The organism is Bradyrhizobium sp. RT6a (assembly GCF_040547675.1).
GTDB lineage: Bacteria > Pseudomonadota > Alphaproteobacteria > Rhizobiales > Xanthobacteraceae > Bradyrhizobium.
On record NZ_JBEPQC010000001.1, the window covers coordinates 500,340 to 557,617 of the forward strand.

A 57,278-nucleotide genomic window follows, 5' to 3' on the forward strand; every position below is an offset into this window, starting at 1 on the left:
CAGTCGTCATGATGGCGGATTCGGCTGCAATACGAATGTCACAGGCGAGCGCGATGGCAAGTCCGGCGCCAGCCGCCGCTCCCGGCAAGGCCGCGATGGTGGGCTTGCGCATCGAGACAAGTACGCCGGTGAGGGTTCGCTGACGATCCCTTAATCGCTCGACCTTCTCGCTGACTGACATGGCCGGTGCTGCAGTGTTGCTGCCCATCCCCTTGACGTCGCCGCCCGAACAGAAGGCGGTACCCGCGCCGGTAATCAGCAATGCTCCGACGTCCGGATCGTCACCGTTGCGCTTGATCATCCGACGCAACGCCGGAGTGAGATGATCGGACAGCGAATTTCGTGCCGCCGGTCGATTCAAAGTGATCACGGCGACGCGGTCCCGAATCACACACAGCAGTTCGTCCGTTCCGGTATCGATTGAGATTGATTCATCCGCCATGTCATGTCCTTTCAAGTTTCGCGCAGGGCTCTCCAAATGGCGAAGCGCGCACTACGGGTGATCGTTTTTCGCGTCAGCCGGGATTACCAATTTTCGCGGAATGGCCGCAGCTCGGTAAGAAACGACCAGGCCGATCGGTCCTGACCGTAAAGATGAAATAGTTCTTCAGCGATCGCGGCGGGCCTGATGAAAAATTCATCTGGTTTGTCGCTCATCCGCGTGCGCATACGAGGGGTGTCGATCACGGCGTCGATGAGGACATAAGAGACGTGGACGCCGAGAGGTCCCACCTCACGCGCAATCGACTCGGCCAAAATGCGCTGCGCCGCCTTTGTCGGCGCGAAGCCGGCGAAGTTGGCTTTGCCGCGGATCGAGGACGTGTTCCCGGTCACCAGGATTGCGCCCTTGCCTCGGTCGATCATGTCAGGAGCCACTTCGCGCGCCAGGTATAACAAGCCCATCACGTTGACCTCGAAATTGCCCTTCAGCATCTTCGGATCGATCTCTCGAAAGCTCCCCCAGCCCCCGCCCACCGCGTTGTGGACGAGAACTTCAGCCGCGCCAAAACGCCGCTTTACATCAGCAACGACGGTCCGCACCTGATTTTCGTCTGAAACGTCGCAGGTCACCGCGTGGACATCAGGAAGCTCTTGCGCCAGGCAATTGATTAGCTCGGCTGAGCGAGCCAGCGCTATGATACGGAATCCGCCGGCAGAGAAGCGCTTGACGATGGCAGCTCCGGTGCCCGGCCCGACCCCGGTCACGATCGCGATTGGTTTCTCGCTCATTTGAACGCTCATTGCCCGGCCGCTCTCAAATGAATTCGCTCGGATTGCGACTGATAGGCGGCCGCCTCCTGCGCGGACACCAGGCCCAGACGAACCGCAACATTCTTGTGGTAGGGCGTACCGGCGATGGGATCGCGGTTGCCGCTCTCTGTGAGCAGATTGATACGTGGTCCGTTGATCAGTCGCTCTCCGTCCGACGCGGGGTATGCCTGGCCATAACCGTGCGGTAGCGCCAGCTGGCCGTTTCGCATGGCGTCATCGACCTTGCAGCGGACGACGAGCCGGCCAATCACGGATTCCACCGCGACCCAGTCACCATCCTCCGCGCCCAGATTTCTCAGATCGCTCGAATTGATCAGCATGGCGCCATCCGGATCCTCGCGACGCCATGCGGGGTCACGGAAGATCTGGTTGGCGTTGAACATCCGGCGGCCGCCGGCTGCCAACATGAACGGGAACTCCTTTGGCGCGCCCGCGGCACGTGGATCGAGCCGCGCGAGCCATTCGAACATCTGCGGGACCACCAGTCGAACCCTGCGGTCCGAATGGCTGATCAATGACCAGACCTCGTCATAGTCGTGCTGGGTAATCGCCGTCCCCTGCCGCGCAACCACGATCGTGTCGAACAGGAGATCGCCGAGTTGATGGTCCGCCACGTCGTGCGATGCACCAATTGCCCGTCGCACCGCTTGAGGCGACCGCTTCGCGCAAGCCAGTGCCGCACTCCACATAGGCGCCGCTGCCGCCGTACCATCCGGAAGCGTCTGCCCCAGCGTATGGTAGAGCACGAGGGCAGGCACTGCCGCTGGGTTTTCCGCGATGAAAGCGCGAAATGCCGCGGCAAATTCCGGTCGCGAGCGTCGTGCTGTTTCGCGCAGCGGCGCGAGCACATTATCGCCCGGCAGAAGCCCCAAGGCGATCGCAAGCCGCGTGTAGATCTCAGGCTCCGGCAGGGTCCCGGCGAGCGGCGGCAAGACACCCGCGCGAACGTGAAAGTAGTTCCTCGGAAACTCGAAATTGAACAAGGTGAATTCTGTTTTCTCAAATTGCGAAGACGCCGGCAAAACGTAATGCGCGAGTCGTGCGGTTTCGGTCATCGCAACGTCGACCACGACGCATAGATCGAGCGAGCGCAGCGCGCGCTCTACAGCTTCGGTGTTTGCCGCCGTGTTGGCTGGATTGGAGCTGTCGACCCAGACGCAACGCAACCGGTCGGGATGATCGTTGAGCACCGCTTCGGGGAAGATGTTGGGCGGCAACAGGCCCCCAATGATTGCGTCGCCGGTCGGTGCGAAGGTCTGGTTCGGCGAATTGCCCCATAGCGGTTGGAGCCAGCCATGCAGTTGATTGGTGCCCTTCCGGCCGAAATTTCCGGAAAGCATGATCAAGAGCTTTTCGAGATAGGAGTTGAGCGTCGAGTTGATCCCTTGCTGGATGCCAAGCTCGACCCGCACCACCATGGCCTTCGCGGCTGCGATCATCGCAGCGCACCGCTCCAGGTCCGCGATCGAGATATCGGCGGCGGCGGCCCATTCTTCTACGGGAATGTCCAATAGCGCCTGCCTCACTTCCGAGAAGCCGACGGTGTGCTCCTGAATGAATGCGTCGTCGATCCGATCGGAGCGGACAAGCGTGGCCAGCAGCGCGCCAAGAAGGAACGTGTCGGCACCCGGACGCACTGCGAGATGTAGATCCGCCGTTTCGGCGGTTTCGGTTCTCCGGGGATCAATGACGATTAGCTTGCGGGCCGGATCCTTGCGGATTTGGTTGAGATGATCGCGCGCATTGGGGAAGCCGTGCGCGATCCAGGGATTTGCACCGATGACCAGCAAGAGATCGCAATGATGGACATCCTCGGCGGTGTGACACGTCTGGCTGCCGAACATGTGGCCATTGACCCAGAAGTCCCCGGTCTTCTCCTGCGAAAGAGCGTTGAACACGCTGCGCGAACCCAGCGCGCGCAATAATCCGCTGGCATAGGCGCCGCCGGCGTGGTTGCCCTGCCCGCCACCGCCGTAAAGGGCAATAGTCTTTCCGCCATGCTTGTCCACGATCTCGCGCAGCCGCGCCGCGATTTCCGCGATCGCCACGTCCCACTCGATTTCGTCGAAGCCTCCGTCCGCGCGCCGACGTAGCGGCTTGGTCAGCCGATCCTTGTGATGGGCATAATAGGGAATCCGGGTCGCCTTGTTGCAGAGATAGCCCTGTGATTTCGGGCTCGAACGGTCGCCTCGCACTTTCTCAAGGCGCTCGTTGTTCACGAACACCTCGATCCCGCAATTGATGTAACACAGGTTGCAGGCTGTTTTGAGCCACTTGCCGGCCGTCATAGTGACCTCCCCTGGTATTGTTATTTGTCGCAGCGCATCGTCCTTGTCGCCCGACGCCGAGGCTTTTGAGTCCGGCCACCGGCAGTCATGCGTCCCGCAGCGAGAATTCCGTCGGAAAGCTTCCCAGCACCAACAGCACGCGACAGCACGATTGATCCAACCAGGGTTGCGATAGCGCCGGTCGCGATTTGGCGGGCCTGTCGAGGTGGCTGATCGGGAAGCAGTTCGACAAAGACGTCGATCATCTTCTCCAGCTTGTCGGCAAACGCCTGCTGCTCGCTCGAGCCCGATCGAGCGATATCGACAGCCAGGGTTGGAAGGGCGCAACCATGTTTGGGATTGTCTCGATGCCGCGGACTCAGATAGTCGGCAATCAAGGTCTCGAAGCGTTCGCCGTTGGCCGTGTCGTCAGTCAGCTTTTTCCAGCGCTCGGTCGTTTGGTCCATCGCAAAGGCGATCGCCTCGCCAACAAGCGCCTCACGCGACTCGAAATGATTGTAGAAGCCGCCATGCGTCAGACCCGCAAGCTTCATCAAATCGATGACGCTGAGCCCTTTGGCGCCCTTCTGGCGTAAACCGTAAGAGGCACTTTCAACGATCCGACGGTGCGTCCGACGCCTGTGGCTTTCTCCGTAACGCATCACCACCCCGCGCAAGCTCCCTGGAGGACCGGCCGTACAATCGTACTCATCCCCTCGGAACAATTCTCGAACCGCGCTTTCTTGACGGCTGCGGCAAGATTTCATTGCAATGCCTGCCATCTTATATGATTATCATCATATAACAACAGATATCAGCAGGAGAGTTCGCGATGGCCGCCGTTTCCGATCCCATCGTCATTGTTTCCGCCGCTCGCACGCCCCTTGGCCGGTTCATGGGCGAGTTGTCGCCGCTGAGCGCCCACAAGCTCGGCGCTCACATTATCGGTGCGGCACTGGAGCGGGCGAAGCTGACGCCTGAAAAGATCGACGAGGTGTTCATGGGCAATGTGTTGCCGGCGGGACAGGGGCAGGCACCTGCCCGCCAGGCTGCGCGCGGCGCCAAACTGCCCGACGCGACCGGCGCCACGACCGTTAACAAGGTCTGCGGCTCCGGCATGAAGGCGACTATGCTTGGCCACGATATCATCAAGGCGGGGTCAGCGGAGATCGTGCTGTCCGGCGGAATGGAAAGCATGAGCAATGCACCCTATCTGCTGACGAAAGCGAGGAGTGGATATCGCGCCGGGCACGACCGGATCATTGATCACATGATGATGGACGGGTTGGAAGACGCCTATGAAACCGGGCGTTCGATGGGCGATTTCGGCGAGGCCACAGCGGAGGCTTATCAATTCACCCGCAAGGACCAGGACGCCTACGCGATGGAGACGCTGACCCGCGCGCGCAACGCGGTCGAAGGTGGCGCGTTCAGGGCCGAGATCGCGCCGATCACGCTCACAGAAAAGGCCGGACAACGGATCATCGCGAACGACGAGCATCCGCTGAAAGTGGATCCGGCCAAGATTCCCGGATTGAAGGCAGCGTTCCGCGCCAACGGCACTATTACGCCGGCCGCCTCCTCCGCCAATGCCGACGGCGCCGCGGCTCTCATCCTTGCAAAACGCTCTCTCGCCGATCGCGATAGCCTACCCGTGCTGGCAGAGATCAAAGGTCATGCTACCCACAGCCAAGAGCCGCAGTGGTTCACCACGGCGCCGATCCCGGCGATCCGCAAGCTGCTCGACAGGGTCGGCTGGAGTGTCGGCGATGTCGACCTGTTCGAGATCAACGAGGCCTTTGCCGTGGTCGCGATGGCGGCGCAGAAAGACCTCGGCATTCCCAGGGAGAAGCTGAACGTCAACGGCGGCGCCTGCGCGCTCGGTCATCCCATCGGCGCTACCGGCGCGCGGCTGATCGTCACATTGTTGCATGCCCTCGAGGCCCAAAATCTCAAGCGGGGCGTGGCTGCGCTCTGCATTGGAGGCGGTGAAGCGACCGCCATCGCCATCGAGCGAGTGATACACCGCTAGCACGTCAACCCGCAACCGGACCGTTTTGGTTTCCGGGCGCGCCGGCCATGCCGATTGCTGAATCCTGGGCGCGGCAGATGCGCCCGGTTGAAGCGGTCGAATTGGACGAGGCGAGGATCTCAGCCGCGCGCCTTCAGATGCAGCATCGGGTGATGCTCGTAGTGGCCGGCGCCATTCTTCACGATGGGGTCTTCCGAGGTGATCACCTCGATGTCGAGATCATCCGCGATCTGGTAGAGCGACACGCCATAACCGCCACGCGGGTCCATGACGGGACCGTGCGCGACGATCTGCCCCTTTGCGAGCAGATCATCCAGGAACGCACCGTGTTGCTTCATCCATTGTTTCTCATCGGCGTTCATGGTCGCGAGGAAATCCGCCCGGGGCGGAAGGTACTTGCAGAGGTAGTACTTCATCGGTCGCTCCTCGGTGAACACGGCATTTCACCTTGCACGTCGGCCTGGCTCGCGCCCCCTCGATTTGAGAGATCAATCGGCGACGCCCATCTGCTGCTGAATGCGATCGGCGAGTATTGATCCTTGCACTGAAGGGTTCTCTCACAAGGCCTTGTCAAGCAACGGCGCGCGTGGCCGCATTGTCGACAGTACCGTCAAGGAAGCCGGTCAGCCGCTGCCGGATGATCTGTTCGGCTTCCGTCATGATGCGATCAATCAGCTCCTTCACCGTCGGGATATCGTGGATCAGTCCGACCACCATGCCGCAGCTCCAGGCGCCGGCGTCCATCTCGCCGTCAACCATCACCCTGGGGTAGACGCCCGCCACCTGCTCGTGGATGTCCTCGATCTTGAGGCTCGCCCCCTTCTCGCGCTCCACTTCGAGCAATTGATCGACGCCCTTGTTCTTCAGCACGCGCTCGGTGTTGCGCAGCGCACGCATCACCAGCACGGTGTCGAGCTCGGTGGCTTTGACCAGAGCCTGCTTGACGTTGGCATGGACGGGCGCTTCCTTGGTCGCGACGAAGCGGGTGCCCATGTTCATGCCGGCGGCGCCCATCGACAGCGCGGCAACAAGGCTGCGCGCGTCCACCATGCCACCCGAGGCCACGAACGGAATCTTCAGTTCATCCGCCGCGCGCGGCAGCAGGATCATGTTCGGGATATCGTCCTCGCCGGGATGACCGCCGCATTCGAAGCCGTCGACGCTGACGGCGTCGCAACCGATCTTCTCGGCTTTCAGCGAATGCCGCACCGAGGTGCATTTGTGGATCACCTTGATGCCGGCCGCCTTCAGCGCGGGCATGTACGCTTCCGGGCTGCGGCCGGCGGTCTCCACGGCCTTGACGCCGCCTTCCTTGATGGCGGTGATGTATTCGGGATACGGCGGTGCAGTGAAGCTCGGCAGGAAGGTCAGGTTTACACCGAACGGCTTGTCGGTCATGTCACGGCAGCGTGCGATTTCCTTGGCCAGCAGCTCCGGCGTCCGCTGGGTCAGGCCGGTGATGATGCCGAGACCGCCGGCGTTCGACACCGCGGCCGCCAGCTCGGCGAAGCCGACATAGTGCATGCCGCCCTGGATGATCGGATGCTGGATGCCGAACAGTTCAGTAATTGCTGTCTTCACGTGCGCTTCTCCGCTTTCCGATCAGTTGACGATTTCGAACAGGCCGGCAGCGCCCATGCCGCCGCCGATGCACATGGTCACTACGCCGTACTTTGCCTTGCGCCGCCGCCCCTCGATCAGGATATGCCCCGCAAGCCGGCTGCCGGTCATGCCGTAGGGATGGCCGATCGCGATCGAGCCGCCATTGACGTTGAGCCTGTCCGGATCGATGCCGAGCTTGTCGCGGCAGTAGATCACCTGGACGGCATAGGCTTCGTTCAGCTCCCAGAGATCGATATCATCGATCTTCAGGCCGTGCCGCTTGAGAAGGCGCGGGATCGCAGCGACCGGACCGATGCCCATTTCGTCCGGCTCGACACCGGCGGCGACGAAGCCACGGAAGATGCCGAGGGGCTTCAGGCCCTTCTTGGCGGCGGTCTTGTCGCTGATGAGTACGCAGGCCGATGCGCCATCGGAGAGCTGGCTGGCATTGCCGGCCGTGATGGTCTTACCTTCGAACACCGGCTTGATTTTGGCGAGTCCTTCCGCCGTGGTCTCGGGACGCGGGCCCTCGTCCTTCGACAGCGTCACCTGCTGATAGGTGACCTCTTTTGTGTCCTTGTTGAGCACGGCCATCCTGGTCGTGATTGGGACGATCTCGTCATTGAAGCGACCGGCCTGCACCGCGGCACCGATGCGGCGCTGACATTCGAGGCTGTATTCGTCCTGCCGGTCGCGGCCGATCTTATAACGCTCGGCAACGATCTCGGCGGTGTCGAGCATCGACATGTACATCTCCGGCTTCATCGCCATCAACTCCTCGTCGACGGCGTGAAATCGGTTCATGTGCTCGTTCTGCACCAGGCTGATCGATTCGATGCCGCCTCCGATTGCGATCTCGACACCATCGAGCATGATCGAGCGTGCCGCGACCGCGATCGCCTGCAGGCCGGAGGCACACTGCCGATCGATCGTGGTGCCGGCAACGGTCACCGGCAGGCCGGCCCGGATCGCCCCCTTGCGTGCGACGTTCATCACCATGGTGCCCTGCTGCATCGCGCAGCCCATCACCACATCTTCGACCTCGCCCGGATCAATGCCCGCGCGCCTCACCGCTTCGGCCATTACATGGCCGGCCATGGTCGGACCTTCGGTGTTGTTCAGCGCACCGCGAAAGGCCTTGCCGACGCCGGTCCGTGCGGTGGAAACGATAACTGCCTCTGTCGTCATGCTTGCCTCTTTTGCTATGCAGCCGCGTCGAGCTGCACGTAACGCAGCAGGTGGTGAGCGGGATCGCCGAACTGGATGTTGATGGAGGAGATTCGCTTGAAGTAATGGCCGACGTTCAATTCGTCGGTCATGCCCATGCCGCCATGGAGCTGCACCGCCTGGTCGGCAATGAACTTGCCGGCATAGCCGATCTTCGACTTGGCGCCGGACGCTAGGCGGGAGACGCCGCTCTCGCCAGCGCCGAGGCTGAGATTGAGATGCTGCATCAGGGAGAGCGCCTCCTGATGAGCGATGAACATATCGACCATCCGGTGTTGCAGCACCTGGAAGCTGCCGATGGTGACGCCGAACTGCTTTCGGTTCTTGGAGTATTCCAGCGTCGCTGAGTTCAATTCGGCCATCGCGCCGACTGCCTCGGCGCAGAGCGCGCCGACGGCCCGGTCACGGCAAGCTTCCAGCAGGGCGACGCCCTCGCCCTCGCTGCCGAGCAACTCGCCGCGCACATCGCGGAAGGTGATCTCCGCGGCACGGCGGCCATCGATGGTCTTGAAGCTGCGCAGATCGAGATTGGCCGCCCGGGCGTCGACGACGAACAGGCTGACGCCGGCCCGATCGTCGCGCTTGCCGCCAGTCCGGGCGGAGACGATGAGATAATCGGCCCAGGGCGCGGCGATGACAGCGGTCTTCTCACCACTGAGGATGTAGTCCTTGCCGTCGTGCCGCGCCGCAGTCGCGACATTGGCAAGATCGAAACGCGCGCCCTTTTCCGTCCAGGCCAGCGCCCAGATCTTCTGTCCGGCGATGATATCGGCAATCAACGCCTGCTTCTGCTCATCTGTCCCTGCATGCTCGATCAAGCCGCCGGCCAGAACGACCGTTTCGACGTACGGCTCCACGACGAGGTGACGGCCGAACTCCTGGGCGACGATCATGGTGGAGAGCGGTCCGCCACCAAGGCCGCCGCTCTCCTCGGAAAACGGCGCTGCGAGAAGGCCGAGCTCCGCAAAGGCGTTCCACTGCTTCCGACTCCATCCCTCTTCGCTCCCGATAATCTTGCGGCGCGCCTCGAAACTGTACTGGTCGCGCAGCATGCGCTGCACGCTGGAGCGCAACAGTTCCTGCTCTTCCGTGAACTGGATATCCATCCGATCCTCTTGTTGCGCTGTTGCTAGAGACCGAGCACCGCTTTGGCGATGATGTTGCGCTGGATCTCGTTCGATCCGCCGTAGATGCTGAGCTTGCGGGCGTTCAGGTATTTTTCCGAAGCGGTATGGCCGTAATCGGGACCCGGCATGAACTGGTTTGCGCTCAGCGGCTGCTCGCGAAGCGCCAGCCCGTAATTGCCGATGGCACGGTGCGTCAGCTCGGTGATCCCCTGAAAGATCTCGGTGCCGCGGATCTTGAACAGCGAGGCCGCAGGACCCGGATCAATGCCGCGCGCCATCTGGGCAACAACGCGCAACTCGGTCGCCTCAAGCGCAAGCACGTCGAGCTCGATCCGGCCGATCTCCTTGCGCAATTCGAGATGCGCCGGATCATCCGCTGCGATCTCCGCCTTCACGATCTTCTTCAACCGGTCGAGATAGCGCGTCGAGCGCCCGATCCCGGCCATGCTGGTGCGCTCATTGCCCAGCAGGAATTTTGCGTAGGTCCAGCCCTTGTTCTCCTCGCCGATCAGGTTCTCGACGGGGACGCGGACGTCCTCGAGAAAGACGTCATTGACCTCGTGCGATCCGTCGATTGTGATAATCGGACGCACGGTGACGCCGGGCGACTTCATGTCGATCAGGAGGAACGAGATTCCGGCCTGAGGCTTTGCGCCCGGATCGGTACGCACCAGGCAGAAGATCCAGTCGGCGTGCTGCGCCAACGTCGTCCAGGTCTTGTGGCCGTTGACGATGTAGTGGTCGCCGTCGCGCACGGCCTTGGTCCGGACGGTGGCGAGGTCCGAGCCCGACCCCGGCTCGGAATAGCCCTGGCACCACCAATCCTCACCCGAAAGGATCCGCGGCAAGAATTTCTGCTTTTGCGCGTCGTTGCCGAAAGTGTAGATGACCGGCCCCACCATGGTGACGCTGAATGCCAACGGCGGCAGCGTGCCGGCCCGGCTCGTCTCCTGCTCGAAGATGAAACGTCGGGTAATCGACCAGCCGGGGCCGCCATATTCCCTAGGCCAGAGCGGTGCGATCCAGCCCTTTTTGTAGAGAATGCGGTGCCAGAGCAACGATTGCTCTTTCGTCAGGTCGGTCTCCGGATTGGGGACCCGCATTTCCTTCGGATAGTTTTCGGCGATGAAAGCGCGCACCTCATCACGGAAGGCCGCATCTTCAGGAGACAGAGCGAGTTCCATCGGGCGCGTCCTACCACTTCTCACCGAAGGGCCGGATTTCCAGCTCGAAGGTCCAGGCGCTCTTCGGCTGCTGGTAGAGCTGCCAGTAGGACGTCGCGACCGAGGCCGGTGGCATCAGCAGATCCGGATCGTCGAGCGCACCGGGCCCGAGCGCTTCCAGGCGCCGCTGGCGGACCCACTCGGTGTCGACGCCGGAATCGATAATGAGGTGGGCGACATGGATATTCTTCGGGCCGAGTTCGCGCGCTATCGCCTGCGCCACAGCGCGCAGCCCGAATTTGGCGCTGGCAAAGGCGGCATAGCCGCTGCCACCGCGTAAGGAAGCGGTCGCGCCGGTGAAGAAGATGTTGCCCTGGCCGCGCGGCAGCATCAGCCGGGCCGCCTCGCGACCGGCGAGAAAGCCGGAGTAGCAGGCCATCTCCCAGACCTTGCGGAATACGCGCTCGGTGGTGTCGAGGATCGGGAAGTTGACGTTGGCACCGATGTTGAAGATGCAGACCTCCAACGGCGCGTGCTTGTCGGCGTCACTCAGGAAGGAGATGATCTCCTCCTCCTTGCGCGCGTCGAGCGAACGAGCGTGGATCTCGCCGCCGGCGGCTTCGATCTCCTTGACCAGCGGCGCCAGCTTGTCGCCATTGCGGCGGCCGGCGAAGACGGTGAAGCCCTCGGAGGCAAACTTCTTGGCGATCTCGCCACCGATGAAATCGCCGGCGCCGATCACGGCGACGGTTGCATTTCTCTTTTTCAAGGAACTTCTCCAGGTTAGGTTAGGCGCGCTGTGTGCGAAGCTGTTCTATCGACTCTGGAATGTGGATCACGTTGTTTGAGCGAAACCAGGACGGTGGGGATTTCGCCATCGCGCTGATCAAGGCTATCATGGCCGCGGCGCAGTCCTCGAGCGGCGCGATCTCGTTCAGCGCTTTGGCAAGATGGTGGCCTGTCGATTGCCGATGCGGCCCGTCAAACCGAAAAGCAGCCTGAGCGAGACCGAGTGCTTGCGACAGCTCCGTCACGACTAACCGCCTCCCGACTCAAAAACATCGGCGCCTTTTTCAGAATTGCGCCTCGTGGTGAAACATGCGTTCTTTTTTAGAACTCGTCAATCGCTATTTTGTTGTCACAAGTCGGATCAAGAAATGGCAAGTTCGCTGCCCTATGCAGAGCCTATCGAGAACCCCGTTTACAACGCGGCTTTCAGGCGATACCCATAGCGTATCAAATAAGAACTTATGGGAGAAGTGAGCATGGGAGAGAGGCGCGGAGTCGCGATGCTGGTCGGCGCGGGCGATGCCATCGGCGCTGCCGTTGCGCGGCGGTTTGCCTGCGGCGGCTACACCGTTTGCATCTGCAGGCGCGATGCAGCCAAGTCCCAGGCGCTTGTCGATGAACTCAGGGGGAAAGGTCACAGCATTCACGCCTTCGGCTCCGATGCTCGCCAGGAAGCGGAGGTCCAGAAGCTGTTCGCGGACGTCGAGCGCGACATCGGGCCGATCGAGATCTGCCTTTTCAATGCCGGTTCGAACGTCAACAAGCCCTTGCTGGAGACGACCGAAAAGCTCTTCTTCAAGGCCTGGGAGCTGGCCTGCTACGCCGGCTTCCTGGTGGGGCGCGAAGCCACGCGCGTCATGCTGCCGCGCGGACGCGGCACCATCTTTTTTACCGGTGCGACCGCAAGCATTCGCGGCAGCAAGGGGTTTGCCGCCTTCTCGTCGGCAAAGTTCGGCCTTCGCGCGCTGGCCCAGGCCATGGCGCGCGAGCTCGGGCCCAAGAACATTCACGTCGTCCATCTCATCATCGACGCCGGCGTCGATAGCGAAGCCATTCATCAGCGCATGAAGGCGGCCAGGGGGATTGAGGCCAGCGAGATCCCCCCCGACAGTCTCACCAAGACCTCCTCGATTGCCGAAGCGTATTGGTTTGCCCATCAGCAAAGCCGCGACGGCTGGACCCATGAACTCGATCTTCGTCCCGCTGCGGAGAAATGGTGACATGAGCGACAATCCAGACCTCACTTTGTGGGGCGTCGGGACAAGCCGCACGGTTCGACCACACTGGGCGATGCAGGAGCTTGGCCTGGCCTACAAGATCAAACCGATCGGCGCACGGACCGGCGAGACCAAGACCGCCGAATATACCAGGCTCAATCCGCGCCAGAAGATTCCGTTGCTGCAGGACGGCGACTTCCGCATCGGCGAAAGTGCCGCGATCGTCGCCTATCTGTCGCGCATGTACTCGACGCCGGAGCGGGCATTGATTCCGGAACCCACCCGCGACTATGCAGCGTGGCTGGAATGGTGCTTCTTCATTGTCACCGAGCTCGACTCCACCAGCCTGTACGTGATGCGCCGTCACAGCGCCGATGCGCTCGGCCCGATCTACGGCGTCGCGCCGGAGGTCGTAGCCCAAGCCGCCGAATACTTTCGGGCGCAGTTGCGCCACGTCGAGGTCGCGCTGGCCGACGGCCGGCATTTTATCATGGGCGAGCGCTTCAGCAGCGCCGATATCCTGCTGACGACGTGCCTGGACTGGGCGGTCGCCTACGGTGTCGGCATCTGCGACAATGCGCAGCCCTATCTCGAGCGTATGCGAAGCCGGGAGGCTTACCAGCGCGCAGCTGCGGCGAATGTTCCGGCAGCACCGATTACACCGGTGCCTGCCAAGGCTTGATCGCCGATCGCCGGACGAGGAAAGGGCGTCGGCCTAAACGGCCACGCGCAACGTGCGTGCAGCGACCATATCGTCGATCGCGCCATCATCGTAGCCAAGTTCGCGCAGGACCTCGCGCGAGTGCTCGCCCACGCGCGGGGCTGGGCCGCCGATCGCGGCCTGGTTGACCTCGAAGCGGGCCGCGGGCTTGGGCTGGCGCACACGGCCGACCTTCGGCTGATCGAATTCCGCGATGATCCCCCGCGCCACCACCTGTTCATTGTGGATGATTTCGCCGCGCCGCAGGATGGGCGCGCAAGGCACATCCGCAGCGTCCAAACGCGCCAGCCATTCGGCGGTCGTGTGCTGACCGATATATTCTGCCATCTTGTTGATGCGCGCCGTGGCGTTGACTGAACGTGCCGCGGGGGTCGCGAACCGCGGATCTTTGGCAAGCTCGGGATCGCCGGACGCCCGGCAGAAGCCCTGCCATTCGGAATCGGAGATCGTGCCGGCCGTGATGTAGCCGTCGCTGGTCTTGAACACGAGATCAGGTCGGTCGTTGGGATCGGCGGCGGCGGCCTCGGCTCCGACCACGGTGTACTGCATCATGCCTTCCGGCCAGAGGTAGGAAATCATCGCGTCCAGCATCGCGACCTGGATATGATCCCCGTGCCCCGTCTTCTCACGCGCGTAAAGCGCGGCCGCCACGGCCTGCGCGGTGAACACGGCTGTGGTCTTGTCGCAAACGATGGTGCGGATCATCTGCGGGCGGTTGGTGACCGGCTGCGACTGGATATCCGCAAAGCCCGACAGGCCCTGAATGATTGGATCGTAGACGCGCTTCTTCACATACGGTCCGGTCTCGCCGACGCCGCTGATCGAGACGTAGATCAGGCGCGGATGGCGCCGACGCAACTCTTCGACGCCGAGACCGAGGCGCTCCATGGTGCCGGGGCGGAAGTTCTGCACCAGGACATCGGCCTGCGCGACCAGCTTGGCCAGCACCTCGCGCCCGGCCGTGCTCTTGACATCGATCGAGAGCGAGCGCTTGCCACGGTTCGATGAGATAAACAGCGCCGAGAATTCGCCATCCTTGTCGATAGTGGCACGGCTGCGACGGGTGATATCGCCGCCGATCGGCTCGATCTTGAGCACGTCGGCGCCCTGATCTGCGAGAAACATCGTCGCAAACGGGCCCGACACCACGCCGGTCAGATCGAGGACACGAACGCCGCCAAGCGGACCAGCCATTGCACTCTCCCTGGATTTTTTTATGCCAACGGGCTGAGGTTAACTCTTCCCGCTGCCCCTCTCACCACGATCGCCCGGACAGGCAACTAGCCGGTCTTGGAAACGGGCTGCCGGGTCTGTTCGACGATCGATTCCTCGACGTCCCGGAGTTGATCCTTGCCGAAAAACATCTCCTTGCCGACGAAGAATGTCGGCGAGCCGAAGGCGCCGCGGCTGACGGCGTCATTGGTGAGCTCGATCAGTTTCTTCTTGACGTCATCCTGCTGCGCGCGCGCGACCAGCCTGTCGATGTCGATCCCCGAGGAAGCAAATGCGCTCCGGAACACTTCGGCATCGTCCATCTTCTTGGGCTCCTCCCACATGTGATGATAGGCGGCACGGAAATAGGGCTCGAACACGCCTTCGAACCGGGCCGCGACGGCCCCGCGCATCAGCATCAATGTGTTGACCGGGAAGAAAGAATTTTGGCGAAATTTCGTGACATTGTGGCGCCGGATGAACCGCTGGGTTTCGAGCGCCTGATATTCCGGCTTGTTCTTGATTCCGCGAAGCGAGTCGAACGGCGACATGTTGCCGGTCGCCTTGTAGATCCCGCCGAGCAGGACCGGGACGTACTCGAATTTCACGCCGGTCCGCCGCTCGATCCCGGGAATGGCGACTTCCGCCAGATAGGCGTTCGGGCTGCCGAAATCGAACTGGAATTCAACCCTGAGCGTCATGAGCGCTTTCTCCCGTATAGCGCGTTGGATGATCAGAGAGCGGCTATCCAATCGCGTGCGTTACCTGATTAACCTATAGTTCTAAAATTGAACTGTCAAATCTGAGCGGTTTGAGGCTGGTTTAGCCGTTCTATCGGTATTGTTTGGAATTCAGTACCTATCTAGAATGCAAGGAAATGCGACGGCCTCGGCGACGATTCGAGGCAGTCATGCCGGGACGACTGGAGAGTACGGATGAAGTGGAAGGAACTCGAGGAAGAGCCGTGTTCGATGGCCCGAACCATTGGCGTGATCGGCGACCGCTGGACCCTTCTGATCCTGCGCGAATGCTTTCTGCGCACGCGCCGCTTCGAAGGATTTCAGTCGGCGCTCGGAATTACCCGTCATCTCCTCGCCGAACGGCTGAAGAAGCTGGTTCGGCTGGGCATCCTGCGCCGCATTCCTTACCAGGAAGCGCCCAAGCGACACGAATATATCCTGACCCAGAAGGGCCTCGATCTCTATCCGATCATGATGGCGCTCGTGCATTGGGGCGATACTCACATGGTCGACGAGCGCGGCCGCCCGTTGCTGCACCAGCACCGCAAGTGCGGCAAGGACTTCGACCCGGTCATGGTGTGCTCTGAATGCGGCGAGCCGCTCCTGGCCAGGGAAGTTCACACCCATCCAGGGCCAGGCGCCCAAGGCCCGCGGACGATGGCGGCACCTGACAAGCCGAAGGCAAAGGCCCGCCGCAGCGCCGCTTGAGCCGGCCACCGGCATCAGGCACTGAACGCATCCTCAGACTCGAATCACAGTTGCGTCAGGTTCGTTGCAGTGGAGGCGGTCCGCTTGATCAGCCCGGTGTTTGAGCACAGCACGTTGATTGACATAGGCCTTGTCGGTAATTTCTCCGTCGGCCAATGAGGGCGGATCCTTCAGCAGGGTGAATGAGCAGATTTTTTCGCTGCTTCCGACGGCCTCATTATATTCCTGCAAACGATGTCTCAGGAATTCGATTACCTTGGGGTCGCAAGTCAAATCCGCAGCCGGCGCGTTCGAAATCCGAGCCGCCTCGCTCGGATTCAGCCAGCACAGCAGCGCGCAGGCTTCACGGTTTTCTCCCGCAACGACGATGTCCAGCAGTACGCCGCGCGTTGCGGCCAGAATGGCGGCACGCATCGCTCCGATCGCAACCCAGGTGCCGTTCGCGAGCTTGAAGTTCTCGGAAATTCTGCCCGTGAAACGCAGACCGAGCTCCGGCTTCTCGGGATCGATAAACGACACGGTGTCGCCGATGCGATAGAACCCCTCCTCGTCGAAGGCCTTCTCAGTGAGATCGGCCCTGCCGAGGTAACCGGGGGTAACGTTGGGGCCTTTCACCCTGGCCTCGTACGTGTCGGAAACAGGAATCAGTTTCAGCTGCACACCCGGCGCCGGGAGACCAATCTCGCCCGGCCGATCCGTTGCCCAATGCGTCGTGCTGATTGTCGGCGCCGTTTCGGTCGTCCCATAGCCCGACATCACCGGAATCCGCCGGCCTGTGATCGATGATGTCAGCCGGTAAAGTTTTTCAAGCGTGGCTTGCGAAATTGCAGCCCCGGCGTAGCTCAATCGATCCAGCCGCTTGAAGATGCTCGCGCCGAGGGCGGCATCGTTCTCGATGGCATCACACAACAGGTTATAGCCGGCGGGCACATTGAACATCGCCGTCGGCGAGATCTCCTTGAGGTTCGCCACCGACTTGTGAAAGAGCTGAGGCAGCGGGCGGCCGTCATCGATGTAGAGCGTCCCGCCGTTCTTGAGAATGCCGTGAAGAATGACGTTGCTGCCCATCGTATGGTGCCATGGCAGCCACTCGACCTGGACCGGCGCCTCCGGAGGCGACACCAGCAGGCTTCCCATTTGCAGGGAGCTCGCCATCATGCGGTGCGTGTTCAGCACACCCTTTGGCAATCCGGTCGAACCGGACGTGAAGAGAATCTTCGCAACGGCGTCAGTAGAGATCGCACTCGACGCCTGCGTAAATCCTGTCCACTCCGTTCGATCCGTCAGGACGCGGAAGGGGATCGTATCCGGCGCGCCATCGACGCTGATCCAGGTAGAGTTTGCCAGTTCAGGAACGGAACGGGCGGCGGAAAAGTCGCGTCCACTCTGAACGAAAACGAAGTTCGGACGCAGCACCTGCGCGATGTCCTTGAGGCGCGCAAGGCCGCCGGGCATCAGCGTGTAGTTCGGCGATATCGGCGCCAGAATGATGCCTATCGACATCACAGCAAAGGAGATCACCGCGTTCTCGATGGAGTTGCCCGAAAGCACGGCCAGCCTGTCAGCCGGCTTTGCGCCCATGTCGATCAGACTCTGGCCGACCGCCTGGACCTGCGACCATGCTTCGCCATAGGTGATCTCGTCCCATCCCCCTTTGGCATTGCGCTGTGCGAGGAATATTCTGTAGGGAGCCGCGCTTGCCCAGCGCGGCAGAAAATCGGTGACGCGCCAGTCGCATGGCCCCAATTCGAGCGGCGACCTCAATACGAGCGTGCCGTCGATCCGACGCTCGACGGAGAGCTCCCTTGGCACAAACGTCAATGGCTTCGTCGACATCGAAAACGATCTCCTGAATTTCCGCGGACGGATAGAACAGCGCGCGGCGCCAGATTCACTCGGACCTGGCATCCAGGACTTCTCCGAAGGCTTGCCACGTCGTGCCGGTCCAGCGCTGCAGCCGCATCTGCGTCCAGATCATGTTCTCGGTCTCGCTGGTGTTGACCTTGATCCCGGGCAGCACAGTCGGAACGACGACGTCTTTCAGGTTCTTCGCCTGCGCCAGAATATTCTTCCGCGACAGATCATCACCGCATTGCTTGAGGATCTGCTCGAGCAGGACGCCTTGCTGATAGCCGGTCAGATAGCTGCCGTTGGTGATATCGGCGCCCTGCAGATACTTGTCGAAAAATGCCCGGTAGGCCTGCATGCCCGGGTCGCCCTTCCATGTCTCGTCGAGGACATCCTTGTTGGTCGTCCCGACGATCACGCCGACCGATTTGTCGAGCCCGGCCGGTGCAAGCGTGCCTCCGACGGATCCGGACGGGAAATTGATGATCACGGTCGCCTTCCAGCCGATCACCGAAGCCTGCCGGATGGCCTGGGCCGCGAACTTCGGCGTGCCAGCGATCACCAGGGCTTCGGCACCCGAGCTCTTAAGATTGGTGATCTGCGAATCAATCGTCGGTTCGGTGACCTCGTAGGACGCACTGACGACCTTGCGGTCGAAATCCTTGCCGAGAAACGCCTTGAAGGCACCGACGTAATCTTTGCCGAGATCGTCGTTCTGATAGAGGATGGCATACTTGGCGTTCGGCAGCGTCCTCGTCAGGTATTTGGCGTAGATTTTTCCTTCGGTGTCGTAGCTGACAAGACCCGTGGTGATCAGCGGGTAATTGGTGACGTCAGTGAACTTGGACGAGCCACTGACGATGGCGACACTCGGCACACCCTTGGCCCTCAGGTATTTTGCAGTGGCCGAGATACCGGGCGTGCCGAGCTGGCCGAACATGAACGACACTTCGTCGCTTTCAACGAGCTTGCGGACGTGCTCCACCGCCTTGGGAGGGCTATATCCGTCATCATAGGCGATGTAGTTGATCTTGCGTCCGTTGACGCCGCCGCGGTCATTCAAGGCCTGGATGTAGGCAATGAGTCCCTTGCCCACGAGACCGATCGATGATGCCGGTCCGCTGAAGGGAAAAACCCCACCGATCTTGATCTCGGTAGCAGTGACTCCCGGCTCTTCGGCGGCGAATGCCGGGCCGCTCAAAAACAGGGCCAGAGCCGCAACGATCTTCCATTTCACCAGCATTGCTCGTCCTCCCAAACGTGCACCCTTTTCGGGTACGTGGCTTTGTTTTTTTCGCCGGTCGCTGCTCTTCTCACGTCCTTGCGAAAGACGCATCGCGCTGAACGGATCCAGCCGTAATCCGGCACTTCGCGGCCGTTGCGTTCGGCCATCTCATGCTCGTAATCTACAGTTCTTTTTTTGAACTCGTCAAGCGATTAGATTGCCGGTGACCCGGTCCAAGAGCGATACGGGCCTTTTAAAGCAAGGTATATATGAGAACCTGCAAGTCACAGCGGGTTCGTTGCACGCTCCCATCGTTGAGCTTATAGTTACTTCTGTTTTTGAACTTACTGGGAGGACCGCAATGCGCAAGGCAGGGATACACAATTTTCCGCCAATCGATCGTGTCGTCTACGGCAAGGCTGCGTCTGACGCCTTGAACGATGAAGCGGTGCGACTGGATGCCAAGCGCGTCTTCCTGATCGTCAGCCGCACCTTGAACACCAGGACCGATGAGATCGAGAAGATCCGGCGCGCGCTCGGCGGCAGACATGTCGCGACCTTCGATGGAATCGCAGAGCACACCACGCGCAAGCAAGCTGCCGAGGTTGCCCGTCAAGCCAAGGATGCCGGAGCCGACCTGATCGTCGCCGTCGGCGGAGGCTCGGCGATCGACCTCGCCAAGATCGTCATCATGGCGATGGAACATGACATCGCCGACGAAGCGGGTTTCGATCCCTTCCCGATGGGGCCTGGGGTCACCGTCTCACCGTTCCGATCGCCAAAAATTCGACAGATCGCGGTGCCGTCGACGCTGAATGGCGGCGAATACAATGCAGCAGCGCTTGTCACGGATGAACGCAACAGGCTGAAGCAGATTTTCTTTCATCCCCGGATGATGCCGGTGGCGATCATTCTCGACCCTGCGCTCACCGTTCATACGCCTTCCAAGCTGTGGATGGGATCGGGAACGCGCTCGATGGATCACGGCATTGAGGCCTTGTGCTCCCCTGCCGGCACCCCGCTCGCCGACGAGGTCGTCCTGGCGGGCATCCGCACCCTGCGCGACGGAATGCTCCGGACCTTGCAGCAACCTGATGATCTGGAGGCGCGCCGACTGTCTCAATATGGCGCGTGGCTCGCCGCTTTCGGCCTCCAGGCGCGGGTGCCGATGGGAGCCAGTCACGGCATTGGCCATGTGCTCGGCGGAACCTTCGGCGTTCCGCACTACTATTGCACACCGGTCATCATGCCGAGCCTGCTTCGTTACAACAAGCCGTTCACTGACGATGCGCAGCAACGCCTGGCGACGGCCCTTGGCGAGCCCGGTATGGAAGCCGCCGCCGCCTTCGCGCAATTCACCAAGAAACTTGGATTGCTCGGCCGTCTTGCCGACGTCGGGATTGGCGAAGACAAGTTTGACCAGATTAGCAAGATTGCAATCAATCATCGCTTCGTCCTGGCCAATCCGCGGCCATTCAAAAGCGAAGCCGACATCCTCGATCTGCTGCGAATGGCCGCTTAGCTATCAATCAGCAAAGTATCTCCACACCGATAGCTACGCGAAGCCGCAACGTGCGATTGGCTCATCAGAACAAAAACACCTGTTGAACTCGTGGAGGCCGCTGGAGCGCGCCATAACACGCTGCTTGCGTAAGCCTGTGGGATTCACACCCTGATAGGGGCTAAGTGGAGGCCGCAACTCAGGTCAACGCGCCAAACCACGCCAAATTGCGCGGCAGCCGCCGGCCACACTACTCCCACTCGATTGTTGAGCAGGAAGTTTCGTCCTTGTTCTACAAGCACAAATCTCCACATCTGACGGACATATCCCGATGGTATATCCGCTGCAATTTTTCGATCTCGAATTCACAGGATAATTTGCGCTGTTCGAAGTACCGGCGATATGGCTACCTGTCGGAGACGATCGACGAATAGTTTACCGAAGTGGCGGAAATCGCCACTTCTTGAACTGCCACGTACGATTCAAAATACCGTCAGTGATGCGGAAAGCGACGGTTCGGCCCCTGAGCCGGGCCGACATAGGTTCAATCGATCAGAGCACGCCGGGTGTGCCAGTCCGTCACCGATTGGAAGGCATGCCCGGAGCGGGCGAGCACATCCTCGGACAGATGAGGGCCGACCAGTTGCATGCTCAGCGGTAGGCCGTCCGACGCTATGCCGTTCGGCAGCGTGATCGTCGGGCTGCCGGAGAAGTCGAACACCGCGGTGAAGCGCAGGATGCTGAGCAGCACACCCGGATCTGCGCCGTATTCCCCCATCTTGGTTAGCGTCGGGATCGGCACGGGCATGGTGGGAATGAGCAGCAGGTCGACGTCACGGAACAACGCGGAGAGGCTGCCGCAGAACTTCAGGCGCTCGTGATGGATCTGCGCGATCTCGACGCCGCTCATTGACCTCCCCTGCTCGATCAGCTGCGCCAGATCGGGGCCGTATTCCGACTTCCGCGACGGATAGGTCTCGAGATGCGCCTCCGCGGTCTCAATCGAGCACATCGGAATCCACATGCTCACGAGCTTCTCATAGGCCGGAAACTTGACCTCGCGGATGTCGGCCCCCAGCGCCGCAAGCGTCCGCTCGGCGTCCAGCAGCGCGGCGACCACCTGCGGATCGATCCCATTCTGGGTGTAGCTGCGGTCCATGCCGATCCGTAAGCCTCGAATGCCGTCTCCGATCGCGGCTAGATAGTTCGGCACCGGCGCCTGCAGCGCCGTCGGGTCGTTGACATCCGCTCCCGCGATCACGCCAAGCATGGCGGCCGCATCGGCTGCGCTTCGACACATCGGCCCGACATGGTCGAGCGAGTCCGCCAGGGGAAAGATGCCGTGACGGCTGACGCGTCCCCAGGTCGGCTTGATGCCGGTCAGCCCGCAGGTCGCGGACGGAAACCGGATCGAGCCGCCGGTGTCGCTACCGATCGAGCCGAAGCAGAGCCCCGCCGAGGTCGCCACGCCCGATCCGCTCGAGGAGGAGCCGACCCAGTAGTCGACGTTCCAGGGATTGAGCGGCGCCTGATCGTCCGGATGGTGACTGGTGTAGGCACCCTCGGTCATCTTCAGCTTGCCGAGCGTAACAGCGCCGGCATGCTCGAGCCGGTCCACGATCGTCGCATTGAAGGACGGGACGAACTTGGCGTGGATCGTGGTGCCGCCCGCCGTCGGCGCAAAGGTGGTGTAGCAGAGATCCTTCAGCCCGATCAGCACGCCATGTAGCGGCCCGCGCCAGATCCCTTTCGCGAGCTCCGCGTCACAAACTTTCGCCCGAGCCATGGCGCGCTCGGCGAGGACGAGTGCGTAGCCGTGAAACCTGCCGTCGAGCTTCTCGATCCGGCTCAGCATGGCCTCCGTCACCTTCGACGGCAGGAGCTCACCCCGGCGGAACAGTTCGGAGAGTTCGGTGATCTGCTTGTAGTGGATTGGATCGGTGGACATTGGAGGCTCTTCTTCTTGGTGTTATTCTCAACTGAACGACAAACTCGGTGCACCTCGCCCGCTCGCGGGAGAGGTCGCGCCGCTGCGCGGATAAGGGCTTTCTCCTCTTGGGGATTCCCGACGCGGAGACACCCTCTCGCCGATCCCCCCCGCAGGCGGGGGGAGAAAGCGCGATGCGCTCGCGGCCCTAGAACTGCACGCCGCGCGTGAGCGCGCCATCGACCACGAGGTTGGTCCCCGTAATGAAGCTTGCAGCCTTGCTGGCAAGGAACACCGCACCGTTCGCCATTTCCTGCGGCGTGCCCATGCGGCCGGTCGGGTTCAGCGCAAGTGCAGCCTTGTACAGCTCGGGATTGCCATCCTTGATCTGGTTCCAGACGCCTCCCTCGAAATAAGTGTTGCCCGGCGAGACCGAGTTGGCGCGGATGCCCTTGCCAGCAAGCTGGAAGGCGAGCCCTTGCGTGTAGTGGATGATCGCGGCTTTGAACGTGCCATAGGGCCCGCTGGCGAAATCGACCTCGCGGCCCGACACGCTAGAGATGGTGACGATCGCGGCGGCCTTGCTCTTCTCCAGATACGGCATCGCCGCATTGACCAGCCGCACAGTGCCCATCATGTCGGTGGAGAACTCCTTCTCCCAGCTCTCCTCGTCCTGCCCGATCGACAACGCGCTGACATTGGCGACGACGACGTCGATGCCGCCGAGCCTGGAGGCCATATCCTCCACCCAGGCCTTGAGCGCCGGGCCGTTGGAAACGTCGACCGAGCTGCCGAACGCGGCGACGCCCTTCGCCTTGATCGCGGTGACCGCGTTGTCGACGTCGGCCTGGTTGCGCGCGCAGATGCCGACATTGGCGCCTTCGGCCGCAAACGTGTCGGCGATCGCCCTGCCGATGCCCTTGGTGCTGCCGGTGACGAGAACCCTTGCTCCCTTGAGTCCCAGATCCATGTTCATTCCTCCCTATCGACGACTTCAAGACACGCATGCTGCCGTTCAGAGCAGAAGCTGTTCGCGGACGTTGTTCTCGTTGACCTCGGCGCCTGCCAGCGACTGCGTAATCTTGCCCTTCTCCATGATGTAGCAGCGCTCGGCGATCGCCAGGATCGTGTCGAGGTTCTGCTCGACGAAGATGATGGTGGTTCCGAGCTCGTTGCGGAACGACCGCAGCGCCTCGCAGATGTGCTGGACGATCGACGGCTGGATGCCCTCGGACGGCTCGTCCAGGATCATGAGCAACGGATTGCCGATCAGCGCCCGGCCGATGGCGAGCTGCTGCTGCTCGCCGCCCGACATGGTGCCCGCGGCCTGCCGGCGACGCTCCTTCAGCCGCGGAAAATACTCATAGACGAGCTCCGGCAGCTTCTTGCCCCCGGGGCCGCCGATCAGCTCTCCGACCTGAAGATTCTCCTCGACGGTCATCTGTGGAAAAACGTCTCGCCCTTGCGGGATGTAGCCGAAGCCGGCCCGCGCCCGTGCATCGGCTTCCAGCGCCGTGACGTCCTGCTCCATGAAGCGGATCGTGCCGCGCCACGTCTGCACCAGGCCGATCAGGCATCGCATCAAGGTCGATTTGCCGACCCCGTTGCGGCCGATCACGCCGACAATCTCGCCGCGCGCGACCGACATGGTGACTCCCTGCAGGATCGGCGTCGCACCATATCCGGCCCATAATTCCGATACGTCCAGCATCCGGTCGGTGGGATTGGGCTTAGTGAGCATGGGTCTTGCCGAGATAGATTTCCGCGACCTTCTCGTCCTGCAAGATGCTCTCGAGATCGCCGCGCGCAAAGATCTTGCCGAGATGCAGCACCGTGACGCGCTGGGCCACCTGGCGTACGAAGGCCATGTCGTGCTCGACGACGAGCACCGTCATTCCCTCGGCATTGAACGATTTGATCAACTCGCCGGTCTTGTAGGTTTCTTCCGGCGACATGCCGGCCGTCGGCTCATCCAGCAGCAGGAGGTGCGGCTTGAGCGCCAGCGCCATCCCGATCTCGAGCCATTGCTGCTGGCCATGCGACAGCGCGCCCGCGAGCTTGTCGCTGTCCGGTGCGAGGTTGAGCAGCGTCAGCAGGCGATTTTCCTCCGCGATGCGTTCCGCGCCGGACAATCGCTCCTGGAGCGCAGTCTGGATGTTCTGTCGGACCGGCAATTCCTTGAACACGCTCGGGGCTTGCATCTTGATGCTCATGCCCCGCTGCACGCGCGCATAGGGACGCTCCCTGGTGATGTCGACACTGTCGAACAGGATGCTGCCCTCGGTCGGGGGGTAGAGACCCACGATCAGCTTGAACAGCGTGCTCTTGCCGGCGCCATTGGGACCGATCAGGCAGTGGACCTCGCCGGCGTTGACCGTGAGGTCGACGCCGGAGACCGCGGTCAATCCGCCGAACCGCTTGGATAGGCCTTTGACTTCGACCAGCGCCATGATCAGGACTCTTCCGACTGCAAGCGACCGGCCTCCGCGATAACGTCACCGTCACCGCGACGTCGTCGGCGCGACCAGTCCGCAACGAGCTTGCCGATGCCGAGCACGAAGCCCTGCGGCGCCAGCATCACCGTGGCGAGCAGCAACGCCCCCATCAGCACCAGCGCGGCCTGCTGGCTGTAGACGGTGATGGTCTGAAAGCCGAACAGCAGCAGGAACGACCCGACCAACGTCGCCGTCAGATCGCTGCGCCCGGAGAAGGCGACCCAGACGATCGGCATCGCGGCAGCCGGCAAGCCGATGCTGGACGGTGTGATGAACTGCCCCCAGGATGTGTACAGCGCACCAGTCAGCCCAGCAAGGCCGCTGCCGATCACGAATGTCAGAAGCTGATATTTGCGGACGTCATAGCCCAGCATTTCCGCACGCTGCGGATTTTCGCGCGTCGCCACGATGACGTTGCCGATCCCCGAGTTCACCAGCATCCGCAGCGCGAGATAGACGATCACGATCAGCGCGACCATGACATAGTAGAGCGCCGATCCCTCGATGTAGAAGTCACCCACGGTCAGCGGGTCCATGCCCTTCATGCCGTTGAAGCCGTTCAGCCGGGCCGGACCGATATGCCATTCCGGTCCAGCCGTCTGGCCGAGGAAGAAGGCCAGCACCAGCGTTGCGGACAGCGTAACGATGCCGAAGAAGATGCCATTAATGCCGCCCCAGATCATGAAGTAGCCGAGGATGCCCGCCGCGATCATCGCGAGCACCACGGAGAGCACGAGCGCGGCAATCGTCGCGGTGCCGCCGCCCATGTTGATCGCGAGCACGCCGTAACCGTAACCGGCAATACCGAAGAACAGGGTCTGGCCGAACGAGAGCATCCCGCCATAGCCCCACATCAGGCAGAGGCCAAGTGCCATGAAGATCCAGATCAGGAAGTAGGCGAAATTGCCGACATCGTAGGAGTCGGCGAACAGCGGGTAGGTCAGCGCCGCGCCCAACCCAACCAGGAAGCAAGACCAGAACATCCTACCACGTCCAAGGGTCTGTGGACCTTCCAGCAGCTTGAACATCAAGATCTCCTCCTAGCGCCCACGCCGAACCAGCACGCTGGAGAGCCCTTCGGGCAGCACGCGGATGATCAGGATGACGGCCACCAGCATGCCGATCTGCCCTATGATCTGGCCGTAACTCGCGTTCAGCGCCATCCGGATCATCGCCAGGAACACCGCCGCCGGCGCCGTTCCGAGCAGCACATTGGCTCCGCCGATCACGACAGTGACGAAACTCTCGACGACGAACGTCGCCCCCATGGTCGGAATCAGCGTCATGGTCGGCGCGTATAGCGCCCCGCAAAGTCCGGCGAGGCCGGTGCCGATCCCGAAGCTGATGGCATAGATGCGTCCGGTGCGCGCGCCGAGTGCCTTCGCCATCGCCGCATTCTGCATGGTCGCGCGGGCGATCACGCCGAACCGCGTCTTCATGAAGATGATGTAGAGGCCGGCCAGCACGGCCACCGCGCAACCGAACAGAACCAGGCGATAGGTCGAGAACGTATAGCCGCCGATCGCAAAACTTCCCTCTGGCGTTCCGATGCCGCGCACGGCAGAGCCGACGATCAGGAGCATCGATTGCGTCACGATAAGGCTGAGGCCCCAGGTCGCGAGCAGCGAATCCAGCGGCCGCTTGTAGAATCGCCGTACGACGAGGAACTCGACGAGGACTCCGATGAGACCCGCGGTGACCGCGGCCAGGATCTGTGCGATTGCGAGCGGCACGCCGAGATTCACCAGGCCAACGGTGACATAGGCGCCGCACATGATGAACTCGCCATGCGCCATGTTGATCACGCCCATCATGCCGAAGACGATGGCGAGACCCGCGGCCGAGAGAATGAGGAACGCGAACACATCGGCGAACTGGTAGAATACCGAGAACACTTCAGCCGACATCCTGGCACCCCCACCCCTCCCGGCGCCGCGTCGTTGCGGCGCCGGTTTTGTTCAGGATCGTAAGACTCAACACGACCAAGATCCGTGCCCGAACATCACGACTTCTTGGGAAGATGGTTCGGCGTGTACTGATCCTTGTCGTTCTTCTTGGTCAGATCGCAGCCGATCTCGCCGAGCCAATAAGGCTGGATCGTGCCATAGTCCTTCTCGACCTTCACCTCATGCTTTGGCCCAACCGAAATCAGGCGCATGCGGTGAGACGTGTGCTGGCTCTTGGGATCGATGCAGACCTTGCCTTCGGGAGCATCGATACACGCATCGCCGGTGGCGATGACCTTGCGCATGTCCTCGAGCTTGATCGACTTCGCCTTCTCGACCAGCGCCTTGTACATGTAAAGCGCGTTATAGGCGTTGTACCCCATGTCGTTGATGTAGAGCTCGTCGGGGAATTTCGCATGCCATCGCTTCTTGAACTCGGTGGCCTCGGGCGTGTCGATCTCCTCGAACCAGTTCGCGGTCGCGTGCATGTTGTTGAGCGCCGGCGGCTTGAACCGCTTGTGCTCGAAGCCGAGCATGACCTTGATCGACGAGCCCATCGGCAGGTTGAGGTTGGCAGCGGCCGCCTGTTCGAAGAACGAATCCTGGGCGGCGCCGACATTGATCGTCAGCAGCCAGTCCGGCTTCGCCTTCTGGATATTCTGGATGGTCTGCGCGAATTGCGACACGCCGAGCGGAATGAATTCCTCTCCGACGACCTCGCCGCCCAGGTCCTTCATGATCTTGCGGTTCCACTCCGCCGAGATCTGACCAAAGTTGTAGTCGGCGGCGATGACATAGACCTTCTTGCCAAACTTCTCGACCATCCAGGGGATCAGCGTCGAGAACTGCTGCTCGGGCACCGCGCCCATGCTGATCATGCTGGCGTCGCAGACACCGCCCTCGTACTGGTTGGTGTAGAAATACGGCGTCGTCGTGCGATCGACGATCGGACGCAGCGCCTCACGCGAGGCCGAAGTGATGCCGCCGATCAGCACGTCGACCTTGTCGCGATTGAGCAGGCGGCGGCCAAATTCCTGATAGCGCGCGTTGTCGCCTTGCGGATCAAGGTGGATCAGTTCGATCTGCCTCCCCAGGATACCGCCACTCTTGTTGATCTCCTCGACAGCGAGCTGCGAGCCGTGCAGCTTCGGCATGCCCATGAAGGCGAGATCGCCGGACACGTCCTCGAGCAGGCCGACCTTCAGTGGCGGCTCCGCTGCGCGCCCAACACTCATCGACGCCACTGTGCCGAGCAAGGCGCCGAGCAAAACCATCCGTAATTTGCGTCCCGAATTCATTGTGATGTCCCCTCTATTGAAAGCGGCTGGATGTCATGGCTTGAGGTAATTCTTCAGGATCGACGCTCCCATCGTGTATTTGGGGTCGACCATGTTGCCGAGGCGCATGCGGCCGGCCTGGCTGAGCAGCATGTAAGCGTCGATCTCGTCGAAGCCGTAATCGGCCGCCATCCATCGCACCAGCTCGCGATAGGCGATGCGCGCCGCATCCTCGAGCGGACGCGCGCTGCCGATCGTCATGATGAAGTCCTTGGTCTCGAGCCGCGGCCAGGCGAAGCTCCAATTCTTGATCAAATCGACCTGGAGCGTGACGGTCGCACGCTGCTCGAGCGCAACGCCGGAGAGTTCGCCGTCGCCCTGCGTCGCGTGGCAGTCGCCGACGTAGAGCATCCCGCCATCGGTATGTACCGGGAAATAGATGATCGCCCCTGGCGCGACGTCGGGCAGGTCCATATTGCCGCCGTGATAGTCCGGCTGCAGCGACGAGATCGCCTCGATCTCCGGCGAGACGCCGATGGTGCCGATGAAGGGCTCGTAGGGCAGCGTGAGCCTGTCGTTCCAGCGCACGCCGCTCCTGTCGACATGCAGCTTCTTCACGCGCTCCCGCAACGGCGGATTGAGCAGCGCCGTCGACCCGGTCCCGACCAGCCCACCGAACTCCGGAATGATGCAGGTCGTGCCGGCCGGCTGCTCGCCCCGTGTCTCGACGTCGCGGATATAGATCGCGAGGCAATCGCCCTTCTTGGCGCCATTCACCGCGATCGGCCCGCATTGCGGATTGAGATAGGGGAAGTTGAGCTTGGCGGTGGGGCTGTCGGTCTCCTTGGTCAGCACGCCGCCGAACGCATCTTCGGTTTCGACGACGACCACCCCGCCCGGGTCGATCGACAGGGTCGGCTTGGCATAGGGACCGTAGACGTAATGGAAGTCCCCCTGCTGCTCGATGGTCAGGCTATGGGTCGCGCCGGTCGCGCCCTTGGCGACGGCGCGCCTGGCCAAGATGGATGTGTTCAACCAGTCTTCGGACATGAGATCGGCTCCTCGGCTCAGATCGCGGGATGACGCTTGTGCCAGTCGGTGACGCGCTGGAACGCATCGCCTGCGCGAACGAGGCCGGCCTCTTCGAAGTGACGGCCGACGAACTGGAAACCGACCGGGCCGCCATTCGCCGCGAAGCCGCCGGGCAGCGTCACGGTCGGGCTTCCCGTCATGTCGAACGGACACGTGAAGCGGAGTAATCCAGCGATGAGAGAAGCGTCCTCGCCGAGGGCCGCCATCTTGGCGAGGGTTGGCGCCGCGAATGCCTGCGCCGGCACCGCGAGGAGATCGACCGACTCGAACAGAAGGCGGACGGCGCCACGAAACGCCTCGCGGCGAAGCACGATCTTCTGATAGTCCATGCCGGACTGCTGCCGGCCGAGATCGAGCAGGCTCGCGAGCGCCGGGCCGTACTCGTCCTTGCGTGCCGGATAGGTCTCCTCATGCGCGACCGCGACTTCGATGCCGCAGAGCGGGAACCAGTCGTCGATGATCGCCTTGGGATCGGGAAAGGCAACTTCCTTGATCTTAGCACCGAGATCGGCCGCCACCCGCAACCCCTCGGCCAGCACCTTGGCCGCATCGCCGTCGGTGCCGTCGCTGGTCCAGCGCCGGTCGACGCCAATGGTCACGCCGCGCAGATCACCGGTCAGCCCGGCAAGAAAATCAGGAACCGCCAGCGGCACCGCCGTCGTATCCTTGGGATCCTGCCCCGCGATCACGCCGAGGATGGCGCCGCAATCGACCGCGCTTCGCGCCATCGGACCGATGTGGTCCAGCGTCGCGGCGAGTTCGAAGGCGCCGTAGCGGCTGACCCGTCCCCAGGTCGGCTTGAGGCCGGTGACGCCATTGGCCGCGGAGGGAAAGCGGATCGAGCCGCCGGTATCGGTGCCGAGCGAGCCGAAGCAGAGGCCTGCTGCCGTCGCGACGCCGGAACCGCTCGACGATGCGCCCGGCCAGAGATCCGCGTTCCACGGATTTTTCGGTGGGTCGATCTTCGGATGATGATCGGCGTAGGCGCCTTCGGTCTGCTGCAGCTTGCCAAGGATGATCGCGCCGGCGTCCTTCAGCCGCGCCACGACCGTTGCATCCTCGGCGGGGCGGAAGTCACCATGGATCGTCATGCCATGCGCGGCAGGTGCACCCTTGGCCCAGCAGAGATCCTTCACCGCCACAGGCACACCGTGCAGCGGCCCCCTGATCTTGCCGGAGATGATCTCCTTTTCGGCCGCGGCGGCATCGGCGAGCGCCGAGTCAGCCATCACACAGGCAAAACTCTTGAGCTTGCCGTCGAGCTTCTCGATCCGCCCGAGCATCGCCTTGGTCGCTTCGACCGGCGACAGCTCTTTCGCCTGGATCTTTCGCCCAAGGTCGACGAGCCCGAGATAGTGGAGATCCGTTTCCGCCATCGCTCTTATCCTCCCGCTCACATGACACACCGCCGTCTCGCGCATGCGCCACCGTTCTGGCGACGCGGACGCATCGCCAGCTTCCTCGGCGGCAAACGAAAAAAGCCACCCGTTCCTCCCGAATGAGGTGACGAATGGCTCAAATGCCGCGGCTATGATCTGTCGCTTTAGGGTCCGTGATCGAACGAAGCACTTAGTGCAAGGAACTGGACGTCATCGGCCAGATCGGCGCACGCGAGGTTCGACAGGTTGCCCTGTAGGAGAAAAGTCTAAGTAACTGCCTATCGCGTTGTCAACGATGCTGTCTGCCTAAATTTCGAGAGTGCTGCGCAGCAAAACGGCAAGCCACTTGCGCAGTCATCCGCGATGATGATTTCATCTTCGCGTTACGTGATCGAAAGCTGTCAATGACAAAGCCGTCTGTTCCCGTTGGCATCATCTGCTCGCAGTCCGGGCCTTATCAGGCCATGGGATGCGAGATCCTCAAGAGCGCGATGATGGCGGTCGACGAGATCAACAGCCAGACGGAGTTCGACTTCGCGATCGCGCCTCATGTTCGCGATCCTCGCGGCATCGTCTCCGAGTATCACACCGTCTGTGACGACCTCATTCGAAATGTCGGCGTCGCGCACATCATCGGCTGTTACACCTCGGCCTCGCGCAAACAGGTGCTTCCCATCGTGGAGCGCACCGATCGCCTGCTCTGGTATCCCGCCCGCTACGAAGGCTTCGAGTGCTCGGACAACGTGATCTATGTCGGCGCCTCGCCCAATCACAACGTGCTGCCGCTGGTCCGCTACGTGCTCGACAGTCTGTCGCGAGAGATCTTCTGCGTCGGCTCAAACTACGTGTGGACATGGGAGACCAATCGCGTCACCCGTGAACTGGTCAGCGCGGCGGATGGCCACATCCTCGCCGAGCGGCTACTCGAGCTCGGCGAGAGCGCCGTCGGTCACATCGTCGACGAGATCGTTCGCCGCGAGCCGCCGGTCGTGTTCAATACGCTGGTCGGAAGCTCGAGCTACGACTTCATCCGCGCATTTCACGCCGGCACCAAGGCCGCGGGGCTGGAGATTCCCATGCTGAGCTGCAGCTTGTGCGAGCCCGAACTGGCAATCGTCGGCCCGGCATCGGCCGGATGCATCACGTCGTCGGCCTATTTCGAGAGCATCCGCCTGCCGGAGAACCGCGCCTTCGTCGCACGCTGGAAGGCGCGCTATGGCGAGGACAGCAGTCCTTCCGTGGACGGGCAATCCGCCTATGTCGCGGTCTATCTGCTGGCCCGCGCGTTGCAGCGCGCGGGGACGTCCGACATTGCCGAGGTGCGGCGCGCCGCGGCGGGCTATCGCTACAATTCGCCGCAAGGACCCGTGTGGATCGACGGCGGCAACAATCATTGCGTCCTTACACCGCGGCTTGCCGTATCCAATCCGCAAGGACAGTTTGATATCTTCTGGGAAGCCGACGCGCCTGTTAAGCCTGATCCCTACCTGACGCAGCTCGACGTTGCCGTCAGCCCGTCGAAAGAAACCTCGGCGGGCGGCGCATTGCCGAACGCGCCGCATTTGCGGGTTGTGAAATGAGCAGACCGTCTTCATTTTCGCTACGCGGACGCAAGGCGCTCGTCGCCATCAAGGACGAGCGCGACGCAACCATCGTGCGACGCCAGTTCGAGCGTCTCGGGATCGAGGGGGTTGCATGGTCGCCTGCGGAGCCCGTCACCTTCGCTCCCGACCTGTCGCTGATCGACGACGAGTTCCTGCCCCTGCTGCAACCGGCGCAACGTGCGTTCCTCGCGCGATCGCCTGTCATCGCCCTGCTCGGCACCGAGACGCCAAGCCGCCTGAAGCTGGTGTTCGAACTCGATCCGGCTTCCTTCCTCATCAAGCCGTTGCGATCGGCCGGCATTTACGCAGCGCTCGTCATGGCATTCGAGCGTAACGAACGCACAGGCGAATTGAAGCAGCAGATTCTCAAGCTCGAGCAGCGCCTGCGGTCGCGTCGCATCGTGCTCGCCGCCGTTCTCCAGGTGATGCATTCGCATGCGCTCGCCGAACCTGCCGCCTTTGCCCTGATCCGCAGAACCGCGATGGAGCAGCGCAAGACGATCGAAGAACTCTCGGCGGAGATCACGGCCAAGGGCATGCTCCCGCGCGCAACCGGTTAGACAGCCTGTACTACTCCGCACAGCGAACAGCCAGGCCCCCCGCCTATTTCGGAAACAGCTTGTCGCGAATGTAGCGCGAGGTTGGGGTCAGCTTCAGTCCGCGCGGCTTGCGCCATTCCGCCCGGTCGAGCTCCTTCTTGTCGCCGATCTTCAGGGGACCCGAGGCCTTCTTGCCCAGGAAGATCGCATCGCTCATCCTTCGGCCGTACCTGCGGTTCTTGCCGTTGACTTCCTTCCACAGCCTCAACTCGCCAAGCCTGAGCTTGGGCAGCTCCTCCATGATCTCGCGATGGAGGCACTTTCTCTCACTCTCGCCGGCCCGCCTGCGGCCGCCCGGAAACATCCAGCGCTTGTCGCGCCGCCGCCTGACGAGGAGCACCCTGCCCTTCCTTGCAACGACAAGCTTTGATGACTTCGCCATTCTCTAGTCCACCAGCTCGATCCCGAGGGGTTGGTGGTCGGACGCATCGGTTGCTGCGTTGACCTCGATGCTGCGCACGCGACTGACCAGATCCTCCGTGACGAAGATGAAGTCGCGACAGTCCGGCCCGTCGGCCCATTGCGCGCGATCAAAGATGCCGCATGTCGGCGCCCGCGGGCGACCCGGACGATTGGCGGTCCACGCATCCCGGTAATTCAAGCCGGGCCTGCTCCGACGGTACATCCGACCAAACTTTTCGGTCTTGAATCCACAGTAAAATTTGTGGGGGTTCTCAAGAACGGCTTTTCGCCAACTATCGGAGTCAATCGACTAGGTGAACGCGTGCGCATAGCTGCAACGGTCGCTGCCGCTTCTCACCCCTTCCGTACGGTACCGTCAATCGTCATCAGTTCCCGGCCGATTGAGATATGGTCCGCTCTGCGTGAAAAGCGGCGTTCCAGGTAAGCCAGCGCACCATTCGTCGCAGCTCTCGCTTGAGGTCACGCGGTATCAATTCTCTGACATGCTGAGACTGCTTGAGGCGAAACGAAGGATCTCTACTTCACGGTCTAGGACGAAACTAACGACTCATGGCCGGTTATAGCTGGGGAATAGCAGGACACGCCATCCAACCGCTTGCGCAACGACCGCTTCGCTTAGCGAGAGCGAGCAAGCAGGTTCTACCGACGCAGAACCTGCCGATTTTCAGCGGATTACCGGAAGGAATATGCGTGCATCCCGAAAGACGCGCTCGCAGGAAGCCAGTGGGTCGAACTCCCATTGGTTGAGGGCCCCCGCATTTCGCGGATGCTTTGCTCCCGCGGCGACATATACACCGGACCGTAGGCGCCACCGCCACTCCGACTCGCCCTGTTCGGGTTCGGTGCTAGGGCCGCTTCGAACGCAAGCGCTTCAATCCCTGCGACTCCAAAGGCGCCGCCTTAAGGCGGTATTTTTGAAGACGTGCCCCGGGCACCAGGTGCCCCTGGTCCAGTCCTTGTTTCCGAATGAACCGGGCAACAAGGTCGTCAGATACTCCCAGGCGCGGCAAATTTTCTACCCAAGCCACTCGACTTTGGATCGGAACCTTGTCACTCTTGCAATTTCTCGCTGAGCTCGTTTTTTGACCTCGGCGAGGCTGCATAGTTCGTTCATAACAGACTAATAGGTGCGGCCGTGCGCCACTATGGAAAGCCCGGGACGCTTTATGCGAGCGAACTTGAGGATGTGCCGCTGGTTGCCGCCCGCGCCTACTACTATAGGCCACTGCCGAAGGAAGCAACGGGAGAACAGCGATAGGGGCCTCAAGCGAGATGAAGAAGCTTTTGGCGATTACTAGGAATCTTGCCGCATCTCACGAAGAGGTCGCGGCAGTTCTCGCTGCTGCCGGTGTGCTAACGGCAGCAGGTTGGGACTGGTTGGCCAAATTTGATCCGGCGCGCGCCGCACAGAGTATGCAGTTGCTTGGCGCCAAGCGAATATGGGTACCGCCACCTGCCTATTCCTATGACGTGGTCAGCACCGTTGCCTCCGAGATCGCAGAGGCTTGGCTTCATTCCTTTCGCGACGCGAGCGAGCCTGGGCCTGCGCGATTGTTGCTCAAGCCATCACAACGGCAGTGGGGCGACAGTGAGCGTTTTGCCCTTCCCCCTCTGGTGCATGCGATGCTCGGTGGCTTTCAACAACTGCGCGGAAGCTGGCCCAGTTGGACCGCTATAGACCAAGCGACAGTTGGCTCCGTTGCGATCAAGATCGGACCAGGTGGAGGCGACCGAAATCATTGGAAGTGGCCGCTGCGTCTATCGCTCGAGGGGATAGAGCCGAAATCGTTCGACACGACGTTTCGGCCTGCCGAGCGCGGCCTTTCTCGTACTGTCAAACTGGGCGCACCGTCCGAATATGCCTTTGTCCGAAGCCTGGACGGACTTGACGCAGCAGATACGGCCTTCGTTACGTTCATTTCGGACGAGTCCTACGATCTGATTGCTCCTCTGCTGGCTACCGGGCGGCGGCGTGCAATCCGCCCGGTGGCCTGGCTTCAAGGTGCCGACATCGATATCAAGAGTCTCGCCAAGGAGCTAATATACGAGACCGCCCACGACGCTCCACCAGATCTAGCTCTGAACCTCGCTTGGCTCAGAGCGGGCGGCAGCGCCGCGCCACCAATAGTCTTCGCAACGCAGGACTATTTTGAGCAGATGGACGCCGCGCGCCTGTCGCAGAGTGTGAAAGATCTCTCTCAACAGCTCCGCGTACTTGCCCGTACTAATAATTTGCCGATATCCATACTCGAAAGCACTGCCTATTGGTTCGGTGTTCCCGCACAAAACAACGTCCGGCCTTCTGAGCTGGCTGAAGCGATTGCGAACGCCGTCGAACACGACAGCATCTCCTATCAATCAGAGGATCATGCCGCACATGCGACCGCACAAGTGACGAGTCTTATCGCAGATCGTGTGGCCGACTCGCGACGATCGGCCGACGCAAAGGTAACGGCGGAAGAGATAGCGCCTTCTCCAGGGACAAGTGAAATCGAGACCGAGCGATTTAGTGACCTCTCGATCCTCACGGGGTCATGGTGGCTCGGTGATTTGATATCTGATGACGCGCGATTAGCGCAGGATGCGCCATTGGGTGAAGCGAGTGAGTACACACTCGAGGTGGCGATACGAGCAAACCCGATCGCCAGCAAAGATAACCGAAAACCAATCCCGCCCCCGCGCCGCACGAAAGAGTCGATCACTATCTATGCACGCGTTATAGCTCGAGCCGACATCAAGCTTGCCGACGAGCTTCTTCCGATCACCTGGCCGTTCGACGAAGATAGCACTCCGGCATTGTTTCGCTTCTCGCTCGGCACCGCTTTCAACAATGGCACGCTGCTCGAAGTCCGACTCCTGAGCGGCGATCTCCGGCTGCTCGACCAAATCAAGTACGTCTTCGAGAAGCAACAATGGAGCGTATCCCCGGTCGACCCGCTCGCAACGCTTGCCCGGCCTGCTAGCGAGCGGGCCCGCGACGCATTGTCTTTGGCGATCAGCGGCGCTCGGAACGGATATACTGTCCAGGCCGAGCTTGTGCGCGACGGCAGCACTCCTCTCGCGGTCCCCCTTCGCCAGACCATCCGCTCCGACGACGTTGCGAGGTTGCTTACCGACGTCCGGCGCCATTGGACGAAGCTCGTGATCGGCGTAATGAGCAAGCGCAACCAGCTCACTGAACCCTCCTATAAAATAGCGAGCGACGAGCTCGCCGCGTTCGGCCGTGAGGCTTGGCGATTGCTCTTCGGCGACAAGCGCGGCGGTCAAACGGGTACGGGCGAGACATTAGGCACATTGCTCGCCGACACCCCCCTGCCATCGAACGCACTTGTGCGTGTCTCCTTCTCCGACGATGCTCAGGACTTCACCTTTCCGTGGTCCATTGTGACGCCACCAAAACGGAAAAAAGAGGCTGCATCTCCTCAACCTTGGGGCCTGTCCTACCAGATCGAGATTGCGCGCGCTCAGGGCCGAACGCCTCCTCCAAAAAGCGGCTCGCTACGCATGACCGCAATTGTTGACGACGGATTTGTCTCATTTGTGGACCATCGTAAGACACTCCAGGACATCGTCACCGCAAACCCGGTCCTTGCCCTGACCCAAGCTGACCTGAACGACGAAATCAGGGCAGCGCTCGTTGCGGACAATCCTTCGGACATTTTCTACTTCTTCTGTCACGGGATGATGGCGAGCGCTCCGCCCGCCTTGCTGGCCGAGATGCAAGCTGAGATCGGCGCCGCGGTCAAAGCGCTGGACAAGGCGAGCCAAGAACCGTGGCAGCTCCTTGTCAACGCACTCGGTGGTAACGATGGCGGTGCGCGCATCTCCAGCAGCCGTGCCGACTTCAGCGAACGCGCGTTGCGTGAGCTCGAATTCTTCAATGGCTTGCGCCGCCCGCTCGTGTTCCTCAATATGTGTCACTCAGCCTCGAGCCTTCCCGCGTCGCATATAGGGTTGCCGGCCGTGTTCCTTGACCGTGATGCGATCGCCGTGATCGGCACGGAAGCGCCGATTACGGCACAGTTCGGTGACGCCTTCGCTCGAGCCTTGCTCGGACGATTGCTCAATGGTGAAGCTCTGGGGACGGCGATGCTCGCGACTCGTCGTACCTTTCATCACCAGAATAACCCGCTCGCGCTCATTTATACGCTTTACGGCCGTGGAGATACGAGGCTCGTACCCAAGCGGCCGGAGAGTCCCTCACCTCCCACTAACAATCAACCGAAGGAGATTGCCTTATGAATTCCCTCACGCAGATCGAACAACAGTCCGTTTCTGTCGCGCAACGCCTTGCACGCGATGAAGATGATGCGCTGTACGTCCGAATTGGAAAGCTCGCAAAGACGATTGACGACCATCCTGCGCTCGCCTTTAGCCCGGAGCTCGACCCGCCGTACAAGAAGGATCAGATGGGCCCGCTGGAAGATCTGCGTGATCTTGGCCGCAAGATCGTGCGCAAGTGGGCAGCGGCCCTCCACGAGCTGGTATGCGGAAGCACAAACGACGAGGCAAGAAAGCAGCTATTCTCGGCGCTAAACGTGAGCGAAGCCGCCGCAATCGGCGTCGTCACAACAATGTTGTTGCCGGTACTTTCGCCAGCGGTCGCTGCCGCCGTATCGGTCGTGATCGTCAAAAAATTTCTGGAGCCGGCCGGCGGCTTGATCTGCGAGTTTTGGGGCGAACAGCTTGAAACCGCAGGCTGAAATGCCCGAGGGGTCGGCCGGCGATGCCGACAAGGTCGATCTAACGCTCGTCGACATCTACCGAGCGCGATGTCCGCTATGCAAGACGGAGTTTGACGCAAAACTCTGGCGGATCATCGATTTGGATGCGAATCCAGACCGGCAGTCAGATATTCGCGATGGCACTCTGCAGCGAAGCTTCTGTCCGGTATGCATCGGCCCCGGTGTAGAACGCCTCGGCGCCTTGTGCGTGGTCGGCCGCGGACCGGAAGGACGGGCGCGCGTTCAGTTTGCGTTCGATCGCAAGAGCGTCGTTGAGGCGTTTGAAGCATTGAGCGCGCGCTTTTCCAAGCGCTGTTTAGACTACAATCTGGACCCCGCTTCTATCCCAATCGTCGGCAGTGGCCTCGTGGACAACATTGTGGAGTTGGGTCAAAAGCTCACCGACTTTTCTGGTTTTTCGTTGCAGGCCAGCTCCCTTGAGCGAATGCAGGCGGCAATCGCGCTGGTCTTTGCCAGCGATTGCAACGTACGCCGCGAGATTCTCATGGAGAACCCCGACCTTGTCCGCCCTGGCTCTATCCGTTTGCTTGCCTCCATACCTGACATGAACGCGGACCTACCACGCGCTCGTGTTCGACCGATCCTTGGGCTTCTAACCACCGCATCGCGCGATGGGATTGATGCAGCGATCGCCTCCTGCCGAGCCGAGTTTGCGGGCGAGATGGTCTTGAAAGGCCTACCGAAGCCGGTCGGCGACGCCTATCTCGACGCGTTTCCCGGACCCGACACGCTACCTGCCGCAGAGCTTGAGGTGCGCTGCGTGCGTGCAGAGCGTCTGCTGGCAGAGTACCCGGAGTTGCATGGTGATCTAAAGGCCGATCTGTTTCTCTCGCTTGGAGAAGCATGGCAGGCGCTCGCAGCAGATTTTGGCGACACTGCGGGGGCGCGGGCACGGAGTTGGTACGCTCGTATTCTCGATGATAACGATCCCACTATCACACCGCGCGTCAGGCTTGAGGCACACCGAGGGTTGTCCGCCTCGTGGGATGCGAGGCTCGAAGGAGATCCAGCAGATAACAACCGACAAGCATTGCTGCATGCGGAGACATCAGTTTCAATTGCAGAGCCGCTCTCCGACGAAGAGTTGGCACTCGCGCTCATGGAGCTCGGCATCGCTCGCACACGCCAAGTGACGGGCGACCCTTTTGCAAACCGTGTGCTTGCTCGAGAGGCTCTCGACCGTGCGGAACTTCCTGGCGTGTCATCCCTCACGAGCTTGATGGTAAAATATAACAGGGCCCTGACGTGGATCGAAGAAGGGTCCGGCGACATTGTGGGGAAAATCGACCACGGCATTCAAATTCTGGAAGTCCTTCGCGAGGGAGCCTCTGATGCTTTCGGACCTGCGCAACTTCAGCTAGTTCATCAAAGCCTCGGCGCAGCGCTTTTGCAGCGGGGTACCTTCACCGGCGATATTGATGACTTTGGCGAAGCAGCGAATGAATTCGCAGCAGCCGTCCGGTTGGCGATCAAACGAGGCGATCGCCGCGCCCGCGCGCGACTTATATATCTTCACTATGCGGCGCGCGTCGAACTGGCGGTTCACGGCGGCGAGTTGCCCAATCCGGCAATTGTACTGTCGCATATCGACGAGATCCAGAACATCTACGGGCCCGAGCAATCGCCCTACTTCTACGTTGAGACCGAGCGGCTGCGCGCTAAGGTGCTTGAGGCATTTCCGCCTCCAGACGCGCCGGAGGATGCGGCACTGCTCGCCCGCGAGCGGGTTGTCCACACACTCTCGTCGAACGGAATGATGAGCGTTGCCCTCCCGGATTTCGTTGGACTGGGACGAGCCCAGGAACAACGTGGCGCCCCAGGCGAGGCCGCACGCAGTTACGCGGCCGCGGCGCAGTGTGCAGAGGGCCGGCTAGGGTCAGCGAGCACATCTGCGCGCCGCGATGAGGAGATTGCAAATATCTCCCAGGTCTTTTCGGCGCTGGTCCGCACATTGATGGTCCTCTTCGATCGTGGAGAGGCGGACGGCTGGCATGTGCTCACCGCCATGGAGCGAGGGCGCGCACGCGATTTGCTGGAAGAACTCGGCGGCCGCGAACTTGCAGAACCGGCGGGCGTTCCAGTCTCGCTACTAGTAGAAGAACGGGAGCTGCGTTCCGCGCTGGGCAGCGAACCTGAGGACAATCTGGCGAGAATGCTCGGCACAAATGCCGACACCGGCCGCCGAATCATGCAACGCCAAGCACTTCATGCTCGCCTTCTGGAGATCTATGATGCGATGGCCGCTTCGGGCAAAGCGGGCGCGGCCTATGTTTCACTCAGACGGCCGCAACCGCCCGATCTGGATTCCCTCCGCTCCGTAGTCGATACGCTCGCCGATGATACCGGTGTGCTCTCATTCTGGATCGAGCCGACGGGCGCCGTCGGCATATTTGCGAGGGCTCTCACCCCTATCGTCGTCCACCCGCTTGAGTTCACCGAGGCCGACGCGCGTGCCCTGCTGGAGGCGCTTGAGGCCCAAGTTGAGGGACCGATCCGGGTCGAGAAAGAGCCACTGGGCTCTTGGCAGGAGTACGGGCTGAAATTGCTCCATCCCTTCGAACGTGAGATCAGAGGCTGCCGGACGCTGGTCATCGTTCCACACGGCCTCGCTCATCGGTTTCCATTTCACGCACTGATGCTGTCGGCCGGTAAACTGCTCGTTGAGGTCGTAGCAACGCAGACCGTCCCGTCACTCGCAATCTTGCGGGATCTAGAGGCGGCCTCAATAGTACCCGGCTCGACAAATGCGCAGGTCCTGTGCAGCGCCCGTACGCCAAACGAGCGCGAGAGCTTTCATGCAGAAGCCGAGCTGGTCGCCGGAACGTTCGGCGTCGGGGCAATTCTCGACGCAAAGCGCGATGACCTGCTTGCGGGAGCATCGCAGTCTGACATCATTCACGTTGTTTGCCACGGCCGGTTCGACGATGACGATCCCCTAGCCGCAGAACTCATTCTCTCCGATGGCCCTGTCGCGGTGCGGGAGCTGCTGAGCCTGCGCCTTCGCGCATCACTCGTGTCTTTGGCTGCGTGCGAGACGGGCATTCTAGCGGCAACAAAGGGCGATCGTTTGAAGGGCTTCGCCCAAGCGCTCCTGCTCTCCGGGGCCCGCACGACGCTGCTTTCTCTCTGGAGTGTGTGGTCGGAACCGACCCGATTCTGGATGGAGCAATTCTATCGGGCGCTCATGGAGCCTGAAGCGCACTCGAACAGGCTAGCGCACGCTCACCGAATGGCGACCCTTGCGACGCGGAGGCGCTATCCGGACCCCACCAATTGGGCGCCTTTCATTCTGTCGGGTCGAGCCGAATGATGGCCACCAGTCTCCGGCCCCTTTGTACGCTGCAATTCGCTACGGTACTCTGTCAACGAAAGCGCGGTGGAGTTCCTGCCTCGAGCCGGTCAAGTTGAAAGCCATAACTTACGTCGTCCCTTGATGTGAAAGGTACTGAGAATAGCCCCACCAAGGCCTACGCCAAATCACGCGATGGCAGCCCGTCCCACTACTCCCACTCAATTATTTCGCGCGACGCTTCGTCGTTGATCTTCAAGCACAATTCCTCCTGTGCGACGGACAAATGCCGACGGTACATCCCCGCAACTTTTTTATCTTGAATTCACAGAATAAATTGCGCCGCTCGGAACGTTGACCATTCCGCCACCTGTCGAAGTCAATCGACTGAATAGCTCCAAATGCGCGAAAAAATCGCGATGCTGGTACTGCACGGCAATGCTTTTTATACCGTCAGCGATCAGGAATTTTTGTTTGGTCGTCCGATGGGTTCTACACCGCACGGCAGTGTGTAGAAGCCGTCAGCCAAGGTCGCCGTCTTGAACGTCGGTCATTTGAGAAACATCAAGCTGTCCGGTGATCGTCCCGATTGGACGATCGTGGCGATCAACCGAGCTTTGCCGACGGGTTCACCCTGCCCGACTACATGAAGTGGGCGGATCGCGGAACAGCATTGAGACGGGGCATCAGCATGTTCGGGTTCACACTGGAATGGACGGGTGTTCGTTCTCCCGCCGAGCGGGCGGCCGACGCGCGAGCGGTGACCGATCGCGTCGACTGGCATGAAGCCTTGATCCTGCCGATGTTGCTGCTGATCGCGTTCCTGTTCGTGCTCGGCATGATGACGGGGGCGCACCTGCATGAGCGCGCCGACCGGAGCCTGATGTATGCATCGTCCGGCAGCATGGGCCTGCCCATGCTGCCGATGGCCCCGGACTCCTGCCGTAGACCGCTGAACATCGGTTCTACACAGCAGCTGCGGCACGCCGAGGTGCTCGCGCTGCTCGCGAACGAATGATCCAACACATCCGCACTCCCGACGCCGTATGAAAAACGTTCCTTGTGAAACGCCGCCGTGGAATTTCCTGCTCAAACAAATGACAGTCTCAGTACAATCTAACCAATCTGGTCGTGGTCAACGGCTGGGGATGTTCAACGTGTTACCGCTCGTGTTAGCTTCATCGTGTTCTCGCCCGCCTAGTCGGCGTAGGCTCCTGAAGAGACCCTTCGCCGTTTGTGCAACACGAACCGATTTGTTCGCTTGCTACCCCGCCCGTTGAGCCTCCCGCAGCATGATTCCTCTGCAGAGGCCCTCGCAGCATTCAACCATCATTTCAGTCAGCGCCCGCACCTTTCGGGCTGGATGTTGGCCGGCCGGCCGTACCACGTAGATGCCCAAACTTGGAGGTGGGTACTGCTTCATCACCGGGACCAACGCACCGGAGTCAAGATGCTCGATGATAAGTTCCTTCGGAATACCTGCAAGCCCGATGCCCGCAAGAGCAGCGGCGACGAGAGCGACGGCGTTGTCCGCCTTAAAGCGTCCTTTCGGCCTCAGTGTGATCAGCTTGTCGCCATCGAGTGCCAGCCAGGTCTCAGTCCCTTGCATGACAACGTCGTGAGTTTCGAATTCTTCAGGGGTTTCTGGAGCACCATGACGCTCGATGTATTCAGGCGTCGCCACGTATACGGCTGGCGTGTATCCGACTTTCCTGGCGAGCAGGTTCGAGTCGGCGAGGTGACCGATCCTGATGGCGCAATCAAATCCTTCCGCTATCAGATCAACGAATCGGTCCGTGTAGCTGGCGCGAACCTGCAGCTCAGGATTCAGGCGCGCCAGTTCGGCTATCACCGGCGCGAAGTGTGTCGGACCGAAGGTCAGCGGAGCGGCGATCCGTAAGTTGCCGCGTAGTTTGCCCGCTGGCAGGATCGTTTCTCGAGCAATGTCGATCTCTGCGCAAATTTTCGCGGCGTGTTCGCGAAACGTTATCCCAGCTTCGGTCAGGCCAGCGCCACGTGTGGTTCGTGCGAGCAATTGGATACCCAGGTCGGCCTCTAGCCTAGCTAACCGCCGACTGATGATTGACTTGGAAACGCCAAGGCGAAGCGCAGCTGCCGTGACGCTTCCCGCATCGGCCACCTCAACAAATGTCCGCAGTTCCTCGATATCCACTCGCGTTCCCCGATTTGCAACTCAGCACAACACTTCTTGAAGCTATACGCACCAGAAATGCAATGGCATTCGAACATGCGCGGTGCGCTGCAATCGCGTCAAATGAGCGCTTCTGCAGGAAAGGAATTGCCATGAGTTTTCGCCAAGGTCTCGGTTCCCTCCTTAGACCGGAGGATTCGGTGTTGGTCCTGATCGACCATCAGCCCTACCAACTCGCCAATCTGAACAGCCATGATCCTCAGGCAGTAGTTAACAACACAACTGCACTAGCCAAGGCTGCCAAGGTCTTCGGCGTCCCGACGATCCTGACGAGCGTCATTGCGGGGCGGGGCGGACTGATCTTCAAGCATGTCACCGACGTCTTCCCGGACCAGAAGGTGATCGACCGCACCTTCATCAATACCTGGGAAGACAAGGCCGTCGTAGATGCTGTGAAAGGGACCGGACGTAAGCAGCTAATCATCGCCGGTCTTTGGACAGAAGTCTGCGTCGCGATGCCGGCGATCCAGGCTGCGGGCGAAGGTTGGGATGTGACAGTGATCACCGACGCATCAGGAGGCACGTCGGTTGAGGCCCACGAGGTCGCCATTCAGCGCATGATCGGGGCCGGCATCAACATGATGACCTGGTTGGCCCTCGCAGCCGAATGGCAGCGCGACTGGGCGCGTCTCAAGACGGCCGGTCCGCTGACGCAGGTCATGATCGATCATGTTGGCGGCAGCGGCGTCGCCTACCTGTGGGAGCAGCAGCTGCTGAACACACCAGTGCCCAACGAACAGTCGGCAGGCGTCTGATCGGAATGAAGGGGCACGCGGGATGCGCCCCGTGGCGCGACCCGCTCCCTGCCCCGCCGCAGAAAGCGGCGGCCCAGAGGTGCCGCTCGCTGCGTAGGGAGTGTGTAGATATCGATTGAGCTTCCCCATCAACAGGAGATGGACGTCACTTACCCCGAGTTTCGGGTGAGCCCACTCGCAGAGCGCTGGGACGGGCTCCAGGACGAGGTGAAGCCGTCCTGCGGCGGCATCTCCATGTTCAATCCTCTGGAACGGAAGCGCCAGGCGCTACGAGACGCCGGCTGAGCCGAGCCGTCACCCGATCCCTCCTGCGCCTCGAAAGACCCAAAATGGAAATTGGCATCGACAGCTTCGCTGCCACCCTCCTCGATTTCGCGACTGGCGCAGGTGATCGGACGACAGTTGCGGCCAAGATCCACGAGTCAAGTGCAGCCTTGGGCGGGCTTTCACGTATCGCTTTCCAAATAAGTACCGGCTCCAGGACTCGCTGCGATGAGGCACTCGATCGAGCTCCTGGGCAATGAAGTCGCTCCCTCGCCATGAGCATCGTTTGAAGGGTGCGCAGCAATCCAGGAGGGTCGTTATGGCATCCCGCCCCCGACGTCGTCGGTATTCGGTCGTGATCACCGGAGCCGGCACCGGTCTCGGACGCGAGCTCGCGTTGGGCTACGCCGCCCGAGGCTGTATCGTCTTTGGTACTGCAGTGTCTGCTGCTGAGGTGGAGGAGCTCAGAACTGCGTCGGGCGGACGCGTCAGCCTCGCGGTGAGCGATGTCACCAAATTCACCAAAGGCAAAATTTGGGCGGAAGGCGTGTCGGACGCGCTCGACGGGGCCGGGCTCGACCTCCTCATCAACAATTCTCACGTTATCCCCCCGAGCCCGCTCGAAGCGATCTCCATCGATACGGCACGGCATGCTCTTGAGGAGAACGTCCTTGGTGCGATGAGCATCATCAACGCCTTTCTGTCGGCGCTTCGCCGATCGCGCGGCCAGATCGTCCAAATCATCGACGCGAGTAACAGTACCCCAGATACCTTTTGTGGGCTTGCGGCAGCGTCTAACGCGGCGCTCGAGGCGCTCGTGTCCGCTTACCGGGCCGACCTCAAGCCGTTCGGCGTGCACGTCACGACGGTATCGATGGGCCGCATCCAAGGCGGTGATGTATCGACGACTTCAGATGCTCTGATGAGCGCCGCTAAGAACATGGGCCCTGAGCAGCGCGAACTGTATGGCAGGCGGCTTGCAGAATATTCCAAGAGTAACGAAGAGCTGGGCGCGAAGGCTTTGGAGTCCGGCGAAGCTGCTGCGCGCCTTATCGAGTTTCTCGACCAGAAACCCGCCCCAAGCCGGGTCGCTGTCGGGTCCGATGCGAAGGCACATTGATCTTCCCAGTCCTGCTGAAGCAGCGGTATCAGGTCGCGATCACCCGCCGTCCTCAGGCATCCGATCTCGGCGTTCCATTCCCTGCAACACAGCTCAGCAGGTTTCGCCACTAAGCACGGCGAACCCGCCTCCCCAAGATAAGGGGAGCATGTGATCCCGTCGCTGCTTCACGCGCTCCGGCTGTAGCGGCCGATTTCAGGGATGGCAGAAAGGAAAAGAGAATGATCGATCTGAGTGGAAAGCGAGCCCTCGTGGCCGGTGGTTCGCGGGGAATCGGTGCCGCGATCGCGCTGGCGCTCGCTGAAAACGGCGCCGACGTCGCGTTCACCTATCAGAACTCCGCCGAGAAGGCCCAGGCAGTAGCTGCGTCGATCAAGGCGACCAGGCGTCGTGCCGTCACCATCCAGGCCGACAGCGCCGATCCCGAGGCGATCACGCGCGCGGTCGGCGAGGCCGTGACCGAGCTTGGCGGCATCGACATACTCATCAACAGCGCGGGGATCGGCTATTATGGACCTATCACCGAGCTGGACCTCGGCCAGTACCAGAAGCTGATGGACGTGAACGTCCGCGCGCCGATGCTGTTCGCGAAGGCTGTCATTCCGCACCTTCGCGCAGGGGGCCGCATCGTCACCATCGGCTCCGGTCTCGCCGAGCGCGTTCCGTTTCCGGGCGTGACGGCCTACGCGGTTTCGAAGGCGGCGCTCACCTCGTTCACCCGCGGCCTGTCGCGCGAGCTTGGGCCGAGCGGCATCACTGTCAACCTGGTGCAGCCCGGCTCGACCGACACTGATGCGAATCCCGCGAACGGCGACGCGGCCGACTTCCAGCGGGGCATGACGTCGCTCGGGCGCTACGCTGAGCCGCGCGAGATCGCCAATGCGGTCGTTTTCCTTGCGAGCCCGGCCGCGAGTGTGATCACCGGCACGATCCTCAACGCCGATGCGGGCGCGCTCGCCTAGCTTCGACCCCGCGCCGCCTGGTCGGCCAAGTGCAGCTTGCCGGCACCATCGCCACAATCATAAAGGGCAGACAGATGTCGAGCGTCCGCTATCGCACCCAACAGGTCGGGGCCGTCGAGGTCTTCTATCGGGAATCCGGCCCCGTCGACGCCCCGGCCCTGCTGTTACTCCATGGTTTCCCTACGGCAAGCCACATGTTCCGGGACTTGATTCCGCTGCTGTCGGACCGTTACCGCATCATTGCGCCCGACCTGCCCGGATTCGGCCAGACGCGGGCACCCGAGCGCGGCTCCTTTACCTACAGCTTCGACGCGCTGGCCGGAGTGATCGAGGAGTTCGTCGATGCAATCGGGCTAGACCGTTTCGCCACCTACATATTCGACTATGGAGCGCCGATCGGCCTGCGGCTCGCCATGAAGAACCCAGATCGCATCACCGCAATCATCACTCAGAACGGAAACGCCTACGAGGAGGGCTTTAGTGACGAATGGGGCGCGTGGCAGGCCTACTGGCGCGAGCCTACCGAGGCAAATCGCGAGGCCTGTCGCGCATCGCTGTCGCCTGAGACGATCCGCAGCTGGCAATATGGGACAGGCGCGAATCCAGATCTGCTTGGCCCTGACGGATACGAGCTAGACATCGCGTACATGGCGCGTCCTGGCGCGGAGGACATACAGCTTGATCTCATCCTGGACTATCGCAGCAACGTCGCGCTCTACCCGACCTTCCAAGCGTACTTTCGCGAACACCGTCCGCCGCTCCTGGCGGCATGGGGTCGTCACGATCCTGCGTTCGTTCCCGCAGGAGCGCTCGCCTACAGGCGGGACCTGCCTAACGCCGAGGTGCACCTGCTTGACGCTGGCCACTTTGCACTGGAGACGCACCATCGGGAGATAGCCGTCATCATCCGCGACTTTCTTCAACGCTCACTCGGAACGTGACGCGATCTGTCCACCGCACATAGGAGATACTGATGTCCACACGCGAGCCGATCTTCCCGGCCGAGCGCCACGCCCTTTATGACAAGCATCGCTACTCGGCGGCGATCAGGTCCGGCGACCTGCTGTTCGTGTCCGGGCAGGTTGGGAGTCGCGAAGACGGCTCGCCCGAACCGGTGTTCGAGAAACAAGTCCGGCGCGCCTTCGCCAATCTCAGGTCTGTTCTGGCAGCGGCCGGTTGCACGCTCAATGACGTGGTGGACGTCACCACCTTCCACACCGATCCCGAAGCGCAGTTCGAAACCGTTATGAAGGTCCGATCTGCCGAGATCGGCGATCCGCCTTTCCCCAACTGGACGGCGGTCGGCGTGACTTGGCTGGCCGGCTTCGATTTTGAAATCAAGGCGATTGCCCGCATTCCAAGACAACATTGAGCGGCTGCCGGTTTCAAGCGATGGGCGAGCACCAGTGTCCTTGTCTAGAACCTGGCCGGCAGAACTGCCGAGAATCTAGACCGGCATCGCGATGCAGGAGGGCTCGCAGGTCCTGGTCGGTTACGAGCTTCGGAGCTGGCTTTTTGAGAGCCAACTCGGCTTTGCAGGCCCTCGCGACGGCGGTGGCTCCAACTAGGCCGGACGGCTCGAAGTCGGCGGGCCGTGGCCTGGTCCCCTGGAGCAAATGACTTATTCCGGGACGGATCTTAGGCTGCTTTCAGACGCTGGTTTCCGATCCGTCCGGATTTGCCTTGATGAGATATTCGCCGCTTGCTCTAAAACTGCGGACGGTCGCGAAGGTATCTTCCATAAACTGCACGTATGACAGCTTGCCGTTCTCGCCGCGCGCCAGAACCGCGAAGGGTGATGTCACCGTTTTTCCCAGAGCGTTTGATGTGTACGTAAAGGAGCCAAAGATCGCTGCGCCGTTCTTATTCTCGAAGCTGTCCTGAATCTGGAAGTCGTCTACCGTCCAATAACGGCTGACGTCGATAAAGGTCTGAACCAGCCCTTTGGTGCCTTCGTTGGTTCCGGCCCAAGGCATGATCTGCTTCAGTTCCGGATGATCATAGTTGAGCGATACATATACGAAGTCATCAGTCGTGAATTGTTTGACGAAATCCAGATCTGTCGGGTTCGACAAGATCGACTGCAGCACTGCCAAAGGCGATGCCGGCGACGCGGGTTCGGCCGTAGATGATTTCTGCGAAAGAGCGTGCGCGCTAGTTGGCATGGTCAGTTCCTCCTTGGGTTAGATCTTGGAATTGAGGTGTCGGGCAGCCGTCGTCTTGTATCGAGTTATCGGTCACTTATCGCTTTCAGCTCTGACTTTATCGAAGGAGAGCTCTCCAAAACGCGTTGAACCGGGCACTTGGAGGCAACATCAAACAGCCGCGAACGCTGCTGGTCGGTAAGCTGGGAACCGCGAATGAAGATGGTCTTCTCGAACACATCGACGGGGCTAGAAGCGCCTGCAGGCTGTCTTTTCTCATAATCGACCACCACCGATACATGGTCCACCGGCCAGCGCTGTTGGCGGGCGTACCACCGCACTGTCATCGCCGTGCATTCTGCCAGGGCAGCCGACAGAAGTTCGAAAGGGCTAGGGCCAAGTCCGCCGCCGCCGGCATCCACAGGTTCGTCGCCGGTAAGCACATGATCGCTCATTTCGATGCGAACGGCGAAGTGCTTCCTCCGGTCTCGGAAGCTGTTACATGTGCGCGCGGCGCAGCCATCATCCTTCTCCCACCAATAGCCACAAAGCGGATTTCGCGGTACCTCGCCGCCTAGGAGCTGGCCGAAGCAGGCGGCTCGGGCTGGCTCGGCAATGGGATGAACTCCGCGTCGTCCGCATCCGGCAGCTTCATCCGCCCCGCTTTCCAATCTGCGGCCGCCTGAGCGAGCCGCTCCTTCGAGGATGAAACGAAGTTCCAGTAGATGAAGCGCTCACCGACGGGTTCGCCCCCGAGCACCATCACAGCCGACTTTTCGAACGCCTTTACGCGCGAGATTCCCGCACCGAGCACCAGCATCCTACCTGCCTCATAGCGGCGACTATCGACCTCGACCGCGCCCGTGGCGACGTATAGGGCGCGCTCCTTGTGGCCGATCGGAACCTCTGCCGTTGACCCGGCCGACATGTCGAGATGTGCGTAGAACAGGGGCGAGTGCGTTACGGAGCTGGCCACCAAGCCGTAGGCGCTGCCGGCGATGAGATGACCCATGATCCCCGACTCGTTCCACTGCGGCAGATCGACGCCGGAATGGTGTGAAAAGGAAGGTGCGACCTCCTCCTGCTCGACTGGCAGTGCAACCCAGGCCTGGATGCCGTGCACGCGATCACCATGCGCCCGGGCATGCTCGAAGCGCTCACTATGGGTGATGCCGCTGCCTGCTGTCATCCAATTGACTTCCTGCGGTCGGATCGCCTGCTCGTAGCCGAGACTGTCGCGATGCATGATCTCGCCAGCGAACAGATAGCTCACAGTAGAGAGGCCTATATGCGGATGCGGCCGGACGTCTAGGTTGTGATCATCGCCCGGCGCGATATCGATCGGTCCAATGTGATCGAAAAAGATGAACGGGCCCACCATGCGTCGCTTGGCGAATGGCAGCACACGTCCGACTTCGAAGCCACCGCCGAGATTTCGGCGCCGCTGTTCGATGACCATTTCAATCATGTCTATTCTCCTGTTGAGCCGTGTCATCGACAACGTCAAAACATTCTGGGTGGCGCGCGTAGAAGCCAATCATGAAAGGACAAACAAGAACGGCCCGCGCCCGGCGGCCTGGAGCGCTTCGAACACGCCGCGCGCCAAATGCGAGTTGATGACTCGGCCCGAAAATTGCTCCGGCATAGCGTCGACGGCGGGGAATTTGAGGCAGGCCCTTGTCCAGAGCGCGGTCACGATGGCTTTCGTCGACCGATTGCTGACTGCGTGCTTGAACTCGGTGTCCCTCCGGTTGCTGGTTGATGTCGGTCGGAGGTCGACAGGTGGCCGACATTCGTTATTGAGGATCTTCAGCACGCAACGCTCCGCTTCTTCACTGAAGTAACATTGTGGCGCGTGCTTACGGAAGGTTCGGAAAGTGAGTAGCTGTGTCGCATAAAGTGGAACGCACGAGGGAGGCTTTTCGACGAGCTCTAGCGCGCGTCTACAAACCGCGTTGCCGTGATCTCCTCCAGATCGAGTTCCTGCTCGATTGCGTGGAGCACGCTATCGTGTATCTGGTCGGCGCGATGCATACGCAGCAGTTCGTTGCGGCCGGCGGAAATCGCTGACAACACGGCCCTGAAGTGATCAACGCGGTGTGAGGCGAACGTATCCGGCTCTTCGGAGAGCCGCGCCGAAGCCCGCACTCGATAGGAATACTGCTCCATCAGTCGCGGATGGCGGTGCTTGCCATCCGGATCGAGCGACTCCTTTTCGACTGCCGCCAGTTGAGCGGCAGCGATGCGGGCGCGAGCCTCCGCCTCCGAAAGCTTTGCGGTGCTCAATGAGACAAATCCCGCTCCGGAAAGCAGACGTACGAGGGGCGCCAATGTCGCGCCTTGTATCAGGACCGTGACGAGAATGACCGCGAACGTTACCGCTAAAATGAGATCGCGGCCGGGAAACGCTTCAGGAAGCGAGAGCGCCGCAGCCAGGCTCACCACGCCGCGAATGCCCGCCCAGCTCATTATGAAGGGTACCGATAGCGGAGGATAAGGATCTCGCGCTCGCAACGTCGAGAACAACGCGCGAGGAATGTACGTTGTCGAGAAAATCCAAACGAACCTTGCGACGATCACGGCTGCGACGATCGCCATCATTGATGGCAGCAGCCCGAGCAAAGTTTCCAGTCCGCCGAGCCTTGTCAATATGCCGCGGAGCGATAGGCCGATAAGGATGAAAATCAGCGATTCCAGCAAGAAAACAGCAACGCCCCAGACGGCAGCCGATCGCGTGCGAGTGACGGCTGATAGAAGTTCGTGCTGATGCCAGCCCATGACCATTCCGCATGCTACGGTGGACAAAACTCCGGAGACGCCCAACTTCTCCGCCGCGATGTACGAAATCCAAGCGGTCAAAAAGCGCCAGACGACGGTAAGGTCGGCATCGGCGATGCGCTTGATGACAGAAATTGATACGTAGGCGGATGCCACCCCTAGCGCCACCCCGCCAACCGCGAGCCAGGAAAACTGGAACACAGCGGAGGTCGTGCTGAAGGCTCCGGTAAGCGTTGCGGCCACCGCCAGTCGAAACAGTACGAGTCCGGACGCGTCATTGACCAAGCTTTCGCCCTCGAGCAAAGCAACGATCCGCTGCGGCAAAGGCAGTTTCTGTAGCACCGCCTTCGCTGCGACGGCGTCTGGCGGCGAGACAATCGCCCCTAGTGCGAAGCAGGCTCCCCATGGAAGGGCCGGTTGCACTAGGTGGGTTACAACGCCGACGGCCAACGTCGTGAAGACGACCGCACCGACGGCCAGTTGCATTATGATCCTTATGTCGGCGCGAAAGTCCCGCCAAGCGGTAAACCACGCGCTGGCCATCAATAATGGTGGCAAGAACAGAACTAGGACCAGTTCGGGATCGAGTTCGATGTTCGGAGCTTCCGGGACCATCGCAAGACCAATTCCGCCCGCGATAAGCGCCGCAGCACGAGGAAGCTGAAGCTTGCGCGCGAGTACCTCCAGGATGACGATCATGGCCAACAGCAGGAGCATGATCTCAAAGCGCGCTACAGGGGTCATGTCTTCCTACTTTGTCTCACCGACCAAGGCATTTGATCGGCCCATTAACGAGATGGCGGTTCGGCCGGATGACTAATGACGCTCTAGGTGTTTGTCATCCAGATGGATGCGGTGTTGGCGCACCCGTGTACACGGTGCCGACGGAATATAGGGGGCCTGCAGAGAATTCCGGGATGAAATGATAAATAAGCGTTCCGCTTTGAGAGACACAGAGTTTCGTATCGCGCAACACCTATGGATTGGGCGGCAATTTGCTACGGACAGGCCTAGAAAACGCCAAGCCATGGATGCACGAATCATGCGACGAGCAGCAGGCAGACGCCTCCTCTCTCCAAATTCTTCGTAAGGGTGTTCCTGCGCATTCGTCATTTGCCATGGAAGGTAGCGGTCAGTACTACCCAACTATGCGGTGGTTCAGGCCTTTCCGGGCTTGTCGGGCCTATCCGGGTTTGTCGCAAAAGCGGAGAGCGAACTCACCAGGAACTCAGTGAATGCACGCAGCTTGAAGGGCATATACCTGGCCGGCGGAAACATTGCGTAGACAGACATCTCCGGCGCGCGATAGTCAGCCAGTACTTCCTTCAGACTGCCGTCGTGCAGACACGTCTGGACAATGAAGTTTGGAAGAAGAGCGATGCTTTCCGGCGATCATGTCCGAGTCGCCCCAGGTGACCGGCGCCTCCCACAGGACGTTTTCTCGGCCGAACCGAAACGGACGACGCTGCGGGAATTCCACGATGGTGTCCGGATAGCCGATGAGACGCCCCTGCTCTTCGATCATCTTGGTCAAGCGAAGCCTGTCCGGATGTTGGGATAGATCGCCACGCTGCGAGTCGAGGAAAAGCATCGCGATCGGGAGCAGGCGCTCCTTCCCGATGGACCCGAGCAGAGCTTTGAAAAGCTTGATAAAGCGCGACCCCGTCAAACATTCGTCCATCAGCACCACGAGATCCGCGCCTGCGGTCGCTTTTCCGCAAAGCTTGGCGGCATCCTTGACGGTACGGCCGCGGCCGGGTCGATCGTTCCGCGGGGCGTTCCACTGTACCACCTCGATCGAGATCCCTTTGCTCCTCGCCAGTTCGGCGACAAACTGAACCGGCACAGTATTTCCGGTCGGCGACTCCACGAGAACGACCTGATCGTGCCTCCGCTCGGCGAGCCATCGAACGAGACTGATACCTAGGGTTACCAAACCGTCAAACTGAGAAATACCGACGTCGAAGAGACCTTCGGCACCCGCCTCGAGGGCTCGATCGAGCCCAGATGGATATTCGTACGTCTGATTGAGCGCGGTCGGCGCGAGAACGATCGCAATCAGGGATTGGGCGGCCCAGAATTTTAACGCCGCTTTGCCCCTCTCATCGAGCCCGGCACGATTTTGAAGCCGTTTCATCCATGTCGTCAGTTCGAGAAAGGCCGCCCTCCGCATCTCTATAGTGGCGAGCGACCGAGCGACTGCGGGATCGTCCACTCCGAGGATACCTAAAAGCCAGACGATGAGCGGCTCGGTCTCGTCGACGCCGACGCGCGACTGCAGAAAGGCGACATGCGCTGATTTTCCGAATTTCTCCGTCGAGCTATCGTCTGTCATGACTAGCCAATTCGTTTCGTAGCAATGATGCGCCTGATCTATGCGCAGCCACAGCTCTCGCAATCGTTGTTGCGCGAACGGCGCTTGTCGCGTTGCCGCGTTGTGGCCGGCATCGAGCGCCCTTGGTCAGGTATCGGTTCAAGCGGTCGCAGAACGCCTCAATCACCTCGACTTTCCAGTCGAGATTCTCGGTGAAGCGTGGCACAAACCGTGTTGGAGAGTGCTACACTGTGGTGCTCCACCGCAAAAGGCCAGCGGTTCGCGAAGCGTCTGTTTTTGAAGGGTTTTTTCGCCACTGAGAATCGGTGGCGGAGAGAGTGGGAGTCAAACCCACGATTCTCGGTCCTCTACCTCCGGACAACCAACACTACTCGTCAGCGCTCCCGGCGTCCTGTCCTCGGAATCAGACCGCAGATGCGCCACAAGCCTGCTGTGCCGGCGCAAACGCCGGCTCCTGGCCAATTGAACCATTCCAACTTTCGCTCCAGCTTATCATTAGCCAATTCGAGCTATAGCTACCGCCAAGCAATTGAGGCGGATAATAGTTGGTCCTTTTTGCGCCAAAGCCTGTCGGTGCGCCAGCCAGGCTTCAAGCGCTCGAACCTTCCGTACGATGGAGCCCGCTGCAGTACTCCATCCGTCAAGACGCAATGGATGTCGGACCTAAGCTTGGGGTAGAATTCTCAATCTGGAGGAAGCGAGAACGACTCGACGAAGCTACGCTAAACTGCGCGATGCCAGCCCGTAGGTTTGCCCTCGCGACTTGGAGAGACGACTACAAAAACGCCCGGCCACATAATGCCTAGGGCAATCTCACACCGACTAAATACGCCAGCCACAGCGCTCTTGGGCCGCAACGGGGCGGGACTCCGCGCTGCGCGATGCCGAGGGCTCCGCGCCCCTAACAGAAAGTGGAGCATTCGCGCGAGTCTACCAAAGATTGAATATCGAAATTTTTGTTAGCGTTAGAACTGACTTTCGCCGAGCGCCTCACTCAATGGATCGCAAGGCAATCCGACGATCTAAGGTCTTATGATTGATCGGGGTTGAATGCGCCAGCGTCGTTCCTGGGAGGTACGTTCCCCAATATCGTCGTAGATTGAGCCTGAGCGATGAATGAATACGCCGAATCCCGGGTGCAATCTTTTGCGACAGCGCTCAAACCGAGAATGCATGTAATATAAACAGCTCATGCCAGTGAGTATCACTGAATATCCTGAAAACGATGGCGGAAATCATTGCTCCCTCGAGCAGCTAGTCCGTAGAGACAGCGGCGAGGAAAGATCGGTTGGAATCAACCGCGGCCTCTGCACCTTGTCGATCAGACGCCGTACGGTCTGGCTGCAATCGTTGCGGTCAATAGTCCATGCGGGCAACAGAGCGGATCTGGCTGCGGCTCTTCGGCATATGATCGTCGAAGCTTTCCAGCGGCTGTTGCTTCCGAAACGCGTCTCCCAGCGCGGCGATCGCCTCCGCTCGTTCTCGCAAGATCTGCCGTTCGCTTACCGAGAAATTCTTATAGGATGACGGTTCGTAGTTGGTTGCGATCTCTGCGTATCCAAGCGAGCCCGGTTCGGGTGCTTCAGCGTAGGCATCGGCGAATTGGCGCAGCATCTCGTCAAGCGCGCGGACTTCGACCAAATAGCGACGCCACTTGTGCTCGTTGAGTTCGAACTCGCTATTGATCAGGTCGCCGGCACGTTCGCCGAAGCCGGTCAGCTGGTCGATGCGGGCGGCCGGCATTTCCAGGTTGAGACCGCCCTCCTCCGGCTTGAGGTTGACCGTCACGATCCGTTCGCGATAGCCGGCCAGGATCGACTGGAGGGAATCCTGCCAGTCCTTGGCGCTGTCAAAGAGGGCGAACACGAAGGCGATCAGTCCGGAAAAGCCTCGCGTTGGCAGGAGTTGCCCCTGTCCTGCCTTTGTCGGAAGGAAAACCCGGGTTTTCCCGGCATTTTCCGGCTTCTCCCGCCGGCGGTCATATTCGCCGAGCGAAATGCCAAAGGTCGGGCGCGACGGCAGGAAGCGGTCGAAGAAATGTACCGGAAAATTCGACGACAGCCCACCGTCGGAGAACATGCAGCGCACCAACCTGTCCTGTTCGGGGACGCCGACCAGCGTATAGTCGATTCTGTAGAGCGGCACCGCCGAGATCAGCGCCGGGAAGCTGAGGCTCATGCGTGCGAGGACCACGAGCGGAAGATTATCGATCTTGAACAGATAGAGGTCGCTTGATCCCTCCTTTGGCGTCGTCAGCATCGCGTCGACGACGCGAGCCGGAAAAAGCGACCGGAACTCCCGTTCGGAAAAGTAATGAAGGTTATTCTCCATCGGCAGCACGTAGGGGCGATGCGAGGTGATGTCGGTGGTCACCGTCTGCACCTTGATCCGGCGGGATTGAAGGTCCTTGACCCCAAGCGGTGCGCCGGTGGCCGAACGCCCAGCGACGAGATCGATCGTATCGGCCAGCCACTCGGTCAGGGCGGGCCGGCCGGCGGGCATGTAGGGTTGGGTCATTCCGTTGCAGAGGCCGTAATCCGCCTCCGGGAGCCTGCAGGCAACATCGCGAGCGGCGACAAAAGCCGCCGTGGCGGCAGGCAGCAGAATGAGCAGGAACAGGAACAGCAAGACACCGAGCACCGCCGCTGGCACCGAATGCCAGGTGAACGGGATCATGATGGCAATAATGATCGCAGGGATGGCACCCAAAAGCGCAGGCACCGGGTAGCCCTTCAAAAGCGCGAAGACCGTGCCCGCGATACTTTTCGACATCGCCGCCAGCATCAGATTGAACACCGGACGTAGCTCCTGGCGAGGCTGGAATTTCTCCAGGAGCGTCGCCGACAGCTGCTGTGGGAGCGCTTCGATCTTTTCAAATCCGCCTTCGGCGCGTCCGTATTCGGCTGCGGCAGTGACGACCGCGGCAATCGCGCCGGCCGACGTGCCGCCGATATTGCGGAAGCGGTACCTGCGCGAAAGTTTCACGACGGCCTTCGGGTAGACCACCCCGCTGGTGATCCCACCCTTCATGACGAGGTCGCAGCTCTGTTCAGGCGCGCTCATGTCCCATCTCCTCAGTTGACTCTAAGCGCCTTCGACCAAGCCCTCACGAGGCTTGAATAGGGCTGGTCCGGCCCCGCCATCGCGCGAATTTCGTCGAGGATCTGGTTGACCAACAGGTCGAGCCGCGCGCCCATCGTCTTGTTCTTCGGATCGGGGCTGGCAAGAAGCGTCTCCGAAATCTTGCCGATCTCGTCGATCAATCGGCTCAGGAAATCAAG

Annotated in this window: 52 protein-coding genes and 1 pseudogene (2 of these 53 cut by a window edge); 16 read left to right on the plus strand and 37 right to left on the minus strand. The window is 61.0% G+C overall.

Translation table 11 applies throughout. The features are described from left to right. The 4 genes and pseudogenes from ABIC03_RS02610 to ABIC03_RS02625 form a co-directional block, all read right to left on the minus strand. Positions 1-442, minus strand: a pseudogene (locus ABIC03_RS02610) (enoyl-CoA hydratase-related protein); it reaches 379 nt to the left of the window's first position. Between the two features lie 83 nt (positions 443-525). After that, on the minus strand, positions 526-1,230 hold the full coding sequence (locus ABIC03_RS02615; RefSeq protein WP_354055265.1) for an SDR family NAD(P)-dependent oxidoreductase: 705 nt from the start codon (positions 1,228-1,230) through the stop codon (positions 526-528). A gap of 8 nt (positions 1,231-1,238) precedes the next feature. Next, on the minus strand, positions 1,239-3,560 hold the full coding sequence (locus ABIC03_RS02620; protein ID WP_354057480.1) for a molybdopterin-dependent oxidoreductase: 2,322 nt from the start codon (positions 3,558-3,560) through the stop codon (positions 1,239-1,241). Positions 3,561-3,580: 20 nt separating this feature from the next. Further along, positions 3,581-4,321, minus strand: coding sequence for a TetR/AcrR family transcriptional regulator (locus ABIC03_RS02625; protein ID WP_354055267.1), 741 nt, complete (start codon positions 4,319-4,321; stop codon positions 3,581-3,583). A gap of 50 nt (positions 4,322-4,371) precedes the next feature. Here ABIC03_RS02625 and ABIC03_RS02630 point away from each other — a divergent pair, with 50 nt between their 5' ends. Next, a complete protein-coding gene (locus ABIC03_RS02630) occupies positions 4,372-5,571 on the plus strand; it encodes an acetyl-CoA C-acyltransferase (protein ID WP_354055269.1) in 1,200 nt (399 codons plus the stop codon). 119 nt (positions 5,572-5,690) lie between these two features. Here ABIC03_RS02630 and ABIC03_RS02635 read toward each other — a convergent pair whose 3' ends face one another. The 7 genes from ABIC03_RS02635 to ABIC03_RS02665 all read right to left on the minus strand — a co-directional run bounded on the left by ABIC03_RS02635 (position 5,691) and on the right by ABIC03_RS02665 (position 11,724). Further along, on the minus strand, positions 5,691-5,987 hold the full coding sequence (locus tag ABIC03_RS02635; RefSeq protein WP_354055271.1) for a YciI family protein: 297 nt from the start codon (positions 5,985-5,987) through the stop codon (positions 5,691-5,693). A 154-nt stretch (positions 5,988-6,141) separates the two neighbouring features. Continuing rightward, positions 6,142-7,152, minus strand: a complete 1,011-nt coding sequence (locus tag ABIC03_RS02640; protein ID WP_354055273.1) for an NAD(P)H-dependent flavin oxidoreductase — start codon at positions 7,150-7,152, stop codon at positions 6,142-6,144. A 21-nt stretch (positions 7,153-7,173) separates the two neighbouring features. Next, positions 7,174-8,361, minus strand: coding sequence for an acetyl-CoA C-acyltransferase (locus tag ABIC03_RS02645; RefSeq protein ID WP_354055275.1), 1,188 nt, complete (start codon positions 8,359-8,361; stop codon positions 7,174-7,176). A 14-nt stretch (positions 8,362-8,375) separates the two neighbouring features. Continuing rightward, complete coding sequence (locus ABIC03_RS02650) at positions 8,376-9,506, minus strand: acyl-CoA dehydrogenase family protein (RefSeq protein WP_354055277.1); 1,131 nt, start codon at positions 9,504-9,506, stop codon at positions 8,376-8,378. A 23-nt stretch (positions 9,507-9,529) separates the two neighbouring features. After that, complete coding sequence (locus tag ABIC03_RS02655) at positions 9,530-10,711, minus strand: acyl-CoA dehydrogenase family protein (protein ID WP_354055279.1); 1,182 nt, start codon at positions 10,709-10,711, stop codon at positions 9,530-9,532. Positions 10,712-10,721: 10 nt separating this feature from the next. Then, entirely contained in the window at positions 10,722-11,459 is a 738-nt protein-coding gene (locus ABIC03_RS02660) for an SDR family oxidoreductase (RefSeq protein ID WP_354055281.1), read from the minus strand. Between the two features lie 19 nt (positions 11,460-11,478). After that, the gene (locus ABIC03_RS02665) at positions 11,479-11,724 is read right to left on the minus strand and encodes a hypothetical protein (RefSeq protein ID WP_354055283.1); all 246 of its coding nucleotides are present in this window, start codon (positions 11,722-11,724) and stop codon (positions 11,479-11,481) included. 231 nt (positions 11,725-11,955) lie between these two features. Between ABIC03_RS02665 and ABIC03_RS02670 the strand changes: the two genes are divergently transcribed. After that, positions 11,956-12,699 carry an SDR family NAD(P)-dependent oxidoreductase gene (locus tag ABIC03_RS02670; protein WP_354055285.1) on the plus strand — a complete coding sequence of 248 codons (744 nt, stop codon included), beginning with the start codon at positions 11,956-11,958 and terminating at the stop codon, positions 12,697-12,699. Further along, positions 12,662-13,378 carry a glutathione S-transferase family protein gene (locus tag ABIC03_RS02675; RefSeq protein WP_502916910.1) on the plus strand — a complete coding sequence of 239 codons (717 nt, stop codon included), beginning with the start codon at positions 12,662-12,664 and terminating at the stop codon, positions 13,376-13,378. Before ABIC03_RS02670 ends, ABIC03_RS02675 begins: the two co-directional genes overlap by 38 nt. 33 nt (positions 13,379-13,411) lie before the next feature. Here ABIC03_RS02675 and ABIC03_RS02680 read toward each other — a convergent pair whose 3' ends face one another. Further along, positions 13,412-14,611, minus strand: a complete 1,200-nt coding sequence (locus ABIC03_RS02680; RefSeq protein ID WP_354055287.1) for a CaiB/BaiF CoA transferase family protein — start codon at positions 14,609-14,611, stop codon at positions 13,412-13,414. 86 nt (positions 14,612-14,697) lie between these two features. Then, positions 14,698-15,330: a 2-hydroxychromene-2-carboxylate isomerase gene (locus tag ABIC03_RS02685; protein ID WP_354055289.1), complete on the minus strand. Its 633-nt coding sequence runs from the start codon at positions 15,328-15,330 to the stop codon at positions 14,698-14,700. Between the two features lie 234 nt (positions 15,331-15,564). On the opposite strand from ABIC03_RS02685, the gene ABIC03_RS02690 reads away from it, so the two are divergent. Further along, positions 15,565-16,077, plus strand: a complete 513-nt coding sequence (locus ABIC03_RS02690; protein ID WP_354055291.1) for a winged helix-turn-helix transcriptional regulator — start codon at positions 15,565-15,567, stop codon at positions 16,075-16,077. A gap of 33 nt (positions 16,078-16,110) precedes the next feature. On the opposite strand, the gene ABIC03_RS02695 is transcribed toward ABIC03_RS02690, so the two are convergent. The 3 genes from ABIC03_RS02695 to ABIC03_RS02705 are packed head-to-tail and all read right to left on the minus strand — an operon-like array spanning position 16,111 to position 19,317. Then, complete coding sequence (locus ABIC03_RS02695; protein ID WP_354055293.1) at positions 16,111-17,913, minus strand: AMP-binding protein; 1,803 nt, start codon at positions 17,911-17,913, stop codon at positions 16,111-16,113. A 55-nt stretch (positions 17,914-17,968) separates the two neighbouring features. Beyond that, positions 17,969-19,168, minus strand: a complete 1,200-nt coding sequence (locus ABIC03_RS02700) for an ABC transporter substrate-binding protein (RefSeq protein WP_354055295.1) — start codon at positions 19,166-19,168, stop codon at positions 17,969-17,971. Continuing rightward, entirely contained in the window at positions 19,159-19,317 is a 159-nt protein-coding gene (locus tag ABIC03_RS02705; RefSeq protein ID WP_354055297.1) for a hypothetical protein, read from the minus strand. The genes ABIC03_RS02700 and ABIC03_RS02705 overlap by 10 nt, the downstream gene beginning before the upstream one ends. 194 nt (positions 19,318-19,511) lie before the next feature. On the opposite strand from ABIC03_RS02705, the gene ABIC03_RS02710 reads away from it, so the two are divergent. After that, on the plus strand, positions 19,512-20,672 hold the full coding sequence (locus tag ABIC03_RS02710) for an iron-containing alcohol dehydrogenase (protein WP_354057483.1): 1,161 nt from the start codon (positions 19,512-19,514) through the stop codon (positions 20,670-20,672). Positions 20,673-21,195: 523 nt separating this feature from the next. On the opposite strand, the gene ABIC03_RS02715 is transcribed toward ABIC03_RS02710, so the two are convergent. The 9 genes from ABIC03_RS02715 to ABIC03_RS02755 all read right to left on the minus strand — a co-directional run bounded on the left by ABIC03_RS02715 (position 21,196) and on the right by ABIC03_RS02755 (position 30,764). Continuing rightward, positions 21,196-22,599, minus strand: a complete 1,404-nt coding sequence (locus ABIC03_RS02715; protein ID WP_354055299.1) for an amidase — start codon at positions 22,597-22,599, stop codon at positions 21,196-21,198. A gap of 187 nt (positions 22,600-22,786) precedes the next feature. Then, on the minus strand, positions 22,787-23,548 hold the full coding sequence (locus ABIC03_RS02720) for an SDR family NAD(P)-dependent oxidoreductase (RefSeq protein WP_085385819.1): 762 nt from the start codon (positions 23,546-23,548) through the stop codon (positions 22,787-22,789). Between the two features lie 45 nt (positions 23,549-23,593). Beyond that, a complete protein-coding gene (locus ABIC03_RS02725; protein ID WP_354055301.1) occupies positions 23,594-24,319 on the minus strand; it encodes an ABC transporter ATP-binding protein in 726 nt (241 codons plus the stop codon). Continuing rightward, positions 24,309-25,028, minus strand: a complete 720-nt coding sequence (locus tag ABIC03_RS02730; RefSeq protein ID WP_354055303.1) for an ATP-binding cassette domain-containing protein — start codon at positions 25,026-25,028, stop codon at positions 24,309-24,311. The genes ABIC03_RS02725 and ABIC03_RS02730 overlap by 11 nt, the downstream gene beginning before the upstream one ends. A 2-nt stretch (positions 25,029-25,030) precedes the next feature. Further along, a complete protein-coding gene (locus ABIC03_RS02735; RefSeq protein ID WP_354055305.1) occupies positions 25,031-26,101 on the minus strand; it encodes a branched-chain amino acid ABC transporter permease in 1,071 nt (356 codons plus the stop codon). 12 nt (positions 26,102-26,113) lie between these two features. Then, a complete protein-coding gene (locus ABIC03_RS02740; protein WP_247385980.1) occupies positions 26,114-26,980 on the minus strand; it encodes an ABC transporter permease subunit in 867 nt (288 codons plus the stop codon). 95 nt (positions 26,981-27,075) lie between these two features. Further along, positions 27,076-28,293, minus strand: coding sequence for an urea ABC transporter substrate-binding protein (locus tag ABIC03_RS02745; protein ID WP_181956203.1), 1,218 nt, complete (start codon positions 28,291-28,293; stop codon positions 27,076-27,078). A gap of 57 nt (positions 28,294-28,350) precedes the next feature. Then, the gene (locus ABIC03_RS02750; protein ID WP_354055308.1) at positions 28,351-29,346 is read right to left on the minus strand and encodes an acetamidase/formamidase family protein; all 996 of its coding nucleotides are present in this window, start codon (positions 29,344-29,346) and stop codon (positions 28,351-28,353) included. 17 nt (positions 29,347-29,363) lie between these two features. Then, positions 29,364-30,764 (minus strand): amidase, encoded by a 1,401-nt coding sequence (locus ABIC03_RS02755; protein ID WP_354055310.1) that lies wholly within the window; start codon positions 30,762-30,764, stop codon positions 29,364-29,366. Between the two features lie 407 nt (positions 30,765-31,171). On the opposite strand from ABIC03_RS02755, the gene ABIC03_RS02760 reads away from it, so the two are divergent. Both ABIC03_RS02760 and ABIC03_RS02765 read left to right on the plus strand, forming a co-directional pair. After that, positions 31,172-32,347, plus strand: coding sequence for a transporter substrate-binding domain-containing protein (locus tag ABIC03_RS02760; protein ID WP_354055312.1), 1,176 nt, complete (start codon positions 31,172-31,174; stop codon positions 32,345-32,347). After that, positions 32,344-32,931: an ANTAR domain-containing response regulator gene (locus ABIC03_RS02765; RefSeq protein WP_354055314.1), complete on the plus strand. Its 588-nt coding sequence runs from the start codon at positions 32,344-32,346 to the stop codon at positions 32,929-32,931. The genes ABIC03_RS02760 and ABIC03_RS02765 overlap by 4 nt, the downstream gene beginning before the upstream one ends. A 43-nt stretch (positions 32,932-32,974) precedes the next feature. On the opposite strand, the gene ABIC03_RS02770 is transcribed toward ABIC03_RS02765, so the two are convergent. Together ABIC03_RS02770 and ABIC03_RS02775 are read right to left on the minus strand one after the other, a co-directional pair. Then, the gene (locus ABIC03_RS02770) at positions 32,975-33,352 is read right to left on the minus strand and encodes an NUDIX hydrolase (protein WP_354055316.1); all 378 of its coding nucleotides are present in this window, start codon (positions 33,350-33,352) and stop codon (positions 32,975-32,977) included. 3 nt (positions 33,353-33,355) lie between these two features. Continuing rightward, a complete protein-coding gene (locus tag ABIC03_RS02775) occupies positions 33,356-33,571 on the minus strand; it encodes an endonuclease/exonuclease/phosphatase family protein (protein WP_354055318.1) in 216 nt (71 codons plus the stop codon). 1,094 nt (positions 33,572-34,665) lie between these two features. Here ABIC03_RS02775 and ABIC03_RS02780 point away from each other — a divergent pair. The 4 genes from ABIC03_RS02780 to ABIC03_RS02795 all read left to right on the plus strand — a co-directional run bounded on the left by ABIC03_RS02780 (position 34,666) and on the right by ABIC03_RS02795 (position 42,445). Next, positions 34,666-37,635 (plus strand): CHAT domain-containing protein, encoded by a 2,970-nt coding sequence (locus ABIC03_RS02780; RefSeq protein WP_354055320.1) that lies wholly within the window; start codon positions 34,666-34,668, stop codon positions 37,633-37,635. Next, positions 37,632-38,096, plus strand: a complete 465-nt coding sequence (locus ABIC03_RS02785) for a hypothetical protein (RefSeq protein ID WP_354055322.1) — start codon at positions 37,632-37,634, stop codon at positions 38,094-38,096. Before ABIC03_RS02780 ends, ABIC03_RS02785 begins: the two co-directional genes overlap by 4 nt. Further along, positions 38,080-41,448, plus strand: a complete 3,369-nt coding sequence (locus ABIC03_RS02790) for a CHAT domain-containing protein (RefSeq protein ID WP_354055324.1) — start codon at positions 38,080-38,082, stop codon at positions 41,446-41,448. The genes ABIC03_RS02785 and ABIC03_RS02790 overlap by 17 nt, the downstream gene beginning before the upstream one ends. Before the next feature lie 568 nt (positions 41,449-42,016). Beyond that, entirely contained in the window at positions 42,017-42,445 is a 429-nt protein-coding gene (locus ABIC03_RS02795; RefSeq protein ID WP_354055326.1) for a hypothetical protein, read from the plus strand. Positions 42,446-42,691: 246 nt separating this feature from the next. Here ABIC03_RS02795 and ABIC03_RS02800 read toward each other — a convergent pair whose 3' ends face one another. Continuing rightward, entirely contained in the window at positions 42,692-43,600 is a 909-nt protein-coding gene (locus ABIC03_RS02800) for a LysR family transcriptional regulator (protein WP_354055328.1), read from the minus strand. A gap of 131 nt (positions 43,601-43,731) precedes the next feature. Here ABIC03_RS02800 and ABIC03_RS02805 point away from each other — a divergent pair, with 131 nt between their 5' ends. The 5 genes from ABIC03_RS02805 to ABIC03_RS02825 all read left to right on the plus strand — a co-directional run bounded on the left by ABIC03_RS02805 (position 43,732) and on the right by ABIC03_RS02825 (position 48,112). Next, positions 43,732-44,394, plus strand: a complete 663-nt coding sequence (locus ABIC03_RS02805; RefSeq protein ID WP_354055330.1) for a hydrolase — start codon at positions 43,732-43,734, stop codon at positions 44,392-44,394. Positions 44,395-44,977: 583 nt separating this feature from the next. Then, the gene (locus ABIC03_RS02810) at positions 44,978-45,778 is read left to right on the plus strand and encodes an SDR family NAD(P)-dependent oxidoreductase (RefSeq protein ID WP_354055332.1); all 801 of its coding nucleotides are present in this window, start codon (positions 44,978-44,980) and stop codon (positions 45,776-45,778) included. A gap of 221 nt (positions 45,779-45,999) precedes the next feature. Beyond that, a complete protein-coding gene (locus ABIC03_RS02815; RefSeq protein ID WP_354055334.1) occupies positions 46,000-46,740 on the plus strand; it encodes an SDR family NAD(P)-dependent oxidoreductase in 741 nt (246 codons plus the stop codon). A gap of 74 nt (positions 46,741-46,814) precedes the next feature. Continuing rightward, complete coding sequence (locus ABIC03_RS02820; protein WP_354055336.1) at positions 46,815-47,681, plus strand: alpha/beta fold hydrolase; 867 nt, start codon at positions 46,815-46,817, stop codon at positions 47,679-47,681. Positions 47,682-47,713: 32 nt separating this feature from the next. Then, positions 47,714-48,112: a RidA family protein gene (locus ABIC03_RS02825; protein ID WP_354055338.1), complete on the plus strand. Its 399-nt coding sequence runs from the start codon at positions 47,714-47,716 to the stop codon at positions 48,110-48,112. A 277-nt stretch (positions 48,113-48,389) separates the two neighbouring features. On the opposite strand, the gene ABIC03_RS02830 is transcribed toward ABIC03_RS02825, so the two are convergent. The 9 genes from ABIC03_RS02830 to ABIC03_RS02870 all read right to left on the minus strand — a co-directional run. Continuing rightward, positions 48,390-48,905 (minus strand): nuclear transport factor 2 family protein, encoded by a 516-nt coding sequence (locus tag ABIC03_RS02830; protein ID WP_275496855.1) that lies wholly within the window; start codon positions 48,903-48,905, stop codon positions 48,390-48,392. Between the two features lie 65 nt (positions 48,906-48,970). Then, positions 48,971-49,339 carry an OsmC family protein gene (locus tag ABIC03_RS02835; protein ID WP_354055340.1) on the minus strand — a complete coding sequence of 123 codons (369 nt, stop codon included), beginning with the start codon at positions 49,337-49,339 and terminating at the stop codon, positions 48,971-48,973. Positions 49,340-49,458: 119 nt separating this feature from the next. Continuing rightward, positions 49,459-50,352: a pirin family protein gene (locus ABIC03_RS02840; RefSeq protein WP_354055342.1), complete on the minus strand. Its 894-nt coding sequence runs from the start codon at positions 50,350-50,352 to the stop codon at positions 49,459-49,461. Positions 50,353-50,421: 69 nt separating this feature from the next. After that, on the minus strand, positions 50,422-50,700 hold the full coding sequence (locus ABIC03_RS02845) for a hypothetical protein (protein WP_354055344.1): 279 nt from the start codon (positions 50,698-50,700) through the stop codon (positions 50,422-50,424). A gap of 116 nt (positions 50,701-50,816) precedes the next feature. Next, positions 50,817-52,406 carry a Na+/H+ antiporter gene (locus tag ABIC03_RS02850; protein ID WP_354055346.1) on the minus strand — a complete coding sequence of 530 codons (1,590 nt, stop codon included), beginning with the start codon at positions 52,404-52,406 and terminating at the stop codon, positions 50,817-50,819. 414 nt (positions 52,407-52,820) lie between these two features. Next, positions 52,821-53,042, minus strand: a complete 222-nt coding sequence (locus ABIC03_RS02855) for a LysR substrate-binding domain-containing protein (protein WP_354057485.1) — start codon at positions 53,040-53,042, stop codon at positions 52,821-52,823. After that, positions 52,972-53,997, minus strand: a complete 1,026-nt coding sequence (locus ABIC03_RS02860) for a hypothetical protein (RefSeq protein ID WP_354055348.1) — start codon at positions 53,995-53,997, stop codon at positions 52,972-52,974. Before ABIC03_RS02860 ends, ABIC03_RS02855 begins: the two co-directional genes overlap by 71 nt. 1,356 nt (positions 53,998-55,353) lie before the next feature. Beyond that, positions 55,354-57,060 carry a patatin-like phospholipase domain-containing protein gene (locus ABIC03_RS02865; protein ID WP_354055350.1) on the minus strand — a complete coding sequence of 569 codons (1,707 nt, stop codon included), beginning with the start codon at positions 57,058-57,060 and terminating at the stop codon, positions 55,354-55,356. An 11-nt stretch (positions 57,061-57,071) separates the two neighbouring features. Beyond that, positions 57,072-57,278, minus strand: partial view of an HNH endonuclease family protein gene (locus ABIC03_RS02870; RefSeq protein WP_354055352.1) — the end only. The gene runs 765 nt beyond the window's last position; 207 of the gene's 972 nt are visible here — the last part of the coding sequence; the start codon falls outside the window, past its right edge — the gene reads right to left on this strand; its stop codon occupies positions 57,072-57,074.

Excerpts from the sequence above, each read along its gene's own strand:
- ABIC03_RS02615 (WP_354055265.1), bottom strand. The coding sequence starts at position 1,230 with ATGAGCGAGAAACCAATCGCGATCGTGACCGGGGTCGGGCCGGGCACC.
- ABIC03_RS02620 (WP_354057480.1), bottom strand. The coding sequence starts at position 3,560 with ATGACGGCCGGCAAGTGGCTCAAAACAGCCTGCAACCTGTGTTACATC.
- ABIC03_RS02625 (WP_354055267.1), bottom strand. The coding sequence starts at position 4,321 with ATGGCAGGCATTGCAATGAAATCTTGCCGCAGCCGTCAAGAAAGCGCG.
- ABIC03_RS02630 (WP_354055269.1), top strand. The coding sequence starts at position 4,372 with ATGGCCGCCGTTTCCGATCCCATCGTCATTGTTTCCGCCGCTCGCACG.
- ABIC03_RS02635 (WP_354055271.1), bottom strand. The coding sequence starts at position 5,987 with ATGAAGTACTACCTCTGCAAGTACCTTCCGCCCCGGGCGGATTTCCTC.
- ABIC03_RS02645 (WP_354055275.1), bottom strand. The coding sequence starts at position 8,361 with ATGACGACAGAGGCAGTTATCGTTTCCACCGCACGGACCGGCGTCGGC.
- ABIC03_RS02650 (WP_354055277.1), bottom strand. The coding sequence starts at position 9,506 with ATGGATATCCAGTTCACGGAAGAGCAGGAACTGTTGCGCTCCAGCGTG.
- ABIC03_RS02655 (WP_354055279.1), bottom strand. The coding sequence starts at position 10,711 with ATGGAACTCGCTCTGTCTCCTGAAGATGCGGCCTTCCGTGATGAGGTG.
- ABIC03_RS02670 (WP_354055285.1), top strand. The coding sequence starts at position 11,956 with ATGGGAGAGAGGCGCGGAGTCGCGATGCTGGTCGGCGCGGGCGATGCC.
- ABIC03_RS02675 (WP_502916910.1), top strand. The coding sequence starts at position 12,662 with ATGAACTCGATCTTCGTCCCGCTGCGGAGAAATGGTGACATGAGCGAC.
- ABIC03_RS02680 (WP_354055287.1), bottom strand. The coding sequence starts at position 14,611 with ATGGCTGGTCCGCTTGGCGGCGTTCGTGTCCTCGATCTGACCGGCGTG.
- ABIC03_RS02685 (WP_354055289.1), bottom strand. The coding sequence starts at position 15,330 with ATGACGCTCAGGGTTGAATTCCAGTTCGATTTCGGCAGCCCGAACGCC.
- ABIC03_RS02690 (WP_354055291.1), top strand. The coding sequence starts at position 15,565 with ATGAAGTGGAAGGAACTCGAGGAAGAGCCGTGTTCGATGGCCCGAACC.
- ABIC03_RS02695 (WP_354055293.1), bottom strand. The coding sequence starts at position 17,913 with ATGTCGACGAAGCCATTGACGTTTGTGCCAAGGGAGCTCTCCGTCGAG.
- ABIC03_RS02700 (WP_354055295.1), bottom strand. The coding sequence starts at position 19,168 with ATGCTGGTGAAATGGAAGATCGTTGCGGCTCTGGCCCTGTTTTTGAGC.
- ABIC03_RS02705 (WP_354055297.1), bottom strand. The coding sequence starts at position 19,317 with ATGGCCGAACGCAACGGCCGCGAAGTGCCGGATTACGGCTGGATCCGT.
- ABIC03_RS02710 (WP_354057483.1), top strand. The coding sequence starts at position 19,512 with ATGCGCAAGGCAGGGATACACAATTTTCCGCCAATCGATCGTGTCGTC.
- ABIC03_RS02715 (WP_354055299.1), bottom strand. The coding sequence starts at position 22,599 with ATGTCCACCGATCCAATCCACTACAAGCAGATCACCGAACTCTCCGAA.
- ABIC03_RS02720 (WP_085385819.1), bottom strand. The coding sequence starts at position 23,548 with ATGGATCTGGGACTCAAGGGAGCAAGGGTTCTCGTCACCGGCAGCACC.
- ABIC03_RS02725 (WP_354055301.1), bottom strand. The coding sequence starts at position 24,319 with ATGCTCACTAAGCCCAATCCCACCGACCGGATGCTGGACGTATCGGAA.
- ABIC03_RS02730 (WP_354055303.1), bottom strand. The coding sequence starts at position 25,028 with ATGGCGCTGGTCGAAGTCAAAGGCCTATCCAAGCGGTTCGGCGGATTG.
- ABIC03_RS02735 (WP_354055305.1), bottom strand. The coding sequence starts at position 26,101 with ATGTTCAAGCTGCTGGAAGGTCCACAGACCCTTGGACGTGGTAGGATG.
- ABIC03_RS02740 (WP_247385980.1), bottom strand. The coding sequence starts at position 26,980 with ATGTCGGCTGAAGTGTTCTCGGTATTCTACCAGTTCGCCGATGTGTTC.
- ABIC03_RS02745 (WP_181956203.1), bottom strand. The coding sequence starts at position 28,293 with ATGGTTTTGCTCGGCGCCTTGCTCGGCACAGTGGCGTCGATGAGTGTT.
- ABIC03_RS02750 (WP_354055308.1), bottom strand. The coding sequence starts at position 29,346 with ATGTCCGAAGACTGGTTGAACACATCCATCTTGGCCAGGCGCGCCGTC.
- ABIC03_RS02755 (WP_354055310.1), bottom strand. The coding sequence starts at position 30,764 with ATGGCGGAAACGGATCTCCACTATCTCGGGCTCGTCGACCTTGGGCGA.
- ABIC03_RS02760 (WP_354055312.1), top strand. The coding sequence starts at position 31,172 with ATGACAAAGCCGTCTGTTCCCGTTGGCATCATCTGCTCGCAGTCCGGG.
- ABIC03_RS02765 (WP_354055314.1), top strand. The coding sequence starts at position 32,344 with ATGAGCAGACCGTCTTCATTTTCGCTACGCGGACGCAAGGCGCTCGTC.
- ABIC03_RS02770 (WP_354055316.1), bottom strand. The coding sequence starts at position 33,352 with ATGGCGAAGTCATCAAAGCTTGTCGTTGCAAGGAAGGGCAGGGTGCTC.
- ABIC03_RS02780 (WP_354055320.1), top strand. The coding sequence starts at position 34,666 with ATGAAGAAGCTTTTGGCGATTACTAGGAATCTTGCCGCATCTCACGAA.
- ABIC03_RS02785 (WP_354055322.1), top strand. The coding sequence starts at position 37,632 with ATGAATTCCCTCACGCAGATCGAACAACAGTCCGTTTCTGTCGCGCAA.
- ABIC03_RS02805 (WP_354055330.1), top strand. The coding sequence starts at position 43,732 with ATGAGTTTTCGCCAAGGTCTCGGTTCCCTCCTTAGACCGGAGGATTCG.
- ABIC03_RS02810 (WP_354055332.1), top strand. The coding sequence starts at position 44,978 with ATGGCATCCCGCCCCCGACGTCGTCGGTATTCGGTCGTGATCACCGGA.
- ABIC03_RS02815 (WP_354055334.1), top strand. The coding sequence starts at position 46,000 with ATGATCGATCTGAGTGGAAAGCGAGCCCTCGTGGCCGGTGGTTCGCGG.
- ABIC03_RS02820 (WP_354055336.1), top strand. The coding sequence starts at position 46,815 with ATGTCGAGCGTCCGCTATCGCACCCAACAGGTCGGGGCCGTCGAGGTC.
- ABIC03_RS02825 (WP_354055338.1), top strand. The coding sequence starts at position 47,714 with ATGTCCACACGCGAGCCGATCTTCCCGGCCGAGCGCCACGCCCTTTAT.
- ABIC03_RS02830 (WP_275496855.1), bottom strand. The coding sequence starts at position 48,905 with ATGCCAACTAGCGCGCACGCTCTTTCGCAGAAATCATCTACGGCCGAA.
- ABIC03_RS02835 (WP_354055340.1), bottom strand. The coding sequence starts at position 49,339 with ATGAGCGATCATGTGCTTACCGGCGACGAACCTGTGGATGCCGGCGGC.
- ABIC03_RS02840 (WP_354055342.1), bottom strand. The coding sequence starts at position 50,352 with ATGATTGAAATGGTCATCGAACAGCGGCGCCGAAATCTCGGCGGTGGC.
- ABIC03_RS02850 (WP_354055346.1), bottom strand. The coding sequence starts at position 52,406 with ATGACCCCTGTAGCGCGCTTTGAGATCATGCTCCTGCTGTTGGCCATG.
- ABIC03_RS02860 (WP_354055348.1), bottom strand. The coding sequence starts at position 53,997 with ATGACAGACGATAGCTCGACGGAGAAATTCGGAAAATCAGCGCATGTC.
- ABIC03_RS02865 (WP_354055350.1), bottom strand. The coding sequence starts at position 57,060 with ATGAGCGCGCCTGAACAGAGCTGCGACCTCGTCATGAAGGGTGGGATC.